46 protein-coding genes and 1 pseudogene (1 of these 47 running past the window's edge) are annotated in these 57671 nt (G+C 46.8%); 32 read left to right on the top strand and 15 right to left on the bottom strand.

Annotated elements, in window-relative coordinates; genetic code table 11:
• On the top strand, nt 1-1299 hold the 3' portion of the coding sequence (gene tilS, locus Q4Q49_RS11900; RefSeq protein ID WP_311999443.1) for a tRNA lysidine(34) synthetase TilS. The gene continues 162 nt to the left of window position 1, outside the view; only the last 1299 of its 1461 coding nucleotides appear in the window; the start codon falls outside the window, past its left edge; it ends in the stop codon at nt 1297-1299.
• Between the two features lie 255 nt (nt 1300-1554).
• On the opposite strand, the gene Q4Q49_RS11895 is transcribed toward tilS, so the two are convergent.
• Entirely contained in the window at nt 1555-2445 is an 891-nt protein-coding gene (locus Q4Q49_RS11895; RefSeq protein ID WP_115335127.1) for a GGDEF domain-containing protein, read from the bottom strand.
• 170 nt (nt 2446-2615) lie between these two features.
• Here Q4Q49_RS11895 and Q4Q49_RS11890 point away from each other — a divergent pair, with 170 nt between their 5' ends.
• Nucleotides 2616-4562: a monovalent cation:proton antiporter-2 (CPA2) family protein gene (locus Q4Q49_RS11890; protein WP_259523342.1), complete on the top strand. Its 1947-nt coding sequence runs from the start codon at nt 2616-2618 to the stop codon at nt 4560-4562.
• Nucleotides 4563-4670: 108 nt separating this feature from the next.
• Here the strand turns inward: Q4Q49_RS11890 and Q4Q49_RS11885 are convergent, their stop codons facing one another.
• The gene (locus tag Q4Q49_RS11885) at nt 4671-4880 is read right to left on the bottom strand and encodes a cold-shock protein (protein ID WP_006080998.1); all 210 of its coding nucleotides are present in this window, start codon (nt 4878-4880) and stop codon (nt 4671-4673) included.
• Nucleotides 4881-5447: 567 nt separating this feature from the next.
• Here Q4Q49_RS11885 and Q4Q49_RS11880 point away from each other — a divergent pair.
• The 8 genes from Q4Q49_RS11880 (at nt 5448) to Q4Q49_RS11845 (ending at nt 16600) form a co-directional block, all read left to right on the top strand.
• Nucleotides 5448-7292, top strand: coding sequence for a DUF885 domain-containing protein (locus Q4Q49_RS11880; protein ID WP_311999442.1), 1845 nt, complete (start codon nt 5448-5450; stop codon nt 7290-7292).
• 269 nt (nt 7293-7561) lie between these two features.
• Complete coding sequence (locus tag Q4Q49_RS11875) at nt 7562-10783, top strand: DEAD/DEAH box helicase (protein WP_311999441.1); 3222 nt, start codon at nt 7562-7564, stop codon at nt 10781-10783.
• 49 nt (nt 10784-10832) lie between these two features.
• A complete protein-coding gene (locus Q4Q49_RS11870; RefSeq protein WP_311999439.1) occupies nt 10833-11603 on the top strand; it encodes a phosphatase in 771 nt (256 codons plus the stop codon).
• A 15-nt stretch (nt 11604-11618) separates the two neighbouring features.
• Nucleotides 11619-12788: a sugar nucleotide-binding protein gene (locus Q4Q49_RS11865; protein WP_311999461.1), complete on the top strand. Its 1170-nt coding sequence runs from the start codon at nt 11619-11621 to the stop codon at nt 12786-12788.
• A gap of 367 nt (nt 12789-13155) precedes the next feature.
• Nucleotides 13156-13962, top strand: coding sequence for a 3'(2'),5'-bisphosphate nucleotidase CysQ (gene cysQ / locus Q4Q49_RS11860; RefSeq protein ID WP_311999438.1), 807 nt, complete (start codon nt 13156-13158; stop codon nt 13960-13962).
• 60 nt (nt 13963-14022) lie between these two features.
• The gene (gene mak, locus Q4Q49_RS11855) at nt 14023-14940 is read left to right on the top strand and encodes a fructokinase (protein ID WP_311999437.1); all 918 of its coding nucleotides are present in this window, start codon (nt 14023-14025) and stop codon (nt 14938-14940) included.
• A 217-nt stretch (nt 14941-15157) separates the two neighbouring features.
• Nucleotides 15158-15859 (top strand): ElyC/SanA/YdcF family protein, encoded by a 702-nt coding sequence (locus Q4Q49_RS11850; RefSeq protein WP_311999460.1) that lies wholly within the window; start codon nt 15158-15160, stop codon nt 15857-15859.
• 57 nt (nt 15860-15916) lie between these two features.
• The gene (locus Q4Q49_RS11845; RefSeq protein WP_311999436.1) at nt 15917-16600 is read left to right on the top strand and encodes a DUF2982 domain-containing protein; all 684 of its coding nucleotides are present in this window, start codon (nt 15917-15919) and stop codon (nt 16598-16600) included.
• A 150-nt stretch (nt 16601-16750) separates the two neighbouring features.
• Here Q4Q49_RS11845 and Q4Q49_RS11840 read toward each other — a convergent pair whose 3' ends face one another.
• From Q4Q49_RS11840 to galU, 6 genes are all read right to left on the bottom strand, one after another.
• Nucleotides 16751-19045 (bottom strand): OmcA/MtrC family decaheme c-type cytochrome, encoded by a 2295-nt coding sequence (locus Q4Q49_RS11840; RefSeq protein WP_311999435.1) that lies wholly within the window; start codon nt 19043-19045, stop codon nt 16751-16753.
• 506 nt (nt 19046-19551) lie between these two features.
• Nucleotides 19552-20526, bottom strand: coding sequence for a LysR family transcriptional regulator (locus Q4Q49_RS11835; protein ID WP_012196838.1), 975 nt, complete (start codon nt 20524-20526; stop codon nt 19552-19554).
• 328 nt (nt 20527-20854) lie between these two features.
• Complete coding sequence (locus tag Q4Q49_RS11830; RefSeq protein WP_311989566.1) at nt 20855-21304, bottom strand: polymer-forming cytoskeletal protein; 450 nt, start codon at nt 21302-21304, stop codon at nt 20855-20857.
• Nucleotides 21305-21416: 112 nt separating this feature from the next.
• Nucleotides 21417-21899, bottom strand: coding sequence for a ferredoxin-type protein NapF (napF, locus tag Q4Q49_RS11825; protein ID WP_311989565.1), 483 nt, complete (start codon nt 21897-21899; stop codon nt 21417-21419).
• A 95-nt stretch (nt 21900-21994) separates the two neighbouring features.
• Nucleotides 21995-23008: a UDP-glucose 4-epimerase GalE gene (gene galE, locus Q4Q49_RS11820; RefSeq protein ID WP_259573322.1), complete on the bottom strand. Its 1014-nt coding sequence runs from the start codon at nt 23006-23008 to the stop codon at nt 21995-21997.
• Complete coding sequence (gene galU / locus Q4Q49_RS11815; protein ID WP_006081012.1) at nt 23008-23916, bottom strand: UTP--glucose-1-phosphate uridylyltransferase GalU; 909 nt, start codon at nt 23914-23916, stop codon at nt 23008-23010. Before galU ends, galE begins: the two co-directional genes overlap by 1 nt.
• A 321-nt stretch (nt 23917-24237) precedes the next feature.
• Between galU and phhA the strand changes: the two genes are divergently transcribed.
• From phhA to ompW, 7 genes are all read left to right on the top strand, one after another.
• A complete protein-coding gene (gene phhA / locus Q4Q49_RS11810) occupies nt 24238-25038 on the top strand; it encodes a phenylalanine 4-monooxygenase (RefSeq protein WP_311999433.1) in 801 nt (266 codons plus the stop codon).
• Between the two features lie 146 nt (nt 25039-25184).
• The gene (locus Q4Q49_RS11805) at nt 25185-25523 is read left to right on the top strand and encodes a 4a-hydroxytetrahydrobiopterin dehydratase (protein ID WP_006081014.1); all 339 of its coding nucleotides are present in this window, start codon (nt 25185-25187) and stop codon (nt 25521-25523) included.
• Nucleotides 25524-25790: 267 nt separating this feature from the next.
• Nucleotides 25791-27329, top strand: coding sequence for a transcriptional regulator TyrR (gene tyrR / locus Q4Q49_RS11800; protein WP_006085271.1), 1539 nt, complete (start codon nt 25791-25793; stop codon nt 27327-27329).
• 386 nt (nt 27330-27715) lie between these two features.
• Nucleotides 27716-28702, top strand: coding sequence for a fumarylacetoacetate hydrolase family protein (locus Q4Q49_RS11795; RefSeq protein WP_012588107.1), 987 nt, complete (start codon nt 27716-27718; stop codon nt 28700-28702).
• Between the two features lie 87 nt (nt 28703-28789).
• A complete protein-coding gene (maiA, locus tag Q4Q49_RS11790; RefSeq protein WP_311999432.1) occupies nt 28790-29440 on the top strand; it encodes a maleylacetoacetate isomerase in 651 nt (216 codons plus the stop codon).
• Between the two features lie 450 nt (nt 29441-29890).
• A complete protein-coding gene (locus tag Q4Q49_RS11785) occupies nt 29891-30580 on the top strand; it encodes a nucleotidyltransferase family protein (protein ID WP_311999431.1) in 690 nt (229 codons plus the stop codon).
• 396 nt (nt 30581-30976) lie between these two features.
• Nucleotides 30977-31624: an outer membrane protein OmpW gene (ompW, locus tag Q4Q49_RS11780; protein ID WP_311999430.1), complete on the top strand. Its 648-nt coding sequence runs from the start codon at nt 30977-30979 to the stop codon at nt 31622-31624.
• A gap of 93 nt (nt 31625-31717) precedes the next feature.
• Here the strand turns inward: ompW and Q4Q49_RS11775 are convergent, their stop codons facing one another.
• Nucleotides 31718-32461: an SDR family oxidoreductase gene (locus Q4Q49_RS11775; RefSeq protein WP_006081021.1), complete on the bottom strand. Its 744-nt coding sequence runs from the start codon at nt 32459-32461 to the stop codon at nt 31718-31720.
• 117 nt (nt 32462-32578) lie between these two features.
• Between Q4Q49_RS11775 and Q4Q49_RS11770 the strand changes: the two genes are divergently transcribed.
• The 12 genes from Q4Q49_RS11770 (at nt 32579) to Q4Q49_RS11715 (ending at nt 45392) form a co-directional block, all read left to right on the top strand.
• Nucleotides 32579-32998 (top strand): YbaY family lipoprotein, encoded by a 420-nt coding sequence (locus Q4Q49_RS11770; protein ID WP_006081022.1) that lies wholly within the window; start codon nt 32579-32581, stop codon nt 32996-32998.
• A gap of 70 nt (nt 32999-33068) precedes the next feature.
• Nucleotides 33069-34010: a homoserine O-succinyltransferase gene (metA, locus tag Q4Q49_RS11765; RefSeq protein ID WP_006081023.1), complete on the top strand. Its 942-nt coding sequence runs from the start codon at nt 33069-33071 to the stop codon at nt 34008-34010.
• 184 nt (nt 34011-34194) lie between these two features.
• Nucleotides 34195-34671 (top strand): hypothetical protein, encoded by a 477-nt coding sequence (locus Q4Q49_RS11760; RefSeq protein ID WP_227257079.1) that lies wholly within the window; start codon nt 34195-34197, stop codon nt 34669-34671.
• Between the two features lie 184 nt (nt 34672-34855).
• The gene (locus tag Q4Q49_RS11755) at nt 34856-36046 is read left to right on the top strand and encodes an acetyl-CoA C-acyltransferase (protein ID WP_011846380.1); all 1191 of its coding nucleotides are present in this window, start codon (nt 34856-34858) and stop codon (nt 36044-36046) included.
• Between the two features lie 132 nt (nt 36047-36178).
• The gene (locus tag Q4Q49_RS11750) at nt 36179-37678 is read left to right on the top strand and encodes a CoA-acylating methylmalonate-semialdehyde dehydrogenase (RefSeq protein ID WP_006085279.1); all 1500 of its coding nucleotides are present in this window, start codon (nt 36179-36181) and stop codon (nt 37676-37678) included.
• A gap of 140 nt (nt 37679-37818) precedes the next feature.
• Nucleotides 37819-38976 (top strand): acyl-CoA dehydrogenase family protein, encoded by a 1158-nt coding sequence (locus Q4Q49_RS11745; protein WP_006081028.1) that lies wholly within the window; start codon nt 37819-37821, stop codon nt 38974-38976.
• 59 nt (nt 38977-39035) lie between these two features.
• A complete protein-coding gene (locus Q4Q49_RS11740) occupies nt 39036-39809 on the top strand; it encodes an enoyl-CoA hydratase (protein WP_006081029.1) in 774 nt (257 codons plus the stop codon).
• A complete protein-coding gene (locus tag Q4Q49_RS11735) occupies nt 39809-40960 on the top strand; it encodes an enoyl-CoA hydratase/isomerase family protein (RefSeq protein WP_311999429.1) in 1152 nt (383 codons plus the stop codon). The genes Q4Q49_RS11740 and Q4Q49_RS11735 overlap by 1 nt, the downstream gene beginning before the upstream one ends.
• Before the next feature lie 176 nt (nt 40961-41136).
• Nucleotides 41137-42039, top strand: a complete 903-nt coding sequence (mmsB, locus tag Q4Q49_RS11730) for a 3-hydroxyisobutyrate dehydrogenase (RefSeq protein ID WP_311999428.1) — start codon at nt 41137-41139, stop codon at nt 42037-42039.
• Between the two features lie 24 nt (nt 42040-42063).
• Nucleotides 42064-42822 (top strand): SDR family oxidoreductase, encoded by a 759-nt coding sequence (locus Q4Q49_RS11725; protein WP_006081032.1) that lies wholly within the window; start codon nt 42064-42066, stop codon nt 42820-42822.
• Between the two features lie 215 nt (nt 42823-43037).
• Nucleotides 43038-43280, top strand: a complete 243-nt coding sequence (locus Q4Q49_RS11720) for a hypothetical protein (RefSeq protein WP_006081033.1) — start codon at nt 43038-43040, stop codon at nt 43278-43280.
• Between the two features lie 63 nt (nt 43281-43343).
• The gene (locus Q4Q49_RS11715) at nt 43344-45392 is read left to right on the top strand and encodes a prolyl oligopeptidase family serine peptidase (RefSeq protein WP_311999427.1); all 2049 of its coding nucleotides are present in this window, start codon (nt 43344-43346) and stop codon (nt 45390-45392) included.
• Between the two features lie 23 nt (nt 45393-45415).
• Here the strand turns inward: Q4Q49_RS11715 and Q4Q49_RS11710 are convergent, their stop codons facing one another.
• Nucleotides 45416-45898: a MerR family DNA-binding protein gene (locus tag Q4Q49_RS11710; protein ID WP_259520962.1), complete on the bottom strand. Its 483-nt coding sequence runs from the start codon at nt 45896-45898 to the stop codon at nt 45416-45418.
• A 149-nt stretch (nt 45899-46047) separates the two neighbouring features.
• Between Q4Q49_RS11710 and Q4Q49_RS11705 the strand changes: the two genes are divergently transcribed.
• Together Q4Q49_RS11705 and Q4Q49_RS11700 are read left to right on the top strand one after the other, a co-directional pair.
• Nucleotides 46048-48282, top strand: a complete 2235-nt coding sequence (locus Q4Q49_RS11705) for a heavy metal translocating P-type ATPase (protein ID WP_311999426.1) — start codon at nt 46048-46050, stop codon at nt 48280-48282.
• Nucleotides 48283-48593: 311 nt separating this feature from the next.
• Nucleotides 48594-50186: an ABC-F family ATPase gene (locus Q4Q49_RS11700; RefSeq protein WP_106651801.1), complete on the top strand. Its 1593-nt coding sequence runs from the start codon at nt 48594-48596 to the stop codon at nt 50184-50186.
• Nucleotides 50187-50344: 158 nt separating this feature from the next.
• On the opposite strand, the gene Q4Q49_RS11695 is transcribed toward Q4Q49_RS11700, so the two are convergent.
• The 5 genes from Q4Q49_RS11695 to Q4Q49_RS11675 all read right to left on the bottom strand — a co-directional run bounded on the left by Q4Q49_RS11695 (nt 50345) and on the right by Q4Q49_RS11675 (nt 57155).
• Entirely contained in the window at nt 50345-50869 is a 525-nt protein-coding gene (locus Q4Q49_RS11695) for a lipocalin family protein (RefSeq protein ID WP_311999425.1), read from the bottom strand.
• A gap of 167 nt (nt 50870-51036) precedes the next feature.
• Nucleotides 51037-51915 carry an EamA family transporter gene (locus Q4Q49_RS11690; protein WP_311999424.1) on the bottom strand — a complete coding sequence of 293 codons (879 nt, stop codon included), beginning with the start codon at nt 51913-51915 and terminating at the stop codon, nt 51037-51039.
• 99 nt (nt 51916-52014) lie between these two features.
• On the bottom strand, nt 52015-54609 hold the full coding sequence (locus Q4Q49_RS11685) for an FAD-binding protein (protein WP_311999423.1): 2595 nt from the start codon (nt 54607-54609) through the stop codon (nt 52015-52017).
• A 177-nt stretch (nt 54610-54786) separates the two neighbouring features.
• The gene (locus Q4Q49_RS11680) at nt 54787-55815 is read right to left on the bottom strand and encodes a diguanylate cyclase (RefSeq protein ID WP_259544137.1); all 1029 of its coding nucleotides are present in this window, start codon (nt 55813-55815) and stop codon (nt 54787-54789) included.
• A 302-nt stretch (nt 55816-56117) separates the two neighbouring features.
• A complete protein-coding gene (locus Q4Q49_RS11675) occupies nt 56118-57155 on the bottom strand; it encodes a transposase (protein ID WP_311999422.1) in 1038 nt (345 codons plus the stop codon).
• A 191-nt stretch (nt 57156-57346) separates the two neighbouring features.
• Between Q4Q49_RS11675 and Q4Q49_RS11670 the strand changes: the two are divergent.
• Nucleotides 57347-57671 (top strand): annotated as a pseudogene (locus Q4Q49_RS11670) (IS5-like element ISSod6 family transposase); the annotation flags it as partial.

Below are 57671 nucleotides of genomic sequence, written 5' to 3'. Positions count from 1 at the left end.
CGGCAACATCCGGAGTTTAATTATCAGCTAGTGTATGTACACCATGGCCTAAGCGATAACGCTGAGGCTTGGGCACTGCATTGCCTTGAGCGGGGCCTGTATTACGATCTGCCCGTGACGGTTGAGCGAGTCACGGTTAATCGTGGGCCAAGATTGAGCCTTGAAGCCGAAGCGCGCAAAGCGCGTTATCAAGCGATTGAACGGCATTTAAGTGCAAATGATGTGTTGCTGACGGCCCATCATGAAGATGATCAGCTCGAAACTATCCTATTGGCGCTTAAGCGTGGTCAGGGCCCGAAAGGGCTGGCGGCCATGGGACAAGTTCAAGCATTAGCGCAAGGCAGACTACTGCGGCCGTTATTGGATATCAGCCGTGAGCAAATTGAAGCCTACGCAAAACAACAGGGCTTAGTGCATATCGAAGATGAAAGTAATCAAGACGATAAGTTCGATCGTAATTTTTTACGTTTAGAAATTATTCCCCGTTTAAAAGCGCGTTGGCCGAGTATCGCTGCAACCGCGAGTCGTAGCGCGGCATTGTGCGCCGAGCAACAGGCAACGCTGGATTTACAGGTGGGTGAACGTTTACCTTTATGGTTAACCCAAGCGCCTTACCATACTCAAAGTGTATTTAAACTCGAGGGTTTTGCCGAGCAGTCAGCCGACTGGCAAGCGTTACTCTTGCGGGGATTTATCGAATCACAAGGTTTTGCCTTGCCCTCAAAGGTGCTGCTTAATCAGATCATCACTCAGCTGTTAACCGCGAAAGATGATGCCAAAGTGCATATTCGTGTTGGTGAATGTGAAATCCGCCGCTTTGCCAATCAAGTGTATTTATTTAAGTATCAAGCCCGTCCGCGTCATGTTAAGCCTGCGAGCTGGACGCTTCCTTCGCAGCTCCTAAATCCTTTAGTGCAGGGCCATATCACTCAAGTGGACGTGACTCAATCAGACGTTACTCAATTGGACGTGACGTCTGCGGGTGTTACTTGTGGTGAGACGATACGTCTCAGTGCCTCTAAACAAGGTCCCAGAGCTCGCTTTCCTCGGCCAGATGAAGTGGTGAGTGTGCGTTATCAACTTGCGGGGCAATGTCGCTGTCATCCCCATTCTCGTGGCAAGGGCCGAGAATTAAAGAAACTGTGGCAAGAGTTTGGCGTTCCGCCTTGGGTACGTGAAAAGGTCGGTTTCGTGTTCTATAACGAGCAACTGGTTATGGCGATTGGGCTGTGGGTTGAAAAGAGCTTTATTCTTGAGTCGAATGGACTCGGCTTGCAGGTATTTCAAGCTTCTGTTTAAGTGCTTGTTTAAGTGCCTGTTGGGGAAGCAAGGGGTTTAGATTGGGAGTTGTCGCTGGAGTTTTTGTGAGTGGTTGCAGTGTTATTCTTTTTAGTAGGAAAGCAGGAAAGTAAGAGAGAGTAGGTCGCAGCACGTCAGTTTGATTCGAATCTTCCTTGAGATCTACATTGAGATAGTAACTTTCCTTTAGTTTTGAACCTTCACAGATTACGCGCTGCGAGTTTGTTATCGCATTTCATTGGCATCCCTGCGCATCTAAACTAATTGATTTTGGCTGAGTTTATAGCAGTTACGTCCCGCTGCTTTAGCTTGATATAGCGCCTTATCGGCAAGTTCATAAAGTTGTTCGGCTTCAATGGTATCGTGTGATTCTGCCGCACCTAAACTACAGCTCACCCCAAACTGGGTGAAACTACTGTGCTGATTGATGGCCGAGACTATCCGTTCGCACAACAAGCCTGCCGCATGAATATTACCTTGGACAATAATAACGAATTCGTCACCGCCGATACGGAATGCTTGATCCGTATTACGTATGGTAGCACGAATGATGTCGCCAAATTCCTTCAGAATATAATCACCACATTTATGGCCGAATTTATCATTTAGCTGTTTAAAGTTATCTAAATCGAGCACTATGAGTGCAACAGAACCTTGTTTTCTATGGGCTCTGGCGGTCGCATTACTGAGACTTTGACCGTAGTAATGACGATTACCTAAACCTGTGAGCGAGTCAAACATAGCTTGCATCGACATTTCTTGGTATTGCATCGCATTTAATAACGGTTGCAATAACAGTGGCTCAATCTCTTTCAGGTTTGAGGTTTGCGATGGCGTCAGTGGCGTCAATAACTGGTACTGAATCGTCAGCGGCATACCAGCACATATCAGCTGTCGTTTGACGCTGATACCATAACGTTTGCCCCAGCTTAATTTATGTTCGCCATAACTTAAGCGCACTCCTTGGATCGGCAAGTGTTGTCCCAGCACTTTGCCATAGCAGGCAAAGACTGTCCTTGGATCTAAACTGGCGTGCAGTTGTTGGATCACTTGTACCAAGTCCAATGGATTATCATTGGGACTATAATGTTCTGTTTGATAGCGATATTCGTCGGGATATAGCTCGGTCGCTAGGCCAAAGTCCATAATCATCACTCCAGCAAATGTTAGTGCGATACATCTCTTACTTAGTCCAAGCAAATACCGTGCCGTTATATTTGTTAATAAAATTTGTCTTTGTTAGTCATTCAGTTAAGCTTAAAGCTCAGCGTTAGATTTTTTGACACGTCAGCATTTTGACAGGAGTCATAGCCCCAATGGAACATAGCTTCTTAATCCAAGTACTACTTATGTTAGTGATTGCCATTGTGGCTATTGCTGTGCTGCGCCGTTTGGGCTTACCCGCAATTCTGGCTTATTTACTCACTGGTGTAGTGAGTGGACCGAGCGGTTTTCATTGGTTTACCCAGCATCAAATGCAATCTGTCGCTGAACTTGGGGTTGTGCTACTGATGTTTACCTTAGGCTTAGAGTTCTCTGTGCCGCGGCTGTGGGCCATGCGCCGTACCGTATTTGGCTTAGGCAGTGCACAGATGGTAATAACGACCCTGTTGACTATGGGCGTGGCCCTGTTGTGTGGTCTTAATTGGGTCGAAGCCTTAGTTATCGGAGCTGCCATTGCCTTATCATCCACTGCCATCGTCCTTAAATTACTCAATGAGCAAGGATGGCTGAGGCGCCGTCATGGTGAGCTATCCGTCAGTGTCTTATTATTCCAAGATTTAGCGGTTGTGCCGCTGTTGATCCTATTGCCATTACTGGCCAATGGCGGCGAACCTTTGATGCTTGCGGATATTGCCTTTGCCTTGCTCAAAGGTATTTTGGCTTTTTTCCTCTTGATGGCTTTTGGTAAATGGGCACTGCCGCGGATTTTTGACGAAGTTGCCCGCTCCCGCTCTAACGAACTCTTCGTGTTATCAACACTGGTGGTGGCCTTAGTGACAGGCGCATTTACCCAATGGTTGGGGTTATCTATGGCGCTGGGGGCATTTATGGCGGGTATGCTACTAGGGGAAAGCCAGTACCGTCGCCAACTTGAGGCCGATATCCGGCCGTTTCGCGATCTATTGATGGGGCTGTTTTTCATTTCCATCGGCATGATGCTCGACTTTACCTTAGTGATGCGTTTCTGGTGGCAGATATTGTTGATCTTAGTGGCCGTTGTACTCGGTAAGGCGCTGATCATTCATGGGATCTTAAGATTGGTTGGTGAACCATTTCGGATTGCGATGAGCACCGCCATGAGCCTAGCCCAAGTGGGCGAGTTCAGTTTTGTGGTGTTGGCTTTAGCGGTTAACTATCAACTTTTAGACAATGAAATCAGTACCATGTTAGTCATGGTCGCCGTGCTTTCCATGACGATAGCCCCGTGGTTAGTTCGCCATAGCGTGGATATTGCTAAGTGGGTGTTAGGAATAAGGCAGGCAAAACATGTGGATGAAGCTGTGCCACTCTTGATGGATGAGCATGATCTGGTGATGATTTTTGGTTACGGCCGAGTAGGGCAGACCATCGCCCGTTTTTTGAAAACCGAAGCCGTACCTTATCTGGTCATGGATCTCGATCCGACTCGTGTCTCTGAGGCGCGCCGTGCTGGCGAACCTATTTATTTTGGTGATGTGTGTAAACGGGCGATGTTAAAACAAATAGGCGTTAAGCAGGCCAAGATGATCGTCATCACTTTTTGTGAGTCGCGCAGTTTGGAAGAAGTCTTACCCTTATGTAAGTTATTGGCGCCAGACGCTAAAATTTTAGTCAGAACTAAAGACGATAGTGATTTAGACTTACTGAAAAAAGCCGGTGCCAATCAAGTGATCCCTGAGTCTTTGGAAGGCAGCCTGATGTTAGTGTCACAGGTGCTACACCAATGTGGTGTGCCACTGGCGCGGATTTTAAAACGCTTAGAGTCAGAGCGGCGCAATCATTATCAATTTTTGCATGGTTTCTTTTCCGGCACAGAAACCGATTTCACCTTAGAGTCATTGCATGCGGTGGCGTTACCGCGTGGTGCAGATGCGATTGGTAAAACCGTTGCTGAGATCATGTGGGAAACATTGAGGGTGGAGTTAAGGGCGATTCGTCGCAGTGGCGCAGAAGTGGAACATCCTGAGCAGGACTGGGTTTTTCGTGCAGGGGATATCTTACTGATAGTGGGTAAACCACGAAGACTTGAGAAAGCGGAAGCTAAACTGCTGCACGGCTAAAGGTTAATGGTCAGCGTGAGTGATGGATGAAAACGCAGATATAAAAATGCCGACATAATGTCGGCATTTTTGTCTGGAACTTGTTAACTTAAATTAGACAAAGTCTAATTACAGAATAACTACGTTCGCAGCTTGAGGACCTTTTTGGCCTTGTTCGATATCAAAAGAAACCTTTTGACCTTCAGCAAGAGTTTTAAAGCCTTCTGAAACGATTGCGCGGAAATGAACGAATGCGTCAGCGCCACCATTGTCAGGAGAAATAAAACCAAAACCTTTATCTTCGTTAAACCATTTAACTACACCAGTAGTTTTAGACATGAATGTCTCCAAAATTTTCAAACAAATAATTCGCAATTATGCGGGATGTTAGCCAGAAATAGAATTATTTACATTGATGATAAGTTATGAGTGGAAAGCTTCATGACAGCAAAAAATATTACAGGCGTAGCGAAGGTTTTCAAATACATAATATTGCTTATAAATAGGTCTGAATCACAGGCCGGAGTGCAGATTAACACACTCTAGGGGTTTGTATAGCTTTATTTTGAAATACCTTTCATCTATAGAGAGGCTTATAGAAAGATGTTGGGGAAGGTAATGCTTTATAACTGTTTATATTCAATTGGATACGAAGCTTGTTTAAAAGTTATCGAGCGTAAAAAATATTTTGTCTGTTTGTCGCGACTTAGTGACAGTTTACCTAATTAGGTGTCTGTGGAGTGTGGGAGGCGACCTGTATGCCAGAGAAAGGATTCAGTCACGCTTAGTTACGTTATTAAATTGTTGCCTATTTGTGTTGGTGATATTCTCGTCTGCAAAATAACAGCGTGCTTGAGCTTTAGATTCAGTGCGATAACTGTAGACCCAATATAATAAGAATGGAGAATGACGTTGAAAACAGTACTAAAACGGATTGGACTCGGCAGCTTAGTCTTAGTGCTGTTATTAGTGTCGCTGGCCGCCCATGAATGGTTTGCGAAAAAGCCGTTTTTCTTTCGCGCGTTTTTAGATCGAAGTGTGGTCAAGATGGCTTTCGAAAGCCCTGAGACCTTAACCTCATTGGGTTTCTTAGAATCGGTAGGGATTACAGGCCATAACGCCGAGTTGGATGATGATAGTCCAGAGGCGATGGATAAGACTTTCGCGCAAGTGCGTGATCTACGTGAAACCTTGCTGAGTTATTCCGATGCGGATTTAGATGAAAATCAGCGCATTTCCAAGGATATTGCCTTATATCTTGCCGATTTTGCATTGGTCTCTGAGCCGTATCGTTACCATAACTATCCGCTGAATCAGTTGTTTGGTGTGCAAAACGGGTATCCCAGCTTTATGCAGGCACAGCACCAAGTCCACTCGGTGGGCGATGCTGAAAACTATCTGTCGCGTTTACAAAAGGTGAAACTTAAGTTTGCGCAAACTCTCGAAGGCTTAAAAATCCGTGAAGCTAAAGGGATTATTCCGCCTAAGTTTGTGATTGAGCGGGTACTGACCGAGATGAATGATTTTGTCGCGACGCCGATTCAAGACAATATCCTATACAGTTCATTCAAAACCAAATTAGCTGACACGGATATCAGTGCCGATGAACAAGCACGGTTATTGGCCGCCGCTGAAGCGGACATTAAAGGTTATGTGCATCCAGCGTATCAATTATTTATCGACTACTTCACCCAGTTACAAGCCAAAGCTGGGACGGATGATGGTTATTGGGCGCTGCCAAATGGCGACCTTGCCTATGAGCAATTGCTGAAGTTCTTTACGACCACTAATTACACTGCTGACGAAATCCATGCCAAAGGGCTGGCAGAGGTGGATCGCATTCAGAGCGAGATCATGACTATCTTAGCCGCTGAAGGTTACGATATAAGCCAAGGTTTCTCGGTCGCGATTGAAGCATTAGCCGCCGATCCTAAGTTTTACTACGAAGATAGCGATGCGGGCAGAGCGCAAATTCTGGTTGATTATCAACAGATTCTTGATGAAGTGAATGCGGGACTGGGTGATGCCTTCCGTATTCGACCCGAAGCGGGAATGGAAGTGGTGCGCATTCCTGAATTTAAAGAAAAAACAGCACCGGGCGCCTATTATCAGCAGCCCGCGATTGACGGTAGTCGTCCAGGGCGTTTCTATGCCAATTTATATGACATCAAGGCCACGCCTAAATACGGTATGCGCACTTTAGCCTATCACGAGGGGATCCCTGGACATCATTTCCAAATTGCAGTGGCGATGGAGTTAGAGGGTATGCCACTTATTCGTAAGATGGCGCCATTTACGGCGTACATTGAAGGTTGGGCTTTATATAGCGAACGTTTGGCGTGGGAGCTCGGTTTTCAAAAGGATCCCTTTGATAATATCGGTCGTTTGCAGGCAGAGTTGTTCCGCGCTGTGCGTCTAGTGGTAGATACGGGCATTCACCATAGCCGTTGGACTCGCGAGCAAGCGATCGACTATATGAAGAAAAATACTGGCATGTCCGATCGTGATGTCACGGCTGAGATTGAGCGTTATATCGTTATGCCAGGCCAAGCGACGGCCTATAAAGTCGGCATGATGAAAATTCTCGAACTGCGCGAAAAAGCTAAGTCGGCCCTAGGGCATAGGTTCGATCTCAGAGACTTCCATGATGTGGTGCTGAAAAATGGCGCTGTGCCCTTGGATATCTTAGAAACACTGGTCGATCGCTACATTGCTGATAAAAAGAGTACTGAGGCTAAAGCTAAAGTTTAGCCCTTGGTTGCAACCGTTAACGCTTAGTGATTAATGCAAGGCTAACACCTTATTTATCAATGGCTTTATGCGAGTTTAAATCCATCCCCTGTCTGCGAATAAGTGTGTTCTGTTAATCTTGCAGGCAGGGTGAGTTTATCGATAGAGGCTATCATTCTGGCTTTCGGCCAAGGCTTTCAATACAATTCCACACAACTCATTGATAAATGTCGCTCGGCAATGGCTTGCTATTGTTAGGTATCGATATTTTTAAGTTTCAAGGTTTGTACATGAATCGCTTGTCCCCCCAAGATCCTATCCAATTGACTCGCACCACGATTGAGTCATTATTCACGCCGCCAACCTTAATGCGCGCCCGTGATTATGTGATGAAAGGACGGGTTTTGAGCGCCAAAGCGAATGCCGATTTTCGTCATATTGAAGGTCGCGTCATGGGGACGGAATCCCAGCCCTATCGGCAAGATATTCGCCTCGTCAGTGTGAACCATAAGTTGATCATGAACGGCTTCTGTTCATGCCCCGCCACTGGGCATTGCAAGCATATTGCCGCCGTGCTTTACAGTTTACTGAGTGATAGAACCGTTGAAGATCAACGTATTGCTCAGTGGTTACATCTGCTAGACGAAAGTGATGATCTCACGGTTTCAAATGTCGATTTACTCTATGACGACCGCGTGCTGTACGTGTTATCCAAAGATGATAACGGCGTTTACCTTGAACTAAGAAAAGGCAAGCTGGCGAAGAAGGGCGGCTATAACAAAGGCTCTAAAATCGCGTTATCCGATGTGCAATATTACATGCCCGCTTGGATTGGCGCCGAAGACGTACTCATCATCAATCTCATCATGTCGACTCGCCGCCACGGTGCCTCGCGTTTGTATCTTAAAGCTCAGTTAGGCGCTATGGCGCTGGAAAAAATGCTCGTCACTGGGCGATGTTTTTGGGAAGAGAGCCGTTTACCGCTCACCCGAGGTGAACCGTTAAAGCCTGAATTTATTTGGCTGGATAAGGATGCCGAGCATAAGCAGATGCAGTTAACGCTGCCCAATAAGGACAATTGGGAGCTGATCCCCTGCGAGCCGCCGACTTATATCGATTTAGATTATTTTAAAATAGGCGCATTAGAGACAGAGATCAGCGTTGAAAAACTCTTGTTACTCAGCCAGATGCCGCCAGTGCCTAGCTCGCAGATTGAAATGGTGAGTCACAAACTGATTAAGCATTTTTCGGCAAAAACCGTACCTACGCCCGCTTCGATTGATTTTGTCGAGCTGCAAGTGCCGCTGCAAGTCAGGTTGACCTTAACCTCGCAGGAGTTACCTGAGTTTGCTATGGCGCAGCCACTGGTGCTGCTGGAGTTTGTCTATCAAGACGTGGTACTTGGCGGCCAATATCCTGATGAGCCCTTGTCCTTAGTTACCCATCAAAGCAAAACCTATCAAGTCGCGCGTCAACTCGATGCGGAAATGGATGCGATTAATCGTTTGATGGCATTGGAACTGGTGGAGCTGGCGCCATCTTTTATCCCGAATAGTGGCAGCTATGTCAGTATTTGGGGGCTAGGGCCACTGCCAGAAACCATTGATGCTTGGTTGCACTTTATTCAACAGGAAATCCCAGCGCTAGAGGCCTTGGGCTACCAAGTGCATTTTGCCGACCATTTCAGTTTGAATGTGATTGATACTCCATTGGCGATTGAACTGGATGATACCCAAGAGGGTTGGTTCTCTTTGTCACTGAATGCCGATATCGATGGCCAAATGGTGCCTATGCTGCCCTTAATTGCCACTTGGCTTAAGCAGTATGGTGAACCGGCAGATGATGCAGAATTACTGCTACCCAGCCCGAATGGCGATTGGTTAAAAGTCAAAGCCAGCGTGATTAAGCCGCTGATCAGCATAATTTTAGAACTGTTCGACAGCCATAAAGGCAATAGCGTGTCTTTGCCTAAATACCGTGCCCACCTATTAAATGATTTTGCCGACAGCGATATTCGTCTGCTTAATGGTGAACGGGTACGCAGTTTAGCAACTAAGCTTGAAAATTTTAACGGTGTGTTAGAGGTCGCAGTCCCAGACAACTTACATGCTGAGTTACGCCAGTATCAACAGCAAGGCTTAAATTGGCTCTGTTTTTTAAAGGAATATCAGCTTGGCGGTATTTTGGCCGACGATATGGGACTAGGTAAAACCATTCAAACATTGGCCTTTTTACTTAAGCAGCAAGCGTTAAAACCCGCAAGGGCGAATCATGCACCGAGCCTCATTATTTGCCCAACGAGTTTAGTGGGTAATTGGGCGAAAGAAGCCGCGAAATTTGCGCCTTCGTTAAAGCTTGTCGTCATTCATGGCGCCTTACGTAAGCCTTTACTCGAACGCTTAGGTGAGTTTGATATTGTGGTGACTACCTATCCGCTGATTGTGCGCGACAGTGACTATTATCAACAGCAGGTGTTTGAACATATCGTGCTCGATGAAGCGCAGCAGATTAAAAATGCGCAGGCGAAAGTGACTCAAGTGATTAAAGATCTTAAAGCGCCGTTTAGATTGTGCCTGTCGGGTACGCCGCTTGAAAATCATTTAGGTGAACTAAAGTCCTTGATGGACTTTAGTTTGCCCGGATTACTCGGTACTAATGCCTTCTTTAATAAATCCTTTAGGCACAAAATCGAACGTTATGGGGATATGAAACAAGCGCAAATCTTGAGTCAGCGGATTGCGCCTTTTGTGCTGCGCCGAACCAAAGATGAAGTGGTCGGTGAATTACCCCCTAAAACCGAAATCTCCCAGAGCTTAGAGTTAGAAAAAGATCAGCGTAATCTCTACGAGAGTATTCGACTGGTAATGGAGAAAAAACTGCGGGATTTATTTGCCACTCAAGGCGTTGGCAGCAGTCATATTGAGTTTCTCGATGCCTTACTTAAGCTACGCCAAGCCTGCTGCGATCCGCGCTTGGTGAAGTTAGAGCAAGCGCAAAAAGTGAAGAGTAATGCTAAGTTAGACTGGCTAAAACAGAACTTGCCCGAGATGGTGCAAGAGGGGCGTAAGATATTGATCTTCAGCCAGTTCACTAGCATGCTCAGCCTGATTGAAGCTGAGCTGGTGGACTTGGGGCTCGATTACAGTAAGCTCACTGGGCAAACTCGCCTGCGCCAAGCGCAGATAGATAAGTTCCAAGAGGGCGATACGCCTGTGTTCTTAATCAGTTTAAAAGCAGGCGGCACTGGGCTTAATCTCACCGCGGCGGATACTGTGATCCACTATGATCCTTGGTGGAATCCAGCGGCGGAAAAGCAGGCAACGGACAGAGCCCATCGTATCGGCCAAGATAAGCCCGTGTTTGTCTATAAGCTGATTGCCGAAGGCACAGTAGAAGAAAAAATTCAAGAAATGCAGCAGCATAAGCAAAGTCTGGCGGACAGTATTCTCGAAGGTAAAGGCAAGGGCACATGGCAAGGAAGCGCCGATGAACTGTTATCGCTCTTTAGCTAATCGTGGCCATTTTTTCTAAATTGATTGAATCATTTGACTGAGGTGAACCATGCAGTACCAAGTCGACACTCATACCCATACTGTGGCTTCGAGCCATGCTTATAGCACGATTCATGACTACTTAGCGGTGGCAAAGCAAAAGGGGATTCGCTTATTTGCCACCACAGATCATGGGCCTGCGATGGCCGATGCGCCGCATTTTTGGCACTTTGTGAATTTAAGAGTGCTGCCTCGTATGGTCGATGGCGTCGGGATTTTGCGGGGGATCGAAGCAAACATCAAAAATATCGACGGCGAGATTGATTTCTTTGGTGATTATTTAAAGCAGCTCGATATTGTGCTCGCAGGATTTCATGAGCCCGTCTACCCTCCGTCAGATAAAGCGACTCACACAGAGGCTATGATTAATGCCATTAAAAGCGGCAAGGTCGATATCATTACTCATCCGGGAAACCCTGCCTATCCAATTGATATTGAAGCCGTTGCCCGCGCCGCTGCCGAATACGGTGTAGCGCTTGAAATTAACAATTCCTCCTTTGAAGTGTCCCGTAAGGGTAGCGAAGCCAATTGCACTGCGATTGCTAAAGCGGCCAAGGAATTTGGCACTATTTTAGTTATGGGCTCTGATTCCCATGTGGCTTTTAGTTTGGGCGGTTTTGCGCGGGCGCAAGCGATCATCGATGAAGTGGCTTATCCGCCATCACGATTACTCAATCGCAGTCCTTCGGCACTCTTGGCCTTTTTAGCCGCCCGTGGTCATGAAACCGTCGTCGATTTGATCCCCTTATTTAGCGACGATGCTCAATTAATAGATGCATAGTGAATAATATTAGTGATGAAAATCGTGGTCACTGAGGCGATGCCAGCTCAAAGCGGGGAGGCGAGCAACACAGAAGCCAACATCCCGCAAGTCGTGTTGATTACTGGCGCGAAGAGTCAGCTCGCAGAGGCCTTGCTGAGAATCGCTGCCAATATTGGCGAGCTAGCCCTAAATAGCAACGCAAACACAAGCACAAACACAAGCATACCGCTGGAGCTTTATGCGTTAAGTCGCAGTCAGTTAGACATTACCGATGCCGCCAATATTGCAGTAGTGTTTGATCAATATCGACCAAGCTGGGTGATCAATTGCGCGGCCTATAATGCGGTTGACGCTGCTGAGCATGATGCTATTGAAGCGAATCGGGTGAATGCACTTGGCCCTGAGTTACTGGCGCAGCAATGTTTACTGTCGGGCGCGCGCTTACTGCATGTGTCGAGCGATTATGTGTTTGGTGGTCATGCAGTTTGCGATAGTGCTCATGCAGCTGAACGTGCAATTGGTGACGCTAGAGAAAGTGGTGTTGAACAGCATCAAAACCCAGACTTAGCTCCAAATTCAAATCCAAACCCAAACCCAAACCAAGTTCATTTACCAAGGCCTTTTGTTGAACTCGATGCTCCCAATCCGTTGTCTGCTTACGGTAAGAGTAAGTTGCTCGGTGAGCAGAGGGTAGTGGCGGTCTTGGGTGATTGCTCAACGATTGTCCGCACCTCATGGCTCTACGGTCAAGATGGGCATAATTTTGTCAAAACCATGCTCAACTTGATGCGTACTCAGCCAAGCTTGCAGGTGATAGTCGATCAAATCGGCTGCCCGACATGGAGTGATGCACTCGCTAAGGTAATATGGCAATTAGTCGTGCAGCAGTACTCTGGAGTTTTCCATTACAGCGCTCAAGGCCAATGTAGTTGGTATGAGTTTGCCTGTGAAATTCAGCGACAAGCTATAGCGCTTCATCTGTTAAGTCAACCTATGGTTATCCAACCGATTACCAGTGCTGATTATGCTAAGCAGGCACTAAACCGCGGCATAAGTTTGGCAAAAAGGCCGAGTTATAGTGTGTTGAACAGTGGTAAATTACGCTCCACTTTGGCTACGAATAATGTACTGTCGATGCCTGAACAGATCGAGTGGCAAGATTGGCGTCAGCAACTGAATCGCATGTTGCGGCGGTTATCTTGACAATAATGAGCGTGACTCACATTTTGCTTTAGGCTGCTTTAATCAGGCGTTAAGCGTTTACGTCATCTAAGTGATTAACGCTGTCGAAAACAATAAGCCCGCCAATAATCAGATTTAAGCGACGGCTTTAGACTATCCGTATGAAAACATAGGCTGTGAATACGAATGCAGCTGGACTCAAGGCTCTTCTCAGCACCGATGGCTTGCCTTAGTATCGTAATCACTTTGTTAATCTGTGGTTTTGTGTGCCGCGGTTTAGGCCGCGAGTCTTAGTCTATTTTGCTTGATGTATGATGAATTTGTTCTAAATTCCCCTTGGATGACAATGGCATAATGCCAAGATATTTAATGCATTAAGGACGTTTCAGTGACAAACAAGACGACAATAGCACAGACATTGACCAAACAAGATCTATTGCAAGTGGTCGCGATTGCCAAAGCGGCGGGCGATGCCATTATGACGGTTTATGGTCAAGATGACTTTTCGGTGAGCCACAAGGGTGACGATAGCCCCGTGACGGCCGCCGATTTAGCCGCGCACCACGTGATAGTGGGGGCATTGGCGCAGCAGTTTGTCGGTATTCCTATTATGTCTGAGGAAGCGGCGGATATTGCGTGGGACGTGCGTCGTCAATGGCAAACCTATTGGTTGATTGATCCTTTAGATGGCACTAAGGAGTTTATTAAGCGCAATGGCGAGTTTACCGTCAATATTGCGCTTATCCATCAAGGGGTTGCTATCGCAGGTGTGGTTTATGCGCCTGTGCTCGATACCTATTATTACGGCGCTAAGCATTTAGGTGCATGGCGTCAACAAGCGGGTCAAGAGAGCCCCTTATTGGGCGCCAACACGCCACGCGAAATGCCGATGATTGTTGGCAGTCGCTCGCACTTGAGCCCAGGTTTAGCGCAATATTTACAACAGTTTGGCGAGCATGACATCTTAAGCGTGGGTAGCTCGCTTAAGTTTTGTATGTTGGCAGAAGGCAGTGCCGATCTGTACCCCAGACTGGGACCAACTAGCGAGTGGGATACCGCAGCGGCGCAAGCTGTACTCGAAAGTGCAGGCGGCACAGTTGTCTGTTATGAGTCAGGTGAACCATTAACTTATAATCAAAAACCTGACATTTTAAACCCTTACTTTATTGCCACAGCCCCAGGCTGGGTGAAATAACAACCGCCTAGCATCGATATTCGTTGATGAAAGGGCGGGCTAAACACTGGAGTAGTATTCATGATGCGCATGGGCGTCGATTTAGGCGGAACAAAAATAGAATTAGTCGCACTGAGTGATGAAGGTAATGAGCTATTTCGCAAACGTGTGACGACGCCACGTGACTATCAGGGCACGCTAGCTGCGGTGGCCAATCTGGTCAAGGAAGCGGAAGCGACACTCGGCGAGCAAGGCACAGTCGGTGTGGGAATTCCTGGCGTGGTATCGCCCTATTCAGGTTTAGTGAAAAACGCCAACTCAACGTGGATCAATGGTCATCCCCTCGATGTGGATTTAGGGGAATTGTTGCAGCGTGAAGTGCGGGTTGCCAATGATGCAAACTGCTTTGCGGTATCAGAGTCGGTCGATGGTGCCGCCGCTGGCGCATCTGTGGTGTTTGGCGTGATTCTAGGCACTGGCTGTGGCGCTGGCGTGGCAATTAACGGCAAAGTGCACGGCGGGGGTAATGGTATCGGCGGTGAATGGGGTCATAATCCTCTGCCTTGGATGACTAAGGAAGAGTTTAATACCACCCGTTGCTTCTGTGGCAATCCAGATTGTATCGAGACCTTTATCTCTGGCACTGGCTTTGTGCGTGATTTTAATGCGGCATTGACGGCGGCGGGCACAGTGCGTGCTGCTGAAAAATCAGGTGCCGATATTATGTTGTTAGTCGATGAGGGGGATGCGATTGCGGTCGCTGCGTTTGATCGTTATATGGATAGGCTCGCTCGTTCACTCGCCCATGTGATCAATATGCTCGATCCCGATGCTATAGTGCTGGGCGGCGGTATGTCGAATGTCGCGGCGATTTACCCAAGATTACCGGCATTGCTGGCCCATTATGTGGTGGGGCGTGAGTGCCATACACCTGTGGTGCAGAATCTTTATGGTTGTTCATCGGGTGTGCGCGGCGCCGCTTGGTTATGGGAAAAGTAATCTTTGCTTGGATATCTGTACTCATCTAGTGAGCTTATTAGGCTTTTAAATCAATGCCTAATGGCTTATACGTTTTATAAACATTAGCCTAGCAAAACGCTGGGCTAATGTTATCTGCTATGCGTTTCGCCGTATTTTGATGCTATGATTGCGCTCTTTTGGGTTGCTTGGCATGGACATCATGTTTTGGGTTAAGAAAGTTGTTTCACAGGGGATAATGCCGATACCCTTTATCCTATTGTTATTAGTCATTTCTTTTCTGGTATGGCGCCGTCGGAGTATGGCGAAATACTTAGTATCGTGCGCCTTCTTTGTCTTACTCTTTTTAAGCAGTCAGCTGGGTGTGAATACCTTAGTGCGCCCATTAGAATCAGCTTACCCTATTAATTCTACGCCCATCGCTGGTGCCTGTTTTGTGATGGTATTAGGTTCGGCGCACTCGGATATTCAAGGTGCGACTGCGGTGCAATCCTTGTCTGCAGTAGCGCTTGCAAGGCTTAGTGAAGGTGTCAGACAACTTAACTTAGGCCAAGAATGCAAGTTGATTGTCAGCGGTTGGGGCGGCGAACTCACGCAGATTTCCCATGCTGAAATGATGGCGAATGCCGCAGTTGAACTGGGCGTCGATAAACGTCGGATCATTCAATTCCCTTTAGCGCGAGATACGATAGAAGAAGCGCAATATTTACAGTGGGAATTAGGCGAAGAACCTTTTCGCTTAGTCACATCGGCCACTCATATGCCAAGGTCGATGGCTATTTTCGCCGCTAAAGGCTTACACCCAGAGGCTGCGCCGACAGATTATATTGGCCGAGATGATTTTTGGTGGCGGTTAACCGCCGATAATCTAGTGGCTTCTCAGCGGGCGATTCACGAATATATTGGCCGTTTGTGGTTATGGATAAAGGCCGTAAGTTAAAGGTGTGGTTTGCTAAGTTCGGTCTAAAGAGAGTGAGTGTTAACAGGAAGATGAACAATGACAATTGACTCAGAAAGTGTGTCTGTGCGTCCTTTATCAAAACGAAATGGGTTAACCTTAACTTGGCTAGGCGGCTTAAGTCTGCTGCTGGGTTTGGGGCTGTTTCTGACATGGCCGGCCTTGTTTGCCGTGGGTTTGATGTTTTTTAGTTTGGGCGCGATTTCATTAATTCTCGGTTTAGCCAAGGTGTATGAGCCGGAAACGACTCTAGCACTAGATGACAAGGGACTGACCTATTTTCATCGCCGCGGCAAAGTGTCTATCGGTTGGGATAATATTCAAAGGGTCGATATCCCGCGGGTGACCAATGGATTAGATACCATAGAGTTATCTTATTTAGGTATTAAATTAAAACACTTAAATCCTATTTTGGACAATATCTCCCTGCGCTTAGCCACCGGCTTATTAACAGAGCAGCGGCCTTTATTGGTGACTGCAGCCTCGCAAGATGAAGACTTAGCGACTTTAGAAACTTATCTCGGCGCAGAGTTTGGTCCTTTGGTGATAGAAGGGGATCGTTATCGCGGTGTATTGGCGATGTTTGGGCATCGCTGCGTGATGTTAGATACGCGTTTAGGTTATCACTTGTATATTCCCCACGACAGTTTGGACAGAGAAGCTAAGGACTTTATCAAGCTGCTTAGACAACGGATTGCACAAGCCAGTCGCTTAGCGGATTAAGTCTTTATCGCAGTTATTAATACGATTGATATTGCATTTTTACGTGAAGATAATTGGCAATAAAAAAGGGGACCCTAAGGGTCCCCAATGAGTTGCAGAGATGAAGTTTGGGTTGTGCAGGGGCAACCCAAAGGTACTAGTACTGCTGTGCTACTCTGCGTGTACCTTATCTACGCCGTAGGTTTTTCCTTCAGCATGACAGGTCGCGCAAGATTCTACTGGTAGGTTAGGATCTGTCATTGCATCCGCTTCTACTACCGCACCGTTACTTCTAAAGTGAGCGACAGCTGCCGCATCAGAGTGAGCGTGACAAGTACGGCATGATTCAGCTACTGGGCTAATGTAGTAAGCACCTACTTTGATTGAGCGTTTGCCTGAAGTTAAACCACCGTCAGTTGCAAACAGTTTGGCATTGTCTTTATGACAAGCCGCACAATCTGTTTCAACCGCAGGATAACCGAACAAACCACCTTTCGCATCGCGGAAGATACCTTCTACTACACCGAAGTTACCGCTGTGGAAACGGTGAGCAACTGTGAATAGGTCTTTGTTATTGAAGGTCACTTCAGGATTAACAACTAACTTACCATCATCGCCTTTATAGCCAGTTGCACCGTGGCCAGAAGCGCCAGTGGTGTCGTTATGGCAGTGCATACATTGGTCGAAGGTGTAAGCGCCGTGTCTTGAACCTTTTGCATAATCTAAAGTGCCATGACAAGCATTACACTTAGTTTCTGCGACTGTGATACGAGTAGGATCAGCCATACGGGCTTTAGTGACTGCGCTACCATCTGGGCTATAGAATTTCACTGCAGCTTCGTTACCGATAGGGCTAGTTGGACCAAACTCTAAGCTTGGAGTATTACAGCTAACCACTTTACCCGCTTTAGCACAGAAGTTGGCTTCTGAACCTACGTAGAGAGTGCCCACAGCTTGCGCATCTGGGATATCTTTAACGATAGTAAACACGCCACCAGCAAGCGAACCGTTTTCCAGTTTCAGGCTGATTGCTGCAGGTTTAACATCTCTCCAAGAGTACACAGTACCGTCAGTGGCCACATTACCGATCAATAGACCATTAGCGACAAACATCGCTGTTGGGTTAGTGGTCGCGTTGTAGGCTTTTAACGATGTACCATCAGCAATTGGCGCACCATTTAAGGTGACATTGGCTGTTAAGGTTAAGGTTTTCATGCCTAGAGTAGCCGATGGAACTGTTGTAGCACTGGTGAAGTCAACTTTGAACAGAGAAGCATACTCTGCACGTTTACCGACACTATGCACCACCGCAGGCGACAAGTTACCTGTGCCGTGGCAAGAGCTACATTGAGTATCATCTGCTTGAGCTAGGGCAAATTCAGAGTGGTTTTCACCGGTCGCAAAGTTGACTGTCATATGGCAGCCTACACAAGCTTGGGCGTAAATAGTGTTATAGCTAGGTTGGTCCGTAGTATGACAAGAAGTACATTCTTTCAGATCAGATGGGAAGCCAATTTCACTCCATTCTTTAGCGGTATTATTGCTAGTATCGAAGTTTGCTGCGTTTTCTGCGCCAGAGTGGATCCTGTGGATCATAGGTGCAAAGTCAAATATCAAACCTGCGGCTAGATCTGCATCACTTGGGATTTGATCTGGGTTATGACAGGTCACACAATTTTTAACGCCTTGGTAGTTATGGTGGGCTGAAATATTGGCGATATGGCCATCTGCTTCACCGTGACATTTTTCACAGGCTGCGCTACTGACGGTATCTTTACCTGATGATGCAAGTTCATCAGTGGCAGGGATAAAGTCAACGGGTACAGATAAAATCTTGTCAGATAAGGCTACGCCTGCACTGTCAGTGACGTTGTAAGCACGTAGAAATATTCTGTGTACTGCATTTGGATTATCATTGGGATTAATGATTGGCGCTGCGCCATCATGTGCCCAAGTTGCAGTGTAAGTGCCTGGTGTTGCTGTATCTTCGGTTAAAGTACAAGCATTTTTAGTACCGTTAAGACCATCTAAGGTACAAGTTAGCGAAGTACCTGCGGCGTTCGCCATGGCATTGTTTTGCCATTGAATAGGGGCGCCAGTACCTGAGGTATTTTCATTTGCCGTTAAAGAATAAAGCGCAACTTTATCGAGTCCTGTAAAAGGAACATCTTTGTTAGCATTTTTTCCGGTAACAGTAAATTTAACGCTGAAGCCTTCACTGCTGGTCACTTTAATGTCAGCTGGACTTAAAGTGAAAGCCAGATCAGTAATAGATTGAGCAGTCGTTGCGAAGGAGCCCGCAGGGGTTCCGGGTGTACCTGGTGTTCCGGGAGTGCCTGGTGTTCCGGGTGTACCTGGTGTGCCAGGTGCCCCATCTTGACCATCGCTTCCGTCCCCGCAGGCGGTAAGGCTTAAGGTACTGACGAGAGCCAGTGCCAGTAGAGATTTATTGTAGTTTTTCATCATCGCGTCCCTTTTTCTTTCTATAAGACTGCGTGTGCAGTGCCTCTAATATAGGAGGATTCACCTACTTATAAAGTGGTATTTGCAAGTTTGTATCTGATATGTGAACGATGATTTAACAAACGTGGATGGAAATTCTAAAATTTGCATTTTGATATTTTAAATAATGAAATTCAGCTGGAAAGCCATGATGAGCATCACAATTTTTATTTTTCAACTTGGGCTTTAGTGAAGAATTCATTTTCGGTTAAGCAAAATGCTTGAGGCTAAGATAGCCTTAATCTCAGTGATGGAATTGATGTTTTAAGTATCAAAGCGACGGGGAAACTAAACGGTAATCTCGTCTGAGGATAAGCCTTGTTAAGAGAGAAAATATCGATGAAATTTTGCTGTTTTAAACTTGGATATCTTACTGCCTAAACCCCGTTTAACACCGACTCATCGCAGTGATGTAAACAAGGTTTAGTGAACATTATATCCACGAGCTTGGCTGAGCTTATTGTCTCGCGTTAGCGTGCGGGGTCGAGCGCGGCAAGTAAGGAACGCACGACAAGCGCGCTTTGACTCTGGCTGTATCGCCGATGAATTGCTGGTTTTTCAATAAGATAATATTGTGGCGCCATCATAGTATCGTGGAGTCGATTGAGCTCTGTATCGCTTAGGCGTTCTAAGTGTAATCCGGGCATGTGTTTTACTGTGTGCATATCAATGCTGGAACAAAAAGCCACACTCTTCATGGTGAGTAAATGGGCGTACCACTCCTCCCTGTCGATGACTTTATCCACCGCTGGCAGCAAGAGGCCTTGGCGCTGGCAAAATAATTCTAAGGGGTCAATTTTGCTGTTAAAGCCCTTCACTTCTTGGTAGAGGAATGGATGGCGACAGATTTGCTCTAAGGTAATGTCGGTCTCAATCTGCCACAGAGGATGTTGTTTGGCGGCAACGATGTAAACGCCATTGACTGAGCCCAGTTTGGTATAGCTTAATTCTTTATTTTCAGCACTTTCTAAGGTAATACCAAAATCCAGCGCACCTGCGTGGATTAACTCAGCGCTATTCTCTTGCCATTTATGTAAACGTATTTGCCCTAGCGCTTGGGCGACGTCTGGCGTGCTTAATTGTGGCGCTAAAAAGCTCAGTAGCCCATTACAGGCAGCGATATGCAGCGGTAAATCGGCATTGATGGCTGCATTTTGTATCTGAGTTGCAGATTGTTCGAGGTGATAAACCGATTCAGTAAACTGGCAAATAGCCACATACAGGCTTTCTGCTAGCGGAGTGGGTTTTAGCCCCTGTTGACGGCGATAAAACAGTTCATCGTTAAAGGTCAGGCGTAATGCGTTGAGACAACGGCTGATTTTCGGTGCAGAAACATCCAGCGCTTTGGCGGCACTGTTTGCGTGCCCAGTGTCGAAAATACTTTTAAATACCAGCAAGGTAAAAACATCGAGTTCACAGATTTGTTTGAGTAATACGTTGCTCATTTTGTATGTTGCCCTGTATGAGTCTTAACTATTTTTTGCGGGGTTATTAAGGGCATTCTGTGGCTCTGACTCTGCTCCTTGCTATTACCCAAACCGCCGCGATTAGCCGCTAAGATTAACAGCAGTCGTGCGGATTAACTGTGATCACTCTCGGCAAAATAACAATTATTTAACCATTGTAAAGCGTGCTATTTCGCAGGCAGTTATTTGGTTGGTAAGTGGAGGGGTTTGAGTCGGGATATTAAGAAAAAATCGAGCAAATAATGAGTTGAAAAATACAAGCTCGCCTAAGTGTCGGTGAGCTTGCGAGTGTCATTTATTCGCCGTTTTAGCGAGATTCTATAACATCGTTTTGTACGTGCGATAAGTTACGATTGTCTGTTGCAGGAGTGTGGCCTATTGCATGGGAATAAATGGTTGGCGCATCTTCTTTAATCCGCATGCCGATAAATTGGCCGCCCTCAAGAATTTGCATTGAAGTACTCGCCACTTCGCCATCGACAACGCCATTACGCTGGATCACTAAACGCTCACAAATGAGTCTGCCTTTGAAGTGTCCATCAACGATAAATTCATGGCACTTTACTTCGCCTTGAATCATACCGCCTTGTTCTATGGTGATATTAGCCTCAGAAAGCAGTTGACCTTGGATATCACCGCCAACAAGTACATCGCCCGTTAATTCGATGTTCCCCGTGAGTTTAGTGCCTCGAGAAATAAAGCTAAAAGAGGGACTTTTTTTAGGGGGGAAGAACAGTTTTTTTACAAACATCATCATAAATCAACTTAATTCGAGAAGGGATTAACTGAGTTCAATAGAGGCGCGATACTAGCGTAAAACGGATGATAAGCACAGCCTTGTATGGGTTAATGCGATGGCTTTTCTGTAATTAAGTGGGTCGGGTTATTTCAATGGCCTTGCTAGGGCAGGGAGCCACACAGGCACCGCATCCGGTACAAAGTTCAAGGTCTATTTGCGGACGTGGAGCTTGGCCAATATTGAACACAAAACTGATGGCTCTAGGTTCACAGGCATCCTTACAACTTTGGCACCAGATCCCTTGAAAGGTTAAACAACTCTGTTGAATATGGGCGTGATACGACCAAGGTGTTTGGGCTAAATCGAAGATATTTTCAGGGCATGCCTTAGCGCACAGCGTACAAAATGTACACTCATTGTCCTTAAAGGACACTTCAGGAAATCCACCATCGCCTTTGTTGATGATCTGCGTTTCACATACCTCAACACAGGCTGAACAGCGCGTGCACACATCGGTGAACTCGATATCATCACGCACCCAAGGCGGCCTCAAGGCATTATCTTTACGGCGGCGAAAGAGGTTGCGACGACTGTGATTAATACTTTGAGTCATATTGCTCCTCGAACTGTTAATTATTTAAAGTGATGGGCGTATTCAAAGTGATAAAGAAAAATGGCTTGGGATATTTCCACAAGCCATTCAATTTGTTAGCCGTTATAACCATTGGGATTGGTCGATTGCCAATGCCAGCTACTGTTGGCCATATCTGCTAGCGTATGCGTTGCTTGCCAGCCGAGATCTTCCCGTGCATGGATTGGATCGGCGTAGCAGGCGGCAATATCACCAGGGCGACGTGGCGCAATTTGGTAGGCAATGGTGTTACCACAGGCTTTTTCAAAGGCGTGAACCATGTCTAAAACACTATATCCTTGGCCTGTGCCTAAGTTATAGGTGACCAGACCTGGTTTAGTGGCCAATTTAGCCAGCGCTTTTAAATGGCCATTGGCTAAATCCACTACATGGATATAGTCACGCACACCAGTCCCATCATGAGTCGGATAATCATCACCAAACACGCTTAAGGCGGCACGTTTACCCACGGCAACCTGCGCAATAAAGGGCATTAAGTTGTTAGGGATATCGTTAGGATCTTCGCCGATTAAGCCACTGGCATGGGCGCCGACCGGATTAAAATAACGCAGACGAGCGATATTCCAGCTCGGATCGGCATTGTGTACATCTGCCAATATATGTTCAACCATCAACTTAGACTGACCATAGGGATTGGTCGCCCCAGTGGGGAAGTCTTCGGTGATAGGCAAACTGGCTGGATCGCCATATACAGTGGCCGATGAGCTGAAAACGAGATTTTTCACCTTAAACTCCGCCATAACTTGGCAGAGGATCAGGGTTCCTGTGACGTTATTCTCATAATACTTAAGGGGTTTAGCGACGGATTCACCCACAGCCTTTAATCCCGCAAAGTGAATAACCGAATCGATAGCATGATCGTTAAACACTTTCTGTAATAAGGCTTTATTGAGAATATCGCCTTGATAGAAAATGACCGATTTACCTGTGATCCGCTCGACTCGATTTAAGGCTTCTATGCTCGAATTAGACAAGTTGTCTAACACAATCACGTCATTGCCAGCATTGAGCAGTTCTACCACAGTGTGAGTGCCAATATAGCCAGCACCACCGGTCACTAAAATCGTCATTACTTCATCCCTTTTACAACTGTTTTTAAATATTGCGCAAAATCTTCACCGATTTCGCTGTGGCGCAGAGCATATTCAACGTTCGCACGCATGTAACCTTGCTTGTTACCACAGTCGTGGCTCTTACCTTCCATATAATAAGCGTTCACGGTTTCTTGCTTCATTAACATAGCAATTGCATCCGTTAATTGAATTTCATCGCCCGCGCCTGCAGGGGTTTTAGCCAGTAGTGGCCAAATGCTGGCAGGTAACACATAACGGCCTACAACGGCTAAGTTAGACGGCGCTTCATCCACGGCTGGTTTCTCAACTAATTCAACTAATGGCTCAGATTCACCAGGTTGTAAATCATGGCCATTCACATCAGCAATACCGTACTGATTGACGACGTTGTGCGGCACGCCTTCAACCATGATTTGACCCACTTGGGTTTCATCAAACAGCGCAACCATAGCGGCTAAGTTATCGCGACGCAGATCACAGCTGGCTTCATCAATGATCACATCCGGCAGCAATACTGCAAATGGTGCATCGCCGACGACTGATTTTGCACACAAAATAGCGTGGCCTAACCCTTTCGCCTGAGATTGACGCACGCTGATCACTGTCACGTCTTTAGGACAGATAGATTGTACGGCTTCGAGTAACTGACGTTTAACGCGGCGCTCGAGTTGGGCTTCTAATTCGAAACTGGTATCGAAGTGGTTTTCGATAGAGTTTTTACTGGCGTGGGTCACTAGGACAATTTCTTTGATCCCAGCAGCGATAGCTTCACTGACCACATATTGGATCAATGGCTTATCGACAACCGGTAACATTTCCTTTGGAATCGCTTTGGTCGCTGGAAGCATACGAGTGCCTAGGCCTGCGACAGGAATAACGGCTTTACGAATTTGATGTTGTTTCATTGCGAACCTTTTAGGTCAAGGAGATGCGGTTAATGACCAATATTGTAAATGACCTGCACAGAAAAGCTATTTACAAACGCTGAAAACTTCGGATATTTAAGCATTTAAACGGCAAACTCTACGTAAGTTTTAGCAAAGGTAGCACAGTGGATCTAATCCAGCACCCATGGCGAGCAGCAACAGGGTGATTTTAATGACCTTGTAATATTTGCTTTACGTTTACGTCACAGTGGCGGCACAAGAATAAAGTGTGAGGGAGTTAACAAATTTAAAGCCTTAGATCACTATGGAGCCATGAGTGTTAGCCACCGAGTGAAGATTATGACGAAAGGAACAGAGTACATCGCTCGCAGAGCCGATGACACTGGGTTTATCCATTACCCACAAGAAGAACACGATATTTGGCGTCAGCTTTACGCCCGTCAAGCTGTTAATCTCCCTGGTCGTGCCTGCAAGGAATATCTGCAAGGGCTCGATGCCTTAGGGATGCCAAAGGATCGCATTCCGCAACTTGCCGAAATTGATGCGGTATTACAAGCGACCACTGGCTGGAAAACGGCGGCGGTACCTGCGCTGATTTCCTTCGGCCGTTTTTTTGAATTACTGGCAAATAAAGAGTTTCCTGTGGCCACCTTTATTCGCCGCAAGGAAGAGTTTGATTACTTGCAAGAGCCAGATATCTTCCACGAGATTTTTGGCCACTGCCCTTTGCTCACCAATCCTTCATTTGCCAATTTCTCTCACATGTATGGGCAGTTAGGTTTACATGCCAGCAAAGAGGAAAGGGTATTTTTAGCGCGTTTGTACTGGTTTACGGTTGAGTTTGGTTTACTACAGCCCAAAGACGGCGCCTTATGCATCTATGGCGGCGGCATTTTAAGCTCACCCGGTGAAACCTTGTATGCAATGGAAAGTGACGCGCCAGAACGTCAACCTTTTGATTTATTGAATGTGCTGCGAACCCCATATCGCATCGACATTATGCAGCCGATTTATTATGTGATTGAGCACATTGATATGCTGGATGAAATTGCCAAGATGGATATTATGGCTTATGTCACTAAGGCCCGTCAGTTAGGTTTATTTGCCCCTAAGTTTCCGCCAAAAGCTAAGGCGAGTTAAGTCACGATTCGGTTGATGAGTTGACTCGTTATTTGGCTGGCGTCTAATTTAGCCATCTGATATTGAGTCATGCGATTTAAGCTATTAATAGAAAATGAGTAAAGTGCAACAGAATATCCCTACCAATGTTGCCAACAGGAGTATGTATGACAGCGTTATCGAATATGAAATGTGAAGCGTGCCAAGCCGACGCACCTAAAGTGACCGATGAAGAATTGGCCGAACTTATTCGTATGATCCCCGACTGGGGCGTGCAAGTACGTGACGGCGTAATGCAGCTTGAGCGTGTCTACAAGTTTAAAAACTTTAAACTGGCGATGGCATTCACGAATAAGCTGGCGGATTTAGCGGAAGAAGAATTCCATCACCCAGGCATTTTCACTGAATGGGGCAAAGTAACCGTCACTTGGTGGTCACATTCTATTAAGGGCCTACATAAGAATGACTTCATCATGGCCGCCAAGACAGACCAGTTATTGGTTTAGTTAATTCACCAATATAATCAGCATCTTAACCTGTTTTTTGATGCTGATTTTTTCTTCCTGTTACAATTCAACTGTAAACTAGGCTTGCCACTTTCTGTTTAACCTTCTAACGTATACAGGCTCTGCTATTTCCCCTCATCGCTGACGTTTTCGTTAAGGTAACGACTTGCCTAGCAAGCGTCATTTTTGTTGTAAAGCTCAAGGCGAAAAATAGCTCTGCACGGTTTATCCCCAAAATTCGAATCAAAAAAGGGAATATCAGTCATTATGCGCTTGGAAGTCAGCTGTCAGGATCGTGTTGGTTTAGCCAAAGATATCTTAGTCGTGTTAGAGCGTTATGGTATTAATTTAATTGCCATTGATGCCAGTAACCAAGGATTCCTGTACTTACAATTTGCCGAAATCAGTTTTGAAACCTTAAGTGCCTTGATGCCGCAGATCCGCAAAGTGGAAAGTGTCCACGATGTGCGTACTGTGTCGTTTATGCCCTCAGAGCAGGAACATTACGCCCTTAAAACCTTGCTCAAAACCTTACCCGACTCCGTTTTCTCCATCGATGCTAAAGCACGTATTCGTATCGTTAACGAGTCCGCCTTGCTCAATATCGGCATGGGCGAGCACGAAGTGCTCGAAGAGTCGCTCAATCATTGGGTGCAAGGTTTTAATTTCAGCCGTTGGTTGAGTGAAAGCCAAGTCTTACCGCAAGCGGCGAGGGTACAAATCGGCCCAAACGAATATCTAGCCGAAATGCTGCCGATTTACCTGCCAGATGAAGATGAAAAAACCATCTTAGTTGGCGCAGTGGTGTCGCTAAAATCCCCCGCGCGGGTTGGAAAGCAGTTTAACGCGCTGCAGAATCAAACCACTGGCTTTGAAAATGTATTAGCCAGCAGTGACAAAATGAAGGAAGTGCTAAAGCAAGCGCGGCGTATGGCCCAGCTCGATGCGCCTTTATTGATCACGGGTGAAACGGGTACTGGCAAAGAATTAATGGCCAGAGCCAGCCACGATGCCAGCATGCGCCGTGAGAAACCCTTTATCGCCATCAACTGCGCCGCTCTGCCCGACAGCGCCGCCGAAGAAGAATTATTCGGTTATGTCAGCCAAGGTAAAGTCGTTAAAAGGGGATTCTTTGAAGAAGCCAAGGGCGGCACAGTATTTCTCGATGAAGTGGCTGAGATGTCCAAGGCCGCCCAAGTTAAGCTGCTTCGGCTATTGCAAGATGGCACCTTTAGACGTATTGGCGGCGATGAGGAAGTCCGTGCCGATGTGCGGATCATTTGCTCAACCCAGAAGAATTTAGCCGAACTGTGCCAAACTGGTGAGTTTAGGGAAGATTTGTACTATCGCATCCATGTGCTGAGTTATCACATACCGTCACTGCGCGAGCGTAAAGTCGATATCATTCCACTGACGGAAATGTTCCTCGAACATTACAGCCAACAGTTGTCTAGCCCAGTGCGGCGGATTTCGGCCCAGTGCCGCGATCATTTGCTCACCTACGCTTGGCCAGGTAACGTACGCCAATTAAAGAACGCGGTATTTAGGGCAGTGTCTATGTGGGATGGTTCGGCTGAGTTGACGGTCGAACAATTAAAATTACCGTCCTACGCCGAAGGTTTTGGTTACTTTGACAATGAGTTTGAAGGCAATCTCGACGATGCAATGAAGCAGTTTGAGGCGAGTCTATTGCGCCGATTATATCCTGCCTATCCGAGCACTCGACAGTTAGCGAAAAAGCTCGGGGTGTCGCACACTGCTATTGCCAATAAGCTGCGTGAGTACAAGATAGCCAAGCGTCGTTAAGCCGAGTCTTGCTGGCTTGACGCGATAGATGTAACAGTATCGTTCCACTTAGTTGCCGACTTTTCAGGCATATTGCTTACCGAGATATTGATAAGCGGCAACTAGGTTATAAACGTAATGATTAGTTTACGAAATGTGAAATAATTGACCCAAATGTGATTTAGGTCACGCTATAGGAATCTGCGTCAGCTTCGGGTATTTCTACGCGCAACAAATACGTTAAAGCAAGCAAAAGGGCGTGCCTCTGTTGGCGCGGAGTGCGTAACGTGTGCGCCCTTAATGAGTCAAAGAGTCCGATTAAAATCGCCGAATATAAGCTGAATGACGCCGCGCGTTTTCCAGCACAATAAAATTGTACGCCTAGCCTTAGAAGCACTGGAGCCAATATGAAACTTGCAAGTTATAACAATGGTCGCCGCGATGGTCAGTTGATGTTAGTTAGCCGCGATCTCACTAAAACGGTTGCCGTTCCTGCCATTGCCCACACTATGCAGCAATTACTCGACGGTTGGGATTTACTGAAACCGCAATTGCAAGAATTGTACGACGCGTTAAATGAAGGCATGTTAGATAACGCCCAAGCGTTTGACGAAGCTAAGTGCTTGTCGCCACTACCGCGTGCCTACCAATGGGCCGATGGCAGCGCTTATGTGAATCACGTTGAGTTAGTCCGTAAGGCTCGCGGCGCAGAAATGCCTGAAACCTTCTGGACAGATCCGCTGTTCTATCAAGGTGGGTCAGACAGTTTTATTGCCCCTAAAGCCGATATTCCACTGGCGAGTGAAGACTGGGGTATCGATTTCGAATCTGAAATCGCGATCATTACCGATGATGTGCCTATGGGCGTGAGCAGCGACAATGCGGCTAAGCATATTAAATTGTTGATGTTAGTGAACGATGTGTCACTGCGTAACTTAATCCCAGGTGAGTTGGCGAAAGGCTTTGGTTTCTTCCAATCTAAGCCATCGAGCAGTTTTTCACCTGTAGCAGTGACGCCGGATGAACTGGGCGCACGTTGGGAAGATTCTAAAGTGCATTTACCGCTGATCACCCATTTAAACGGTGAGTTATTTGGTCGTCCGAATGCGGGCGTCGATATGACCTTTAATTTCAGCCAGTTAGTTTCACATGTGGCGAAAACCCGTCCATTGGGCGCAGGTGCGATTATTGGCTCTGGTACTATTTCTAACTATGACCGTAGCGCAGGCTCTAGCTGTTTAGCGGAAAAACGTATGTTAGAAGTGATTGCCGAAGGCAAAGCCACTACACCATTTATGCGTTTTGGCGACACTGTGCGCATCGAAATGCTGGATGACAACAATGTAACGATTTTCGGTTCTATCGATCAAAAAGTGGTTGAATACAAAGCCTAAAGCTTTCCCTTAAAGGGCGGCATCGACTCAAACTAACGGGGCTTAATTGCCCCGTTTTTATACTGACTTTTATAAGGATATGAAAATATGAAACTTTATGGTTATTGGCGCTCAAGCGCGGCGTACCGAGTTCGCATCGCTCTCAATCTTAAGGGGATTTCAGCCGAGCAGTTGTCAGTGCATCTTGTACGTGATGGCGGCGAGCAACATAAAGCGGCCTACAGTGCGCTTAATCCGCTGGAGTTAGTGCCAACCTTAACGTTGGATGATGAGTTAGATGCGGATGCATTGTCGCAATCCTTAGCCATTATTGAATATCTCGATGAAATACATCCACAAACCCCATTATTGCCTGCATCGGCTCTTGAACGTGCCCATGTGCGCGCCATGGCGCTCACGGTAGCCTGTGAAATTCATCCATTAAACAACTTGCGGGTATTACAGTATTTAACCCAAACCTTAGGGGTCGATGAAGCGGCTAAAAATACTTGGTATCACCACTGGGTTGCGAGTGGTTTTGCAGCCTTAGAAACCTTGTTGATTAGGCACAGTGGTCGTTATTGCTTTGGAGATACAGTGACATTAGCCGACTTATGTTTAGTGCCGCAGGTGTATAACGCCCAGCGTTTTAATGTGGATTTAACGCCTTATCCCAATATCATGCGCGTGTGGGCTGAGTGTAATCAGCTTGAAGCCTTTGCCGATGCGGCCCCAGAGCGCCAAGCGGATGCTGTGTGATGCTTTGTAACGAATAGTGCGGATATAGTGTTTACCAATTGAAAGAATGGATGATGAGGCTTGCTTTGCGAGTCTAATCTCAGCGATGGAGTTTAAATGCTTTTCAGTAAAAAATGTCCGTATTGCAAAGGTAAACTCGGCGCTAAGGATGTGCCGATTAAGGAAGGACTCTGCTGCCACTGTGAACAGCCGATACGGTACAAATTCAATATAATAAAATGGATAATACTGTTCGTGCCCATCTATATTGTTAGCGTTAATTTTTTAGACAAAGATGTATATGGTTTTTGGATTTATTTGGCGGTGATGGCACCTATTTATAGTCTCGTATCTCTATTCTGTCATGAGGTCGTAAAGTGCTCAGAAACCGATGGCGAAGTGGAGTAAGCCGAATGTCATTCCCGTGGTGTTATCTGACATTGAAGCCAACGATACTGTTATGAGTAATGTATGAGTCATGTTCTGAATGGTGCTATGAATTATGTTATGGATAAGGCTATGAGTGAAGCAGAACTAAAGCATCAATTACTTGAATGGATCACTCAGGATTGCGAGCGGGTGAGGGCGCTTGAACTCGCGCTCCAATGCGCCAGATTACACTCAATGCCGCAGTGGTGCCTTGCGGCGGGATTTGTCCGTAATCTAGTCTGGGATCGCTTGTACGGATTTGAGTTGAGTCCACTGAACGATATCGATCTGATCTATTTTTGCCCGTTAGATATTAGTCCTGAGCGGGATCTGGTAATTGAAACCTATCTTAATCAGCTTGCCCCTGAGTTACCTTGGTCGGTGAAGAATCAGGCGCGCATGCATGTTCGAAATCAAGACATGGCTTACACATCTTGTGTTGATGCGATGGCCTATTGGCCAGAGCTTGAAACCGCAATCGGGGTAAGCTATCAAGCTGTCGATACAGAATCTGATAATCAGACTAAGACTGGGACTCAGACTTGTGTTGGGATGAAAAATTATCCCGCGTCTTATTATATTGAGCTGGTGGCTCCCTTTGGGCTTAACTCCCTGTTTGCACTCAAACTGAGCGCCAATCCAAAGCGATCATTATCCGTGTTTGATCACAGAGTCGCGACTAAGGGTTGGCTTACTCGGTATCCTTTGCTTGAGTGTTGCCGCACAAGCTGATTTTCTCATTCACCCACTTTATATCTCTCATTCACTCCTAAACCGACTCAAGCATCTGACTCAATTCGTCCCATCAATTTGAACTTAATGGCCAAATCTCCCTCAGCTAAGTGCTTTTTATTGTTACTTAAATGTTTATTTTACTAGTGTTCTCTACCTCTTGCTGTAGTCATTAGTGATGACTAATAAAGAACTTAGCTCACAGAAAACAAAGGTGTACTGTCGATAAATGTTTGAATTTCGTGATTTAGCTCCCATAGGCTGTACCTAGAAATGAGTATTGGTCATTCACTTTGATTTGGATCAATAAAGTGGTCGCGCTTCTCTGGCAGTGTAGGCGTCAATTGTTAAGGATGTAATTTAAAACAAAAACCTATGTTGTACATATGGAGTATGATGATGAACAAAAATACTGTTTCTACACTGATCGCTGCCACCCTTTTAGCTGCTGGTTTTTCTGCTTCTGTATCGGCTCACCAAGCAGGTGACATTATCGTTCGTGCGGGTGCTGTAGTTGTTGCGCCAAACGAATCAAGCGACCCAGTTGCGACTTTTGGTGAGTTCAAAGTGAGTAACAATACTCAACTTGGTTTGAACTTCGGTTATATGTTGACTGATAACTTTGGCGTAGAGTTATTAGCAGCAACGCCTTTTAGCCACGATGTTTCTTTGGCTGGCGTAGGTAAAATTGCTGAAACTAAGCAACTACCGCCAACTTTAGTGGCGCAGTACTATTTCGGTAATTCTCAATCAGTGGTTCGCCCTTACATTGGCGTCGGTGTTAATTACACTAACTTTTATGATAATGAGTTCACCAATGATTTAGGTGGTGCGTTAACTGACTTAAGCATGACCACGTCTTGGGGCTTAGCGGCACAAGCGGGTATTGACTATCAGGTTAACAAAAACTGGTTAGTGAACGCATCTGTGTGGTACGCGCAAATTAGCAGCGATGTCAAGTTTAAATTATCGGGTGACACTGTGGTTATTGGTACCGATATTGACCCATGGGTTTATATGGTCAGCGTAGGTTACACTTTTTAATCTACGGATCAGATAAGCGTAAAAAAGGAGCCTTAGGCTCCTTTTTCGTTTGTGCACTTTTATCCTGACATGTTCCACTCAGGTTAAGCCGACTTAGCGCTTTGGCTTTTTAGCCTTCCAGTGGCGAGTGTTATAGATAAATTCGGGTAATAATACGGTGAGCCAAGCGACGAGGCGCCAGCGTTTAGTCACATAGACGCGGCGTTTACCTTGCTTCATTGCTTTGATGATCTGTGCTGCGACTTGTGGCAACGGGGCAAGCCACATTGCACTTTGTTGCATGGCGGCTTTATCGAGTAAACCGAGTTGGATATCGGTAATCGTAATGGGTAACTTGAGGCGCTGGGCGTGCATACATAAGCCCTCAAGGTAATTCTGCCCAAAGGCTTTTGAGGCGTGATAGGCCACACTTGGGCCACCGCGCAAACCTGCGATAGAGTTTATTGCCGCCAGTTGTCCATAACCTTGCTCGCGAAATAGTCTAAATGCCGTATTGCAGATAGCGGCAAAACCTCGCACATTGACATCGATAATGTCTTGCTCTGGCAGCCAAGGCAGCTCAGGATCATAACTATTGAGGCCTGTATTGACTAAGACTAAGTGCGCACCGCCAAGACTCTGCCAGACGGATTCAAGTTGAGTGATAATGGCTTGAGGCTGTTCAATTTGAAGTGAAAATACTTGTACTTTTGTTGGCAAGGATAAGGCAAAATCGCGGAGTGATTCTGGATCTTGGGCGAATAAGACTAATTCAACCTGTTGATCTGCCAATTGCTTTGCAATTTCACGACTTAATTGTGAGCTAGCTCCCACAATTATTGCAGTTGCTTGGGTCATAGGTTTTTCGGCAACGAAATGGTGGCTTATGATAGGAAGATATGTTCGCCAAGACAAGATTTATAGCTTGGGCGTATGGACATCTAGAAGTCTTTATGTATGATTAGGAGAAACAAAATGAACAAATGGTTGCGTTTAAGCGCGTTGAGATTAACTGCTTTAGCATTAATGGCACTAATGGGTGTGTTATCGGGTTGTGCGACACCCAATGCTATCGTGGAGATAAAAGGCGAGACCTTGTATCGCGAACGGATTGCTCTGCCCGCAGAGGCTAAGGTCGTAGTGCAACTGCTCGATGTATCAAAAATGGATGTGCCAGCCATAGTGATGGCGGAGCGCGTACAACAAGGTGCAGCAACACCCACGCCATTCAGTTTTGCGATTGGCAGTGATCAGTTCCAACCCGGGCACACTTATGCCATAGGTGCACGGATAATGCTCGGTGATAAGTTATTGTTTATTAATACTCAAGCCTATCACATTGACCTCAATTCGACTGAGCCAATGACGATACTGCTAGAGAAAGTCGGTGGCTAGTTAGCCCGCTCAGAAGTGAGCTGACATACGCGCCGAATCCGTTGGTATTTACGAACAGAAGAGGCGCGGTATGCCGGTTAGAATTCCAGATCATCTGCCCGCAGCAGAAGTGTTAGAGTCAGAAAATATTTTCGTTATGTCCGAGACGCGGGCGGCGAATCAAGATATCAGGCCGATGAAGGTGCTGATTTTGAACTTGATGCCGAACAAAATCGAGACAGAAACCCAGTTACTGCGTTTACTGGGCAACACGCCTTTACAAGTCGATGTGGATTTACTGCGTATTCACGACAAAGAATCCAAGCATACTTCCATCGATCACATGAATACTTTCTACCGTGACTTTGAAGCCGTGCGCCATAAAAATTACGATGGTCTTATCATCACAGGTGCGCCGCTTGGGCAAATCGATTTCGAAGATGTCGTTTATTGGGACCATATCCGTGAAATCATCGACTGGTCGCAAGAACATGTCACCTCAGTGTTGTTTTTATGCTGGGCAGCCCATGCGGGCTTGTATCATCTCTATGGTTTAAATCGAAAAATATTGCAACAGAAGCGTTCAGGCGTATTCGTGCATCGCCGTACCTCTCAGCATTTCCCGTTACTGCGCGGTTTTGATGATGAATTTTTTGCACCCCATTCCCGTTTTGCCGAAATGGATGTCGAAGAAATTAGACAACATCCACAGCTGCAGCTATTGGCCGAGTCCGATGAGGCTGGGGCTTATTTGGTATTGAGTCGGAACAATCGCAACTTGTTCGTGATGGGTCATCCTGAATATCAAAAGTCGACCTTAAACGAGGAATATCAGCGAGATTTAAGCCAAGGCTTAGATCCTAATGTGCCACAGAATTATTATCGCAATGATGATCCTAAAGCCGACGCCATTGCCCGCTGGCACAGCCACGGTAGTTTGTTGGTGAGTAATTGGCTTAATTATTACGTCTATCAGTTAACCCCTTACGACTTAAGCGATATGACGGCGATGACACCGTGGGAGTCGCGTTAACTCGTTTTTTGGCAATTTATTCAAATGCTTTCACATGGATGTGACTATGCAATGATTATTTCGAGATGGTAACCATAGCAAGCAATATAACTTGATTAACTCAGCACGTTAATCAATATCAATATCAATATCAGATTAATCGGAAGTAATCATCATGAGCAACGAGAATGTCATTGGATGTCTAATGCTTAGATATCAAAAATTTTTAATTGCTAGTTGGGATATTGTATTTCCTGATTTTGAAGATACTGATTTTCAAAATGATTTAAAGGATGATTGGCTAGAAGTCAATTGGGAACTTATCGTTGAATCACACTTCAATGTGGGTAAGGAAAGAATTAACTTGTCCCGTTATGGAGCTGGTGCCGCAGGACGATTCGATCGTGTATTTATTGAAGGCGCACAAGAAACTCATGAGGTTAAATGCTTTGCCGATAAAAATAACACCCTATTCAATATTGTTGATGGCATCAATATCGTCGTTCCAAAAGAAGGGTTTACATTCCGTAGGTTTGTGAGTATCCAAGATGGTTGGTATGTACAAGCTGTGCCATTTAATATGGTTCAGGTTAACGAGCTAGAGGACGCAGTATTTACTATTGAACAGATTGATTTTCGACTATCTGCAGTAATACATTCATATTCTGCTGGTAGTGTTTAACACCTCCCAATTCCCAGCTTGGCTGTAAATCCTTACTGACATTTTCCCCTGATAAAATCTGCACATTAGACCAAGGAATACTTGCTTTACGTTCGCGTAAACGTCAGAGTGGTTTTATTGTCGATTTTATTAAACGTCCCGAGGCTGGTACTAGGCTTCGTGGTCAATTTAGGTTGGAGCCTTCATGAGTACTGAACAGTTAAATCAAGATATCGTTATCGTTGCTGCTAAACGCACCCCAATGGGCGGGTTTCAAGGCAACTTATCATCCGTAGCATCACCCATGTTAGCCGCGACGGCCATTAAAGGCTTGTTAGCGGAAACACAATTGGCGGGTGAGCATGTCGATGAAGTCTTGATGGGCTGCGTATTACCCGCAGGTTTAGGCCAAGCGCCTGCACGTCAGGCAACTTTGGGTGCGGGATTACCCTTATCCGTTGGTGCGACCACAGTGAACAAGGTCTGTGGCTCAGGCATGAAGACGGTAATGTTAGCCCACGATTTGATTAAAGCGGGCAGTGCAAAAGTGGTGATCGCAGGCGGCATGGAAAGCATGAGCCAAGCGCCGTATTTACTCGATAAAGCCCGCGGCGGCATGCGCATGGGCCATGGCAAAGTGTTAGATCACATGTTTTTAGATGGTCTTGAAGATGCCTACACGGGTGGTGCTATGGGAACGTTCGCCCAGAAAACGGCCGATGAATTTGGTATCACCCGCGAGCAGATGGACGCTTTTGCCCTAAGCTCGCTCGAAAAAGCCAATGCCGCGATTAACTCGGGTGCCTTTAAAACTGAAATCACCCCCGTCACAGTCAGTGATCGTCGTGGTGATGTGACTATCGATACCGACGAGCAACCCGGTAATGCCCGCCCTGAAAAAATTCCTACGCTGCGCCCAGCCTTTACCAAAGATGGCACTATCACAGCGGCAAATTCTAGCTCGATTTCCGATGGCGCAGCGGCATTGATGCTGACCTCACGCGGCGAAGCTGACCGTTTAGGTTTAGCCGTGTTAGCCACCATTAAAGGTCATACAACCCACGCCCAAGAGCCTTCATTGTTCACCACTGCACCGGTTGGCGCTATGGCGAAATTGCTGGCCAATGTGGGGTGGTCAACGGATGAGGTGGATTTATTTGAAATCAACGAAGCCTTTGCCATGGTGACTATGCTTGCCGTGTCTGAACTCGGTTTAGATATCGCTAAGGTTAACGTCAATGGCGGCGCCTGCGCCTTAGGCCATCCTATTGGTTGCTCAGGTTCACGTTTGCTGGTGACCTTAATTCATGCATTAAAAGCCCGCGGCCTTAAGCGCGGTGTCGCCTCGCTGTGTATCGGCGGTGGTGAAGCGACGGCGATGGCGATTGAGGTTTAATCGCAAAGGTTTTAGTAAAATCAGGTTTTAGTTAAATCAACAAGACGGGGCTGGCAAGGGCAATCACTTCCCTTGAGGATAATCATAATATCGCACCGCCAGCCCATCACTCTACAAGGAAAGGATTGCAACATGACCACACAAGTAAAGCATTACATTGACGGTGAGTTTACCCAAGGTACGGGCACATCGCAGATTATTGTCACCAATCCCGCGAATAACTCGCCGATTGCAGTGATTAATGCTGCTACGAGCGAAGAAGTTCACGCTGCCATTGCTAGCGCCAAAGCCGCCTTCAAAACGTGGAAAGAAGTGCCAGTTTCTGAACGTGCGCGCGTCATGTTGCGTTATCAACATCTGCTAAAAGAACATCACGACGAACTTGCGACCATTCTTGCCCATGAAACGGGTAAAACCTTCGAAGATGCCAAGGGCGATGTATGGCGCGGTATCGAAGTCGCTGAACACGCCTGTAACGTGGCGTCATTATTGATGGGCGAAACCGTTGAGAACGTTGCGCGTTCAATTGATACTTACAGCTACACCCAACCACTGGGTGTGTGTGCCGGTATTACGCCATTTAACTTTCCTGCGATGATCCCGTTATGGATGTTCCCACTGGCGATTGCCTGCGGTAACACCTTCATTTTAAAGCCTTCAGAACAAGATCCAATGACGCCGCAGCGCCTTGTTGAACTGTTTGTTGAAGCGGGCGCACCTAAGGGCGTATTGCAATTAGTGCATGGCGACAAAACTGCCGTAGATATTCTGCTGGCAGACCCTGCAATTAAAGCCATTTCCTTCGTCGGTTCTGTGGCTGTGGGCCAGTATATTTATAAAACCGGTACCGATAATTTAAAACGCGTACAAGCCTTTGCGGGCGCGAAAAATCACTGCGTCATTATGCCTGATGCTAACAAACAGCAAGTGATCAACAATTTAGTTGGTGCTTCTGTGGGCGCGGCGGGTCAGCGCTGTATGGCGATTTCGGTTGCCGTGTTTGTTGGCACCGCGAAAGAGTGGATCCCAGAACTCAAAGAAGCCTTAGCCAAAGTTCGCCCAGGTTTATGGGACGATAAAGAAGCCGGTTACGGCCCTGTCATAAGCCCTGCAGCCAAGGCACGCGTGCTCAAGCTTATCAAGCAGGGGATTAATGAAGGCGCCGAGTGTTTACTCGATGGCAGCGACTTTACCGTGGAAGGTTATGAGTCAGGCAACTGGATTGGCCCAACCATGTTCAATAAAGTCTCCACAGAGATGAGCATCTATAAGGAAGAAATCTTCGGCCCTGTACTGTGTTGCATGGAATCAGACTCCTTAGAAGCCGCCATCGAATTAGTCAACGCCAGCCCTTATGGCAACGGTACTTCTATCTTTACTGCCAGCGGTGCGGCTGCTCGTAAATATCAACACGAAATAGAAGTCGGCCAAGTGGGGATTAACGTACCTATTCCTGTGCCATTGCCTTTCTTCTCATTTACTGGTTGGAAGGGCAGTTTCTACGGCGATCAACATGCTTACGGTAAGCAAGCGGTACGTTTCTATACCGAGACTAAGACCATCACTTCACGCTGGTTTGAGTCCGATATCGCCGTGGCGTCTACGCCAAACATGAGCATTAACTTGCGATAGTAGTTCTAACACATTGTTAAACGGCACGTTATTCAACCTTAAGTGTGGCGCCCCCGTTGGCGCCCACTGATGAATAACTTGCTTATAAACCCACTGTTTATTACGCAAAAGAAATGACCACAGAGTCATAGGAGAGCCCAATGGATTTTAATTTCAACGATGACCAACGCCAGTTTGCCGATCTTGCGCGCCAGTTTGCCGCGGAAGAGTTAACCCCGTTTGCCGCCAAGTGGGATGAAGAACATCATTTCCCCAAAGACGTGATCCAAAAAGCCGGTGAGCTGGGTTTTTGCTCTCTGTATTCGCCCGAATCTGAAGGTGGCATGGGCTTATCGCGCCTCGATGCGTCGATTATTTTTGAAGAGCTCGCCAAGGGTTGTACAGCGACCACGGCCATGCTGACCATTCACAATATGGCCACTTGGATGGTGACGACTTGGGGCACTGAAACGCTGCGTCAGACTTGGTCTGAGCCGTTAACCACAGGGCAAATGTTAGCGTCCTATTGCTTAACTGAGCCAGGCGCGGGTTCCGACGCCGCATCTTTGCAAACCAAAGCGGTGCGTGACGGTGATGAATATGTGATTTCAGGTTCGAAAATGTTTATCTCAGGTGCGGGCGCCACTGAGCTATTAGTGGTGATGTGCCGCACCGGTCAAGCTGGGCCTAAGGGGATTTCTGCCATTGCCATTCCGGCAGATGCCGCTGGCGTTATCTACGGTAAGGCCGAAGATAAAATGGGCTGGAATGCCCAGCCGACCCGTCAAATCACCTTTGAAAACGTGCGTGTGCCAGTAGCGAATTTGCTCGGTGAAGAAGGCCAAGGTTTTGCCTTCGCGATGAAAGGCTTAGACGGTGGTCGTATCAATATCGCGACCTGTTCAGTAGGCACTGCGCAAGCGGCGCTAGAGCGTGCAACTCAGTATATGAATGAGCGTCAGCAATTTGGTAAACCGTTAGCGGCTTTCCAAGCACTACAATTTAAGCTCGCCGATATGGCGACTGAGTTAGTCGCAGCCCGCCAAATGGTGCGCCTTGCGGCCTTTAAACTCGACAGCAGCGATCCTGAAGCCACCGCCTATTGCGCCATGGCAAAACGTTTTGCCACCGATGTAGGCTTTCAAGTCTGTGATGCGGCGCTGCAAATTCATGGCGGATATGGTTATATAAGGGAGTACCCGCTGGAACGTCATTTCCGTGATGTGCGTGTGCACCAGATTTTAGAAGGCACTAACGAAATTATGCGCTTAATTATCGCCCGTCGTTTACTCGATGAAAATGCAGGACAAATCCTGTAAGTCTACTCGCAATAAGTGTGACTTATCGGTTGGCGATAACATAAAAGGAGTCTATACAGATGGAATATTTAGTAGAACGTATCGAAGGCCATACGGCCATTCTGACGATGAATAATCCACCGGCAAATACTTGGACCGCCGAGAGTTTGCAGGCGCTCAAAGCCAAAGTGCTTGAGCTGAACGCGAATAAAGAAATTTACGCCTTAGTGTTAACGGGCCAAGGGCAAAAGTTCTTCTCCGCCGGTGCCGATTTAAAGCTGTTTAGCGACGGCGACAAAGGCAATGCGGCGACGATGGCAAAGCACTTCGGTGAAGCCTTTGAAACCTTAAGTCAATTTCGCGGTGTATCGATTGCCGCGATTAACGGTTATGCCATGGGCGGCGGCTTAGAAGTCGCACTGGCCTGTGATATTCGCATTGCCGAAATCCAAGCTGTGATGGCATTGCCTGAAGCGACCGTGGGTTTATTACCTTGCGCAGGTGGCACTCAGAATCTGACCGCATTAGTTGGTGAAGGCTGGGCTAAGCGGATGATTTTATGCGGTGAGCGCGTCGATGCGACTCAGGCATTGAATCTGCGTTTAGTTGAAGAAGTGGTCGAAACAGGCGAAGCGCTCAATGCGGCAATCGCGTTGGCCGTCAAAGTCGCTAACCAAAGCCCAAGCAGCGTCACAGCGTGCAAGACACTCATTCAAGCGGGCCGCACTATGGCGCGTAGCCAAGCGCTGCCGATTGAGCGTGAATTATTTGTCGGGTTATTTGATACCGAAGATCAGGCCGAAGGCGTGAATGCGTTTTTGGGCAAACGTAAAGCTGATTGGAAGAACCGCTAATGACTAATGTAGTAGATATCGTAAATCAGGCCACGACCACGCAAAACGTGGTTTTTCAAACCTTAACCACCGCGTCCGGTAAGTTGATTGGGGTGGTGACACTCAATGTGGAAAAAGCCCTCAACGCCTTAGATTTAGACATGGTGCGCGCTATGACGGCGCAGCTCAATCTATGGAAGAAAGACTCGCTTATCGCTTGTATCGTGTTAGATGGCAGCGGTGAAAAGGCATTTTGTGCGGGGGGGGATGTGCGCGCTTTATACCATGCATCCATTGCCGCGAAGGGACAAGTGACTGAGGAGGCGAAGGTTTTCTTCGAAGAGGAATATCGCCTCGATTATCTACTGCATACCTTTGGCAAACCTGTGTTGGTGTGGGGCGATGGGATTGTGATGGGCGGCGGGCTCGGTTTGATGGCGGGCGCGAGCCACAGAGTTGTCACCGAATCTTCGCGCATTGCTATGCCTGAAGTGACGATTGGCCTTTACCCCGATGTGGGCGGCAGTTATTTCCTTAATCGTATGCAGGGCAAAATGGGACTGTTTTTAGGGCTCACTGCCTATCAACTCAATGCTGCCGATGCCTGTTATGTGGGCCTTGCGGATCATTACTTGAACCGTGACGACAAAGAACTGATGTTCGATGCCATGGCCACCTTAGATTGGAGCGATACACCGGCGCTCAATCATCAACGCTTAGATAGCATGATCAACGAGTTATCTAATCAAGTGGATATCCCGAAGGGCGAAAGTGTATTGGCGGACAGCCAAGATAATATCGATCGACTGATGGCGGGCAGCTTGGAGGATATCGTTACGCGTATGTCGACGTTAGCCTCGGAAGATGCTTGGTTAATGAAGGCGCGCGACACTTTCCTTGCAGGCAGTCCTATCAGCTGGCATCTGGTTAATATCCAATCACAACTTGGTACTAAGTTAAGCTTAGCTGAATGTTTTAAATGGGAATTAACCGCCAGCGTTAACGTGTGTGCCCATGGTGATTTCTGCGAAGGGGTTCGCGCACTCTTGATTGATAAAGACAGACAACCCCAGTGGCGCTTTAAGGATGTTAACTCTGTGCCTACCGCTGTACTTGAGCAAATATTGACTTCCCCTTGGGGCGAGGCGCATCCCTTTAGCCAACTGAGCTAAGCGTTGAGTTAATTGTGCATAGAGTTGGCTAAGCGTTGACTTGATTAACGCAGACTTGAATAGTGCTGAGTGTATAGGCTCAGCCAAGCTCGCTTTACTCTGTGATAACGAAAGCATAATCAACAGACTAGCAGTATCACTACACTAAAAAGAGAACAGCACACAGGAGTGACAGCATGAGTACAGTAGCATTTATCGGTTTAGGTAATATGGGCGGCCCAATGGCAGCCAATTTATTAAAAGCGGGCATGACGGTTCGTGTATTTGATTTAGTCCCAGAAGCCATGCACAGCCTTGTCGAGCAAGGGGCTTTTGTTTCTAGTACGGCTTGCGGCGCGGCGGCGGGTGCTAATGTGGTGATCACTATGCTGCCTGCGGGTAAGCATGTGAAAAATTTATATTTAGGCAATGGCACAGACAAAGGCCTGCTCGAGGTCGTTGCGGGTGATACTTTACTGATCGATTGCTCGACCATAGATGCGCAAAGCGCGCAATTAGTGGCGGCCGAAGCGGCTAAAAGCGGCATAGAGTTTATGGATGCACCGGTTTCTGGCGGCACTGCAGGCGCGGCGGCGGGCACTTTAACCTTTATTTGTGGTGGTTCCGATAGCGCATTTGAGCGGGGTCAGCCAGTATTGAAAGCTATGGGGGTGAACATATTCCACGCCGGTGGCCCAGGTGCGGGACAAGTCGCTAAAATCTGCAATAACATGCTGTTATCTGTGTTGATGGTCGGCACTTCAGAGGCATTGCAAATGGGCATTGACCATGGTCTTGATCCCAAAGTCTTGTCCGACATTATGAAGGTCAGCAGTGGTGGTAACTGGACCCTCGAAAAGTACAATCCATGTCCAGGTGTGATGGAGACTGTACCTTCTTCTAAGGGCTATCAGGGCGGCTTTATGGTAGATTTGATGGTTAAAGATCTCGGTCTGTCCCAAGAAGCCGCATTATTGAGCAACTCCAGCACGCCAATGGGCGCTTTAGCCCGCAGCTTGTATGTGAATCATGCAAGACAAGGCAACGGCCGCCGAGATTTTTCCAGTATTTTTGAACAATTTGCACAACTTAAAAAATAGACATAGTTAACAAGGGATAACCAGATGGATTTAAAAGATAAGGTTGTCGTCATTACTGGCGGCGCGGGTGGCTTAGGTCTGGCAATGGCGCAAAATTTTGCGCAGGCGGGTGCTAAGATAGCGCTTATCGACGTGGACCAAGAAAAACTCGAGCGAGCCTGTGCTGAGCTTGGATCGGACACTGAAGTCCAAGGTTATGCCTTAGACATTACCGACGAAGAAGACGTCGTGGCAGGTTTTGCCTATATTCTCGAAGATTTTGGCCAAGTGAACGTGTTAGTGAACAACGCCGGCATTCTGCGTGATGGCCTGTTAGTCAAAGCCAAAGACGGCAAAGTCACCGACCGTATGTCTTATGAGCAATTCCAATCTGTGATCAATGTGAACTTGACGGGCAGCTTCCTTTGCGGTCGTGAAGCGGCAGCGGCCATGATTGAATCCGGTCAAGCGGGCGTGATTGTCAACATCTCTAGCCTAGCGAAAGCGGGTAACATGGGTCAGTCAAACTATGCCGCCTCCAAAGCGGGCGTCGCGGCCATGTCTGTTGGCTGGGCGAAGGAATTAGCACGTTACAATATCCGTAGCGCAGCGGTTGCACCGGGCGTTATCGCTACTGAGATGACGGCGGCAATGAAACCTGAGGCGCTGGAGCGTTTAGAGAAGCTAGTGCCAGTAGGACGCCTTGGTCATGCCGACGAGATAGCTTCTACCGTACGCTTTATTATTGAGAACGACTATGTAAATGGTCGTGTGTTCGAAATCGATGGTGGTATCCGTCTGTAATGACGATATCTTATTGATATTCATAAAAACCGAGCTGAGGCTCGGTTTTTTATTGCGTAAAGAAACATAATGGCATTTTGAACTCAGTCTTTGGATTTATTTAGATTTCACTGTTGGAGTTGACATTTAGTTGTTAACCTTCAACAATCGCCCTCCAGTTTTTTTACATAACTTTACATACATGTTTGTCGCATGTAATGGAGCTTAACATCCGGATGTCTTGGCAGGATAAAGCCCTCTGGCTTGAGAAAATCACTAAGCGCATGATGTTAATCGTGGGTGTCCTAGGGTTGATTGTGATCTATTGCGGGTTCTTTTTTCTGCTCTTCAGTGGTCGCTCTGTGGCCGTGATCCCGTGGTTTTTCCTTATCTCACCTTGGGTGTGTATTTATTTTGGCTTAACGCAAGTACAGCAAGTGCAAGTGGTAAATTGGTTCTTAAAAAAATTTAAAAAATAACCAATTTCTGCAAGTTCCTATTTTGTTTCGGTTTGTGCTGTTGGCAAACATTGGGGAGAAACAATGAAGTTACATGGATATTTATGGGTGCTAGGGAGTTTGTTTTGTTTGGAGGCTTGTGAGCGCTCGAACAAAGAAACACCGCATCTTAGTGATAATGGTGAGCGTATTGTTGCGCCCTATGGCAGTTGGCTGTCTCCCTTATCGGCAAATGATGTATTTGAACAGGCCGATAATGTCGCCGAGTTACAAAGCGTAGATGGGGCGATTTATTTCTCTGAATCCGATGGTGATAAGCAAGGCCAAGTAGGGATTAAGCGTCTCGATAAACAGGGCAATATCGCCGACGTCGTGCCGCCAAGCTTTAATGTTAAATCCGCCGTTCATGAATACGGCGGCGCCGCCTTTTTAGGGATAGGCCAGAGTTTGTTTGCCACTAAGGCACAGGATCAACTGTTTTATCGTTTCGCCCCTAATCAACCACCCCTGCCGTTAACGCCTAATGGCACCCGCCATGCCGACTGTATCGCTTATCCTAAAGGGTCGCGGATTATCTGTGTGCGCGAGGATCATCGCCAGCCCGGTGAGCCCAAGGCGAGTCTAGTAACAATCAATCTTAACTTTGCTGGTGAAGGCGATACCTTTGTCTCGGGGCATGATTTTATTTCTTCGCCTGCCATCTCGCCCGATAACAGCCAACTGGCGTGGATCACGTGGGAACATCCCTATATGCCATGGGATAACAGTATTCTCTGGCTTGGCGATCTCGACCGCAAAGGGCAACTGCACAATATTCGTAAGGTCAACACGCCTACGGATTCTTCCGTGACGCAGCCATTATTCAGCCCTGATGGACAATTATATGTCGTGTCGGATATCAGTAACTGGTGGAATATCTATCGAGTCACGGCACAAAATACCTTAGCCCCAGTGCTGAACAAAAAAGCCGAGTTTGCCGTGGCAGATTGGTATTTAGGCAATCACAACTACGCCTTCGAATCCGAAAAAACCATCATTGCCAGTTATATGCTTGGCAGTCAGGCGGCGTTAATTCGGCTGCATTTGGATTCGGGTTTGACCGAGTCCTTAGCCGTGGATTTCGGCGAAATCACCCAAGTGATCAGGGGCGAAGATGCCGTCTATTTTGTTGGCGCTAAGGCAACGCCAGAGAAAGGTATTTATAAAGTCATCGGCCGTGGTACTGAGTTGGTGTATACGCCTAACTTACCAAAGCTTGATCCCAATTATATTTCCCGGGCAAAAAATATTACCTTTAAAACCGGCGTTAACCAGCAAGCCTACGGTTATTTTTATGGGCCGGTTAACCCCAACTATACAGCGCCCCATGATACCCGCCCGCCGCTGATAGTGATGTTGCACGGCGGCCCAACGGCGCGGGCGAGTCTGGCTTATCGCAGTGACATTCAATTTTGGACCAGCCGTGGCTTTGCGGTGCTCGATGTTAATTTTCGCGGTAGCAGTGGTTTTGGCCGCGCCTATCGTCAGAGTATTTACGGAAAATGGGGCCAGGCAGATGTGGAAGATGCGGTCAATGCGGCCCGTTATTTGGTTGATAAAGGTTGGGTTGATGGACAAAAACTGGCGATTCGAGGCGTAAGCGCAGGCGGGTTAACTGTGATGTCGTCCTTGGCTTTTTATGATGTGTTTCAAGCGGGTGTCAGTTACGCGGGGATCAGTGATTTTGAACAGCTAGCCAAGAGTACCCATAAGTTTGAGACTGGGTATTTAGATCAACTCATTGGGCCTTATGCGAATAATCAAGCCCGCTATAGGGAGCTGTCGCCGCTGTATCATCTTGAAGGCTTGAATGAGCCCTTGTTAATTTTTCAAGGTCTGCGGGATCAAATTGTGCCACCACAGCAGTCGCGAAAAATTTATGAGGCGTTAAAAGTCAGAGGTGTGCCAACGGCTTATATCGCCTATCAAGATGAGCCACACGGCGGTTGGAAGCCAGAACACAGGGCCGCAGGATTAGAGACCGAACTCGCATTTTATGGGCAAGTGTTTAACTTCACCCCTGCGGGTAAGCTGGCAACATTGGTGCTGGATAATGCTGCGGCGTTAAAGCCGACCTTAGTCCGCAATCAATAACGCAGTATTTCCCGTTATGACTCTCAGCCGTTGCTAGTACGACTGGCTTTACGACAACACTCAGAGCCTGCATCTTGCAGGCTTTGGTCTTTTTGGGATTTGTCTATGTCAGTTTCGTGGTCCTCATGGCTTAGGCTATCGATAATCGCGCAGTGAGGCTGATCGCCGCCTTGGCATTGGGTCACCATGTGCTGTAATTGCGCCCTAAGCTGTTGCAGCTTATTGATTTGCTCTTCGACATAGGCAAGGTGAGTACGGGTAAGTTGTTTAACATCTTCGGCATTACGGCTTTCATTGCCCTTAAGGCCAAGCAAGGATTTGCAATCTTCTAGGCTAAAACCTAAGTCGCGACATTGATGCACAAACTTAAGCGCTTCAATATCTTGATGGCGATAAACCCGATAACCCGCCTCATTGCGCTCGCCGCACACTAAGCCAATATCATGGTAATAACGGATACTCTTAACACTCAAGCCCGTTTGTTTCGCCACTTCGCCTATCTTCATCTTGACCTCTTCTTTGAGCAACTGAATGGTTTTTCGCCCAGCAATTAATTGTCGATGTGATCACATTGAGCAAATTCATCCTTGACTCTCCCGCAATGGGAGACTTTATCTTAGACCTATAGTGTAAAACATCAAGTGAGGGATCTCCCATGTCTATGACCAGACTCTATGTCGCCAATATGAATTGCGCTGGCTGCGTCGCGAAAATTGAAAAGGCGTTTGCCGCCCAAGCGGGCGTCGAAGCGCGTGTTAATCTCGCCGATAAACAAGTGACGGTAGAAGGCAAGATGAGCGCCGATACCGCCTTAACTGTGATGGAAAAAGCAGGTTATCCGGCGCAGGTAGTGGTGGATGCAAAAGTCGCCGCCGAAGAAAAACGCCTAGAAGATGCCACTGAGTATCGGCTGCGGATGCGCCAAGCCATAGCGGCGCTTGTTGTGGGCGTGCCTATGATGATGTGGGGATTATTGGGCGGCGAGATGATGATCAACAGTCCAGCGATGCAGCTTGGCTGGGGCATTATGGGACTGGTCACCTTGGCCTTGCTTGTCACCACGGGCGGACATTTCTACCAAGGCATGTGGCGGGCGCTCAAAGCCAAAACCACTAACATGGATACGCTGATTGTGCTGGGCACTAGTACGGCATGGGCTTATTCCATGCTGGTGGTCATTATGCCGAGCGCATTCCCTATGGATACCCGCCATGTGTACTTTGAGGCGAGTGTGATGATTCTAGGTTTGATTAACTTAGGTCATGGACTCGAACTCAAAGCGCGGGGCAAAACCAGCGAAGCGGTGCAGCGATTACTTGGATTGCAATCCACCACTGCGATTCGGATCACAGATAAAGGCGATGAAAAGGTTGAGATAAGTCAGTTGAAACTGGGCGATAAGCTGCGTTTGCGCCCCGGTGACCGAGTTGCCCTCGATGGTGAGGTCGAAACAGGGCAATCCCTACTCGATGAAGCCATGCTCACTGGTGAGCCTATTCCTGTGCTTAAAAATCGGGGAGATAGTCTGAGCGCGGGCACAGTCAATGGCAACGGCAGCTTAGTTTACCGAGTGACGGCTGGGCAAGAAGATACCAAACTCGCCAAAATCATTGCACTGGTGCAACAGGCACAAACGTCAAAATTGCCCATAGGTCGATTGGCTGACAGAATCTCAGCGGTATTTGTCCCGACTGTGGTGGCGATAGCGCTGTTGGCAGCGGCAATTTGGTATTTTGTGGGGCCAGCACCCGCCTTAAGCCATGCGTTAGTGGTGCTGACGAGTGTGCTTATCATAGCGTGTCCCTGTGCGCTGGGGCTGGCGACACCTATGTCTATTATGGTGGCCGTTGGCCGCGCCGCCCAAATGGGCGTGTTAGTCAAAAATGGTGAGGCCTTGCAAACCGCCAGTAAAGTCGATTGTGTGGTGCTGGATAAAACCGGCACTGTCACCTTAGGCAAGCCGCAAGTCACTGATTTTAATTTAGTGCAAACGCTGAGTGATGCCGATAAGGAAACTTTGCTGGGCGAGATAGCGAGCCTTGAGCAGCACTCTGAGCATCCTTTAGCGGGGGCGATTGTCAGTTATGCCAAGGGATCCCTGTCACAATTACCCGACACACAGGCATTTACGAACCATCAAGGTAAGGGGATTGAGGGCAAGGTCGATGGCGTATCGCTGGCGATTGGTAATCTCGCCTTGATGACAGCTTTGGAGATTGTAAATTTTGATGGTAGTGCCTTAGATCCCAAAGCGACATTAAGCTTTGCAAATCAAGGTAAAACCCCGATTTATGTCGCCAAAGCGGGCAAGCTAGTGGCCACTATCGCGCTTGCCGATCCGATTAAACCCGATGCTAAAGACGCCATCGCGGCCATGCTGCAAAGGGGGATTCGCGTCGTGCTGTTAACGGGGGATAACCCACAAACGGCGCAGGCAGTGGCCGACCAAGTGGGCATCACCGAAGTGATTGCTGGCGTACTGCCAGAGCAAAAACAACAGCATGTGCTGGATTTGCAAAAACAAGGGCATGTGGTGGCTATGGTTGGGGATGGCATTAACGATGCGCCCGCCCTGATGAGCGCCGATGTGGGGATTGCTATGGGATCGGGCACTGAGGTGGCGATTGAAAGTGCGGATATCACCTTGTTGTCGCAGCAGTTGATAGTGATTGCTAACTTATTGGCATTATCGCGGGCGACGATTACCAATATTAAGCAGAATCTGTTCGGCGCCTTTGTGTATAACAGTTTGGGTATTCCGGTTGCGGCGGGCGTGCTTTATCCACTTACGGGCATGTTATTAAGCCCTGTGATCGCAGGTGCTGCCATGGCCTTGTCTTCACTCACTGTGGTGACGAACGCCAACCGCTTAAGACGGCAGAAGTTGTAGTCTTTACTATTCACATAAGCCCTTAGCGTTGGCAAGCTTTGCAACGCTAAGGGTCATCAGATTGTCATTCTGTTCGAATACATTGAAAGCTAAGCCAATAGGATAAAATTAATTATGCTTCTCACGCTGGCATAGTGCGGCGATTTCGGCACTTACTCTGGCTTTAGATTAGCCTTGGTAGTTGATAATTTAGCCCAAACTGCTATAGTGCCACGTTTATTTTTACCCCTTCGGCATAGCGTTATTTGGTTTATGCTTACTTAAGCGGCGCCAGCTGGCTCGGCCAACATTACTCGATTTGGAAGTTCATTTTGATCACAACAGCAAATATCACCATGCAGTTCGGCGCTAAGCCACTGTTTGAAAACATCTCAGTTAAATTTGGCGGTGGTAACCGTTACGGTCTTATCGGCGCAAATGGCTGTGGTAAATCGACCTTCATGAAGATCCTGTGTGGTGATCTAGACCCTAGCAGCGGTAACGTTTCGTTAGATGTGAATGAGCGTCTGGGTAAACTAAGCCAGAACCAGTTCGGTTATGAGGAATTCAACCTGATCGATACTGTGATCATGGGCCACCGCGAACTGTGGAAGGTAAAACAAGAACGCGACCGTATTTATTCTTTGCCTGAAATGAGTGAAGAAGATGGTATTGCCGTTGCCAACCTAGAAATGGATTTTGCTGAGATGGACGGTTATACCGCCGAATCTCGCGCCGGTGAATTACTGTTAGGTGTAGGTATCGGTATTGAAAGCCATTTTGGTTTGATGTCTGAAATCGCCCCGGGTTTAAAACTGCGTGTATTGTTAGCGCAAGCCCTGTTCTCTGATCCAGACGTGCTGCTGCTCGACGAACCTACCAACAACTTGGACATCGACACTATCCGTTGGTTACAAGACATGTTGAACCAACGTAGCAGTACTATGGTTATTATTTCCCATGATAGATATTTCTTAAACTCAGTCTGTACGCACATGGCTGACTTAGACTACGGCGAACTGCGCGTTTACCCTGGTAACTACGACGAATATATGCAAGCGGCGACTCAAGCTCGCGAGCGTTTATTGTCTGATAATGCGAAGAAAAAAGCCCAGATCTCTGAGCTGCAAACCTTCGTAGCACGCTTCTCGGCTAACGCGTCTAAGGCGAAACAAGCCACCTCTCGTGCCCGTCAAATCGACAAGATTAAGTTAGACGAAGTGAAAGCCTCTAGCCGTGTGAACCCCTTCATTCGTTTCGAGCAAGAAAAGAAACTGTTCCGTAATGCTTTAGTGATTGAAAACCTAACTAAAGGTTACGATAAGCCACTATTTAAAGACTTAGACTTGATTGTTGAAGTGGGCGAGCGCATTGCGGTACTGGGTGAAAACGGTATCGGTAAAACGACCCTGTTACGTACCCTGATCCACGATATCCCGCAGGATGCAGGTACTATCCAATGGTCTGAAAACGCCAACATTGGTTACTATGCACAGGATCATGAGTCTGATTTCGCTAACGATATGACCTTGTTCGAGTGGATGAGCCAATGGCGCAAACCAGAAGATGACGACCAATCGGTACGTGGCATTTTAGGCCGTATGTTGTTTGGCTCTGACGACATTAAAAAGTCAGTCAAAGTGCTGTCTGGTGGTGAGAAAGGCCGTATGTTATTCGGCAAGCTCATCATGCAAAAAGCCAACATTTTAGTGCTCGACGAACCGACCAACCACATGGATATGGAATCGATCGAATCATTGAACAACGCGCTGGAAATGTATGAAGGCACCTTGATTTTCGTGAGTCATGACCGTGCATTCGTATCGTCGCTGGCAAACCGTATCCTTGAAGTGACTCACACAGGCGTGAATGACTTCAGAGGCACTTACGATGAGTTCCTTGCCAGTAAAGGCATCGAAGTCTAAGGTTATTCGCACTTTAGTTGCATGAGTAAATGCATGCATCTAAATGTAGCATCAATAAAAACGCCGCAATGTATTGCGGCGTTTTTGTATGCATTTTCTGTCTATTATCTAGCGATTAGCTTTTTATGCACTTGATTCTAGTGCATTAGCGATGCTCGTTATTGCGCAGACTCTTGCTGCACATAAATCAAACTGTCGGTATCAAAACCGCGGGCTTTAGACATTTCAACAAACTTTTGCAATACCTCGGGTGGCACAGTCGGGGTTTTAGCCAGTAGCCACAAATAACCCGTGTCGGGCCCCGATATAAAAGCGTATTGATAGTTTTCATGATCTAATTCGAAGACCACATACGATCCATAAAATGGCCCAAAGAAGGAGACTTTCAAATAGCCTTCTGAGTCCCCATTGACAAAATAGGCCTTACCTTCGGCTTCTTTCCATTCGTTTTTAGCCGCTGAGAATCCACGGTTAATGACCATCACACCGCCATCGTCTCTGAGGCTATATTCTGCGCTAACTTGGCTTAAGCCTCTTTCGAATGAATGATCTAAGCGCGCAATTTCGTACCATTTACCTAAGTATTTATTCAGCTCAAAATCATTAACGGGTTGAACCAACTTAGGCATGCCTAAACAACCGCTGAGCAAAAATATACTAATGACTAACAGTAGCTTTCTCAATTTGACCTCCTGATCTTAAGTCTTAGTCGCATATCTTGAGTGAATCAATCCTCTGTCGAGCTTACACTATTTTCTTCACATTATTTCAGCTACTTGGCTTCTGTTGGTAAAAGTTCTGTTAGTTAAAGTTCTGTTGTTTAAAGTCGTGTCGGCGACTGTCCTGTGGGTTACTCGCTCGCAACCCGCACTTTGCGCTGACTGATAAAGCCTTGGCTAATGCCGGCCAGAATAATCAAGCCGACACCGCTTAATTGCATTGGGCTCAAGCTTTCACCAAATATCCACCATGCCAGCGTCACTACGATAACAGGTTCCACATAGGCGAGGGTGCCAAAGGTGGCTGCTGGCAATTGCCGCAGGGCTTTTACCGCCAGTAATATTGCTAAAAATCCGGGGAAGAATCCAATCGCGATCAACCAAACAATTTGCGGCAAACTTGGCGTCAGCGGTGCATTTATCACTAAGGGCAGCAGACATAAAGCGCCGACACAAAGCTGCACTAAAGTGCTCTGGTAGGGCGAACTCAGACTCGGTTTTCGGTTGATTAACATAAACCCACTGTAGGTTAATAGGGCGAGTAGGGCATAAAAATAGCCTAGTAATTCAGTATGTTCGCTCGATTGCTGCGGCCCTGTTGGGATCATTAACATAAAGCCCACCAGCGCGACGACCACGCTTGCCATGCTTAAGCGGGTGAGTTTTTCGGCAAAGAAATAATGGGCGAAAATAGCCGACACCACAGGGGCTAAGTAAATAATCATGATTACATTGGCCATTTGGGTGTACTGAATGGCTTCAATGTAAAACGCCATAAAACCCGCGAGCATAGCGCCATTCACTAAGTTACGTTTACTCGGTCTATGGCGAATTTGCTGTCCTTTGCCTGTAAGCAGCATATAAGCCAATAGAAATAGGGCTCCGAGCAGTAAGCGGTAGAAGGTAATGTGTTCGGCTGGCAGGGCGGCAAAGCGCGCTAATACACCTATTGTGCCCATAAGAATGGCCGCCAATAGGGCAAAAATGATAGCTAAAGCTGAGCTTGGCATAGGCAACCTGTAACTGAAGAATTTAAGGGGCGACACCGTCCTGTGGACGGCGTCGATTTTGCCTTAAAAACTCACCCTAGGCTATGCCGATGTATTAACTTAGATAATGCTTTTACGTGAGCGGAAATGGTTAAAGCTATCTTGGCTGTAGGCCGCCTTAATCCGTTTTAACGCAGCGTAATTGTGGTCAAAGTACACATCTGTTGGAATGGCCTTATCTTTGAAACTGATAAAAGCGCCTGAGGTGTTGGGGATGTCATAATTTCGGCTGGCATCAATCCAATCGAGCGCACGATTAATGCGAGTAAACACTTGGCTATCCTGCAATTGTTGTTTCTCTTGCAGGGCGTTATTCCACCAAGTTTGATATTGAATCGTGTATTGTCTGTCCTTGTAGGGGAAGGCGCTGCGACTCTTTTGCTCTTCGCCCATAGTGCGATAATAATCACCAGTTATAGCGCCAAGGGTAACATAGGTAAATAGCCCCAATTGGCGATTACCTTCAAGCACATAGCGAGAGGTTAAGCTTTCAAGCAGTGGCTTATAACCGTCCCTCAGGCCCGTTTGATTCACTAAGCGCGAGGTGACTTTATGGGGCGCGGGTTCATCCACATCGGTTGGATTAGGTGAGCGGCTTATGCCTTGTAAGTCAGCTTGCAGATGATGAAAAGATTCCCTTTCCCAATTGGCCATTAAGTTTTCACCGTAGGCTTTGGTGAGTCCGCCCATCCCCTCGATGCGAATTTCATTGGGCACTAGGTCAAACTCATTAAATTGTGTCTGGATAAAGTGATTCAGACTGGCGGAATTGCCTTCCCAAAAGCCATACATCAAGCAGTTATGCTTAATCGACTCAGTGTCTATGTCAGGCGTTTTGTGTTGTTCTGCGGGTAAATGTTTGGCATTTATCTTGAGATTGGTACCAATCAAACAGCCTGTGCTGTCGGCATTAATGATGGCTTCCCAGCGCTGTAAAATGTCTTTGGTTGGGGTGTGCTCAATGAGTTCTTGGGTTTGTTTATCATAGCAATTCCACTCTAATTCAAACTTGAGCAGGCAAGGCGGTAGTGGAAAGGTTTGTACAAAAAAGCGGGTCACTATGCCGTAACTTAATCCGCCGCCACCCTTGAGCGCCCAGAGTAACTCAGGTTTATTGGCAACCGAGACGACTTGGGTTTCACCAATGCCAAGGACAATTTCTGCCTGTAATAGGGATTCGCAGCACATGCCGTATTTGCGGGTCCAAGGTCCTGAGCCGCCGCCCATAATAAATCCCGCTAAGGCAACGTTGCCACTGGTGCCATGGGGGATCATCACGCCTTTTTTTGCAAGGGCAGTGGTGAGATTGATAAAGCGATTGCCTGGGCCAATGGCCGCAATACCTGTGATGGGATCTAAAGTGAGGCTATCCATCTTCAGCAGATCCAACACTATGGTATTGGTTTCAGTGCTTTCACCTTCGTGATCATTCCCACCCGAGCGCACGCTGATCGGCAAGTTATAATCGATGGCTGCTTTATAGGCGATTTTGACTTCTTCAGTGGAAGTGCATTTGATGATCGCCAGTGGTTTTTTTTGTAACCTGCGGTTGAACAGCTGGCAAGCCTGTTGGTAGGCTATCATTTGCTTACCCGTGCTGACCGAGAATTGCTGTTCGCTATAATAATGGCCAGCGGTAATAATATTGTCGGCCGGAATGTGTGCGCGAACTTCATTGATGAAATTAACAAAGTTTTTGGCTTGAGTGATCACTAAGTTTTCACTGATCCGCACTTCTGCACTTAATTCTTCTTCGGTCGATTGCATAATCAAACAATCCCGTTCGAGTTCATTCGCGACGGTCACTTTAATATTCGAACGATAGGCCGTCAGCGATTTAAATACTTCGATATTGAGAGTGATATCTGCTTGGTTGCTCGCCGCGTAATTAACGACATAATTAAAATTAGGCCAAGTGTTATAGTCACACTCAATAATATAGGCTCGGCGTTCGTGGGGCGGAATAATCTTAGGCAGTTGTTGATTATAGGCGTTGCTATCCGCGGTGGTTTTTATGAATTGATATTCAGTATCATTAAATATGACCAGCAGCACTTTTTGTCTTTGAAGTGGGATAACGTTTTCATCACGAAAATTATATACATCATGATGCTGATAAATGTAAAGGTTATTTTCGGTAATCGATTTTTGTTGCGCCGGATTACGATAATAGTCGACGATTTCGGTTCGGGTTAATAATCGATTAAGTAAAGTTATGCCAAATATTTCACCATCGAAATGAGTGTCGCGGTGATTGGGTAATGACACGTTTTCAATTAAAAACTCATTGTCAGCAACCAGTGACAGATTATTGAGTTGTGTATGGGTAATTTCACCATCCACATAACAATTGATTTCATGGTATTCATGGCAGATAGACAATAAGTGCCACTGGCCATCGTTGAGTCCACCTAAGGTTGAAATTGCCTCAACCCGCAGCAAGGTGGTATTAATCACGCATTCAATATGCCCCAGTGAATTAATGTCCACGGCGAAATAGGTATCTTCTCGATCGGTTTTATAATGGAACACACGCCCACCCGCGCTGGTTTTAACCCAACACTGGTAAGTAAATATGGCAAGGGGTGACGTGCTCACGGGTAAGCTTTTTTCAATCACTGCCCGTATATTTCTTGATGCCTCAAGCTTATTCATATTCGTGCGTCCTTTCGTGTGCTTTGCGTGTTTTACCTCTGTGCGCTAAAGCGCAACTGGGGTAATTCATCCCGTGGTTAATCCATCGCGGGTAACTAAGTCGCGGATAACTATGTTTTGGGTAAATCAGTTTTGGGTAAATCAGTTGCGGGCAAACAAGTCGCCAATTAATAGGTATTAAAGCGATGTATTGATCCTGTCACGGCCATCGGCTTTGGCGCGATACAATGCGGTATCGGCGGCGCACAGCATGGCGAGTGAGGTACGGAATTGGCCATTGATTTCACTCGCAATTCCTTGGCTCGCGCTCACAGAGACATAATCGCGCAGGCCTTGCTCAGTAAAGCGCAGTTCATTAATCCCTTGCTGCACTTTTTGGGCAATCGTCAGTGCCATTTTGGCATTGTGGCTTGGCAGAATTAGCGCGAATTCTTCACCGCCGTAACGCGCTGCCAGGCCAATGTCTATTGGCACTATGTCAGCGATCACTTTGGCAATCTTACGTAGGCATTCGTCGCCTTGGATATGGCCGAATTGGTCGTTGAACACTTTGAAATAATCCACATCGATAATCACCACGCTGATAGGGCGCAGCTTACCTGTGCATTCTTCCCAATAGTGATGTAGCATTTCGTCGAAGTATCGGCGGTTCGCCAGCCCTGTCAGTGAATCCGTGGCGGCCAATTTACGTAGCTTTTGATTCTCCGCTTTGTGCTGCGTTAAATCGTGCATCATCATCACGAACAGAGGTTCATGGCTGGGGATGTAGGAAATGGAGAGTTCGACATCTTTTGCTTTGCCTGAGGCGGTAATGAGGGTGATTTCTTCGGCGCAGTGCTGCACTGGAATGCCGCAGTTTTTGCCTAGCTTAATATCATTGCTCAGCAGATTGTCGTAGCGAGCTTGATGGTGCTCGGTCAAAAAGTTGCGCCAATCTTGTCCCTTCAAACTGGCCTGCGGGCATGTCAGTAAGTCAGCACCTTTGCTATTGCTAAAGTAAATGTAACCTTGGGCATTGACGATAATCACCGGCTCGGTCAGATGCTGAATAAACTGTTGAATCGTTTCAATCGAGGCATGTTCGAAGAAGGTTAACGGCAACGAGGGTTCTACCAAGCCTTGCTGCGCAGTGCACTGTGAACCATTGCCTTTACCCACAAGTGATAATGGATGTTGTGAGCGAGTCTGTGTAGGTGAGCTTGTCATTGTTATCATTCTCCGTGAACCTAATGTCATCTGCGCTAAGCGCTTTTCTGATGATGACTTTATTCTTCGCAAAGAAAAGATACCTTCTGCTTACCTTCCGATTTAATCTATTGTTTATAAAGGTTTTAAATTTACTCTTCTCGCGATAAATTCTTTGATTTAGCAGAACTGAGCGAGGTTTTTGGGCATGGCTAAGTTAAAAGAGTGGCACCCATGAGTGGATTTTTGGCTATTAAGCGGCAAGCGCAAAGGAAGTTAGTATCGAAATTTAACCGCAGATAAAGAGTGGGGAAACGGCTCGTTCACCCTAAAGGTTGATTTGGATGCAGAGCTTCGCTACTCGATTTTCCCCTACACCATTTACCACCTTGCTGAAGTTTAAAAGCACACATCGCATCCCAACGACCACTGATGCTACTGTACTGTCGGCGAAACTCTTTAGCAGAGCTGAGCCAAGCATCTGATGCAATCTCTAACTCATTGAGCAGTTTTGGTCGCTGATTATCGATAAAGCCCTTTTTATCATGGCGAATCGCGCGGCCAGTCCAATCGATAAGTTCAAGATAATCGGCAAAATGGAAGGGGATACCCGTTTGCTGATGGAGATGTTTTGCACCATCAAATTTTGCAAGGGATTTATGAGGTAATGGTTGAGTGTTATCTACAGGGGATTGGGTTGACAGTGGTGTAAGGCTGTTAGGGGAAAGTGCATTCAGACGTTCTTGAATCGATGTAAAATCAGAGGATTGCAAAGAATCGGCAATGCCAGCTCGAATAGGATTTAAATCAACGTACATCATACATGCCAGTAATGCTTGCTCATCTAACAGTGCTTGGGATTTAAAACGACCTTCCCAGAAGGCGCCTTTGCACTCATCTTCTCGGTTTGCTTTACGGGCAATCTCTTCATTTAGGCAGCGCATAAACCAAGATATGCTGGATAAACGCTCATGCCATTCGGCAATTAAGGCATCGAGTAACATGCGTTCACCATCGATTAATACATCACCATTCATATACTTAGTGGCAATGGCATGGCCTTTAGTGATTTGGCACCAGCGACTGATAATATCTTTTTGCGTTAACGATTTAGCCTTGTCGACATCTATTTTAAGCACTAAATGATAGTGATTGCTCATCACCGCATAAGCGCAAATATCAATACAAAATATCGCAGACAAGGCTTTGATTTTATCGACAATCCAGCCACGTCGATGCTCATAACTGCGCCCAGTGAGTTTATCTTCACCACACAAAAAAGCCTTTCTGACACAGCGATTAATCACATGATAGAAGGGGGTTGTATTAGCATCGATAAGCATTCTTCTGGCCGAGGTCATCACTCGCTCCAAACAGACAAGGTGAAGATAATTTAAAGACTAGTAGAAGAGGGGACAAAGCACAAAAGATATGGCTGTCCCCACTTATTCGATCTAAAGACTAGGGTCTGTTGATCTTTCGAGAGTGATTTTTAGACAGCATGGCAAGACGTTATAATTTGCTTCGCCAAAAGTAACCATAACCTCAAGCCATGCCAAGACTTATGCTAACCGATGCACGCTGGGAAAAGCTATTTCATTTAATGAAAAGCACAGGCCGTGTTTATGACAAACCTGAACATAGACAAACATTCGAAGGTATTCTTTACCGGCTTAGAACAGGCATCCCTTGGCGAGATTTACCTAAAGAGTTCGGTCATTGGAGCACGGTCTTTAGACGGTTTCATTTATGGTCTAAAAAAGGCGTTCTAGCACATTTATTCAAGGCCTTAGCCAACCTTGCTGATATAGAATGGGTCTTTATTGATGGCTCGATAGTGCGGGCTCACCAGCACAGTGCAGGTGCCGCGACGCTAA

This window comes from Shewanella sp. SP1S1-7 (genome assembly GCF_031932105.1).
Lineage (GTDB): Bacteria > Pseudomonadota > Gammaproteobacteria > Enterobacterales > Shewanellaceae > Shewanella > Shewanella baltica.
This window is presented reverse-complemented; position numbering and strand designations above follow the sequence as displayed.

Bases quoted from the DNA above. Each gene is read 5' to 3' on its own strand.
- metA (WP_006081023.1), top strand. From the start codon at position 33,069: ATGCCGGTTAGAATTCCAGATCATCTGCCCGCAGCAGAAGTGTTAGAG.
- Q4Q49_RS11675 (WP_311999422.1), bottom strand. From the start codon at position 57,155: ATGACCTCGGCCAGAAGAATGCTTATCGATGCTAATACAACCCCCTTC.
- Q4Q49_RS11755 (WP_011846380.1), top strand. From the start codon at position 34,856: ATGAGTACTGAACAGTTAAATCAAGATATCGTTATCGTTGCTGCTAAA.
- Q4Q49_RS11740 (WP_006081029.1), top strand. From the start codon at position 39,036: ATGGAATATTTAGTAGAACGTATCGAAGGCCATACGGCCATTCTGACG.
- Q4Q49_RS11870 (WP_311999439.1), top strand. From the start codon at position 10,833: ATGCAGTACCAAGTCGACACTCATACCCATACTGTGGCTTCGAGCCAT.
- Q4Q49_RS11770 (WP_006081022.1), top strand. From the start codon at position 32,579: ATGAACAAATGGTTGCGTTTAAGCGCGTTGAGATTAACTGCTTTAGCA.
- Q4Q49_RS11890 (WP_259523342.1), top strand. From the start codon at position 2,616: ATGGAACATAGCTTCTTAATCCAAGTACTACTTATGTTAGTGATTGCC.
- ompW (WP_311999430.1), top strand. From the start codon at position 30,977: ATGATGAACAAAAATACTGTTTCTACACTGATCGCTGCCACCCTTTTA.
- maiA (WP_311999432.1), top strand. From the start codon at position 28,790: ATGAAACTTTATGGTTATTGGCGCTCAAGCGCGGCGTACCGAGTTCGC.
- mmsB (WP_311999428.1), top strand. From the start codon at position 41,137: ATGAGTACAGTAGCATTTATCGGTTTAGGTAATATGGGCGGCCCAATG.
- Q4Q49_RS11775 (WP_006081021.1), bottom strand. From the start codon at position 32,461: ATGACCCAAGCAACTGCAATAATTGTGGGAGCTAGCTCACAATTAAGT.
- Q4Q49_RS11705 (WP_311999426.1), top strand. From the start codon at position 46,048: ATGTCTATGACCAGACTCTATGTCGCCAATATGAATTGCGCTGGCTGC.
- phhA (WP_311999433.1), top strand. From the start codon at position 24,238: ATGACGAAAGGAACAGAGTACATCGCTCGCAGAGCCGATGACACTGGG.
- Q4Q49_RS11760 (WP_227257079.1), top strand. From the start codon at position 34,195: ATGCTTAGATATCAAAAATTTTTAATTGCTAGTTGGGATATTGTATTT.
- Q4Q49_RS11830 (WP_311989566.1), bottom strand. From the start codon at position 21,304: ATGATGATGTTTGTAAAAAAACTGTTCTTCCCCCCTAAAAAAAGTCCC.
- galE (WP_259573322.1), bottom strand. From the start codon at position 23,008: ATGACGATTTTAGTGACCGGTGGTGCTGGCTATATTGGCACTCACACT.
- mak (WP_311999437.1), top strand. From the start codon at position 14,023: ATGATGCGCATGGGCGTCGATTTAGGCGGAACAAAAATAGAATTAGTC.
- Q4Q49_RS11785 (WP_311999431.1), top strand. From the start codon at position 29,891: ATGAGTCATGTTCTGAATGGTGCTATGAATTATGTTATGGATAAGGCT.
- napF (WP_311989565.1), bottom strand. From the start codon at position 21,899: ATGACTCAAAGTATTAATCACAGTCGTCGCAACCTCTTTCGCCGCCGT.
- Q4Q49_RS11880 (WP_311999442.1), top strand. From the start codon at position 5,448: ATGACGTTGAAAACAGTACTAAAACGGATTGGACTCGGCAGCTTAGTC.
- Q4Q49_RS11690 (WP_311999424.1), bottom strand. From the start codon at position 51,915: ATGCCAAGCTCAGCTTTAGCTATCATTTTTGCCCTATTGGCGGCCATT.
- Q4Q49_RS11735 (WP_311999429.1), top strand. From the start codon at position 39,809: ATGACTAATGTAGTAGATATCGTAAATCAGGCCACGACCACGCAAAAC.
- Q4Q49_RS11875 (WP_311999441.1), top strand. From the start codon at position 7,562: ATGAATCGCTTGTCCCCCCAAGATCCTATCCAATTGACTCGCACCACG.
- galU (WP_006081012.1), bottom strand. From the start codon at position 23,916: ATGAAACAACATCAAATTCGTAAAGCCGTTATTCCTGTCGCAGGCCTA.
- Q4Q49_RS11885 (WP_006080998.1), bottom strand. From the start codon at position 4,880: ATGTCTAAAACTACTGGTGTAGTTAAATGGTTTAACGAAGATAAAGGT.
- Q4Q49_RS11795 (WP_012588107.1), top strand. From the start codon at position 27,716: ATGAAACTTGCAAGTTATAACAATGGTCGCCGCGATGGTCAGTTGATG.
- Q4Q49_RS11710 (WP_259520962.1), bottom strand. From the start codon at position 45,898: ATGAAGATAGGCGAAGTGGCGAAACAAACGGGCTTGAGTGTTAAGAGT.
- Q4Q49_RS11835 (WP_012196838.1), bottom strand. From the start codon at position 20,526: ATGAGCAACGTATTACTCAAACAAATCTGTGAACTCGATGTTTTTACC.
- Q4Q49_RS11845 (WP_311999436.1), top strand. From the start codon at position 15,917: ATGACAATTGACTCAGAAAGTGTGTCTGTGCGTCCTTTATCAAAACGA.
- Q4Q49_RS11750 (WP_006085279.1), top strand. From the start codon at position 36,179: ATGACCACACAAGTAAAGCATTACATTGACGGTGAGTTTACCCAAGGT.
- Q4Q49_RS11680 (WP_259544137.1), bottom strand. From the start codon at position 55,815: ATGACAAGCTCACCTACACAGACTCGCTCACAACATCCATTATCACTT.
- Q4Q49_RS11745 (WP_006081028.1), top strand. From the start codon at position 37,819: ATGGATTTTAATTTCAACGATGACCAACGCCAGTTTGCCGATCTTGCG.
- Q4Q49_RS11725 (WP_006081032.1), top strand. From the start codon at position 42,064: ATGGATTTAAAAGATAAGGTTGTCGTCATTACTGGCGGCGCGGGTGGC.
- Q4Q49_RS11685 (WP_311999423.1), bottom strand. From the start codon at position 54,609: ATGAATAAGCTTGAGGCATCAAGAAATATACGGGCAGTGATTGAAAAA.
- Q4Q49_RS11805 (WP_006081014.1), top strand. From the start codon at position 25,185: ATGACAGCGTTATCGAATATGAAATGTGAAGCGTGCCAAGCCGACGCA.
- Q4Q49_RS11840 (WP_311999435.1), bottom strand. From the start codon at position 19,045: ATGATGAAAAACTACAATAAATCTCTACTGGCACTGGCTCTCGTCAGT.
- Q4Q49_RS11715 (WP_311999427.1), top strand. From the start codon at position 43,344: ATGAAGTTACATGGATATTTATGGGTGCTAGGGAGTTTGTTTTGTTTG.
- Q4Q49_RS11720 (WP_006081033.1), top strand. From the start codon at position 43,038: ATGTCTTGGCAGGATAAAGCCCTCTGGCTTGAGAAAATCACTAAGCGC.
- Q4Q49_RS11865 (WP_311999461.1), top strand. From the start codon at position 11,619: ATGAAAATCGTGGTCACTGAGGCGATGCCAGCTCAAAGCGGGGAGGCG.
- tyrR (WP_006085271.1), top strand. From the start codon at position 25,791: ATGCGCTTGGAAGTCAGCTGTCAGGATCGTGTTGGTTTAGCCAAAGAT.
- Q4Q49_RS11850 (WP_311999460.1), top strand. From the start codon at position 15,158: ATGCCGATACCCTTTATCCTATTGTTATTAGTCATTTCTTTTCTGGTA.
- Q4Q49_RS11895 (WP_115335127.1), bottom strand. From the start codon at position 2,445: ATGGACTTTGGCCTAGCGACCGAGCTATATCCCGACGAATATCGCTAT.